Raw genomic sequence first — 56,334 nt, 5'->3', positions numbered from 1 at the left:
TTTGCTCGGACGCCCATTCGACTAGCTTGCCTTCATCCGGATGCGTACTGACATCGGCCAGCATGATCTCACGACCCGCCTGCGAGAGCGCGGCAGCACAAAGCCGCGCGGATTCACCCACACCCGCCGCCATCGACAGATAACCGACGATCTCGACCGGTCGGCGCGGATTGAAGGCAAGCCGCGATTTGACAATCAGCCGCTGCAGCAGATGCCCACGCACGCTTCGATAAACGCCCCGCAAAGCCTCTTCTGCCTGCACCCTGATCGTCATGACCGCTCCCTGGTCCTTAAAGCGCGAAACGGCGCAAGCCGCCGACGCTCCTGATTTCGCCTGCCGGCAATGCATCGCGATCAATGCCCGCAGCAGCGATGAGCTTCACTCGCTTGGCAGGGCCTGGTGCCAGATGGAACCAGTCCTCTTCGGCCCGGTAGCCTTCGACATCGATATGCACCGACTGGGCAAGCCTGTCGGTCACGAGTGTGATAAACCAATCATCACCCTCACGCAGGAAGGACGCCTCGATCGTCGCGTCGTGGAAGGCTTTCGCCCGGCCACGCGGGAAATGAAAAGCCTGCGCCAGAAGCGCGCCGTCCATCGCCGAGCGCAGCCACGCAACGCTGACGTCATGCGATGGCGCACCGAAACGAAAGGCATAGGTGGCATCGAAGAAGCCGCCGAAGAGATCGGTGCAGGCAATCCGCTCCACGCTTCTTGGATCGAGATTGAAGGCCCTGCTACCGCTCGCGACCTGCTGGCGCCCCTCACGGAGGCAGGCGACATCGAGTTCGAGAGCCACCACCTTGTCGGTTTCGTTAATGACATGGACATAGAGGCCATTCGTCCCCTCGTCCGTAAAAACTGCCTGCGCAGGACGGAAGGCCCGGCGCATCGCATGCCAGACAGGTTTGGGCTCGCCAGTGGAATCGATTACGCCCCAGCCGGGACCTGGCAACAGATCCTGCAGGGTCCAGACAAGCGCACCGTTGCAGGTCGATCCCTTGCGCCGCCATTCGGCAAAGGTTTCCTCCAGCACCTCACCTGTGACGGCGCGCGACAGGTCGAGATAACGTTCGGGATCTTCACGGCGGAGCTTGGCGGGGTCGACGTCATAGAGAAGTCCGAGATAAAAGTCCCTGACATCCTCGAAATCCCAGGAGGCACCGCGGTCGCGCGGCACCCGCTCTTTCCAGAGCGGACTGTGAACTGAGGGCACGTCGAGATGCCGCTGCAAGGTCCTTTGCTGCGGTACATGTGCGAAGGCGAGGCTTTCGGCCGCAAAGCGTACCTCGGCGCGGCGCGCATCCTCAAGCGGCCGCATATAGGCGCCAACGCCATAATAGTGCGTGACGCCCGCGTTGGGTGAAAAGGGCATCGCTCCGCCATAGGGCGAATTCGGGACGTAAGGTACGTCAGGCCGCATGCGCTGGCAGATCGCCGGGATGATCTCGTCGGTGATCGGCCCGCTCCAGAAATCCGAGGGCAGGCCGAACATCGCCGCCTGCTGGTGGATTTCGCTGCCGCCGCAGAGCACGGCGAGCGACGGCGAAAGCTGTATGCCGTGCAGGAATTCCTCCACCTCGGCATGCACATGGCCGATAAAGGCCTTGTCGTTCTTCGGATAGTCGAAATTGGCGAACATGAAGTCCTGCCAGACCATCAGCCCAAGTTCGTCGCAGAGCGCGAAGAATTCCGGCGTCTCATAGGCCATGGTCCCGCCGATGCGGATCATGTTCATGCCGGCCTCGGCAGCAAGCCGCAGAAAGGGCTCATAACTGGCGCGCTCGCCCGGCAGCCGCGCTATGTCGGCTGTCGTCCAGACCGCGCCACGGCAGAAAACCCGTTCGCCATTCACGAGAAGCGCAAAATCGCTGCCATCGTCACCGTGGTCGAGCTCGACACGCCGGAACCCTGTCTTGCCGAGCGAATGCTCCGCGCCGTCGAGAACCAACGTCACGTCGTAGAGATGCGGCGAGCCATGCGTATGCGGCCACCAGGCCTCAACCTGAGGCAGTTTGAGGATCGCCGAATAATGCCGGTCGCCGATCTTCTCGAAACCCTGCTCGATACCGGCGCAGCGCAGAAGCATAACGGGCTCTTCGCCATCGGCATGAAGAGAAACGCTGAGCCGTCCCGCCCCGCTTTCCTCCAAAACGGCACGCACCGTGACATTGTCGACCGAGGCAACGCTCCGACGCACGAGCGAGATCGGCCGCCACGGCCCGACCGCATGGATTTCCGGGCACCAGCCGGGCATATGCCCGAGCAGCGTCGTGCGGATATTCTTCAGCCCTTGCGGCGTGATCATCTGCGGGCGCCAGCGGGCTCGCAGTCCGGGTTCGCCAAGGCGGTGGGCGAGCGCCCGGAAGCAGAGCGCCAGTTCATCGCCGCCCGCGAGCGTCACCGGTATCTCATGGGCGGTGAACATGCTCTCGGAGAAAAGGATCTCCACGCCGTTGAGAAAAACATGGCAGACCGTTGCCAGTCCCTGAAAACGCAGGAGCGCCTCGCCCGGCTCCGCATCGAAGAGGCGGGTCAGATACCAGGCATCCCTGGTGTTGAGCGCCTGGGGATTTTCCCGATCGAAAAGCCCGGCTTTTTCCAGCGCTGCTGCGACAGTGCCTGGAACGGGTGCCGGAATGAACTGCGCCGACAGATGGATATCGTGCGGCGTCGCACAAGCGTCAGGCTCGGTCAGAACCAGATTCCAGCCTTCGGAAAGCAGGCTTTCCTCAGCCCCTATGCTTGCCAACCGCCCCCGCATGGTCAGATCTCCGGCTTCAGGTCCGCTCCGCGAGCGATGCCATCATCGAATCCCATGCATCGGCAGCCGGATCAAGAGCCGCTTTCAACGGCTCGAACCTGCGGCGGGTGACAGCACGCGCAAGCTGGAACTGAACAGACTTCGCCGCTTCCGAGATATGGCGCGCTTCCTCGATCGCAACGCCGAACTCGCCGGCCGAAAGCCAAGCCAGATGATCGGCCGCGAGTTCGAAATTCGCACCCACCTGCCGTAGCGTGTTGAAGGCATATTTGTGGAAGAAGCCGAAGGGCCGATCGGCTACTCCCTCAACCTGTAGCGGAAAGACCTCGGCAAAAGCGCGGATCGGATTGGCGCTCGGGCGGCGCCCGAAATGGAAAGCCAAAAGCCGCCGCGAAACCTCGCGCAGATGTACTTCGCCGACAGGCCGTTCCGGGAACTTGGCGAATTCCGTATAGGGCAGGAACGGTGCATCCTCATCTGTCAGATGCGACTGGAACAGCCCGTCGAAATCCTCACCCTCGATACGGAAATAACCGGCATTATGGAAATAGTCGACGCGCTTGGCGGCAAAGTCCAGCCGGTTGATCGCAACCGTGGTCTTGCCGTGCTCCTGCCTGTAGGCGGTGCCACGCGTATCCGGCATGTAGAAGGAATCCATCTCGATCAGGCAGAGCCGCCCGCGGGCGATCTGCACCTCGACATGCCGCTCCACGCGGTCGTAGATCGCAAGCTCGGTGGTGCGGATGCCATAGAGCGCTTCGAGATCTTCCAGCGGCACCTTGAAGAAGGTGAACTGGTCGCCCTCGAAATCCTGCGTCAGCGTAAAGCCGAGCATCGCTTCGGGTGCGATGCCGAAAGTCGAGAGCACCTCGATCCAGAGATCGATATAGCAATTGGTCTCCGGCCACATGCGCTCGCCGGAATGCAGCGCATGCGGCTTGTAGGTATCGGGATCGATACCCGCAAAAACCGAGGTCATGGAACCGCTCAGCCCCACAGGACTTTCCGCACGCTATCAGGCCATTCCTTAACGTCGAGGCCGTGGTGATGGAAGAGCGCGAGCGCGATTCGCTCGAGGCCGAAGCCGACGCAGGCGGTATGGGCCACGCTGCCGTCCTCGAGGTTCAGGCCCCATTTCACGCCGAAAGAGTCCTGATGGTAGTTGAAGCTCATGCAGGCCGTCGGGTTTGCCGACGAGGTGATCGGGATCAAGAGCTCGAACTTCAGGTTCTGGTCGCGCTGGTTGTTGACCATCATCTTGCCGGCACGGCCGAAGAACGGGTCGTTGGCAACATCGATCGTCACGTCGAGACCGACCTGCTTCATCATTTCGACGCCGCGGTCCATCCAGCTCTGACGGAAATCGGTCACATGCTGCTCGGTGCCCATGCACACATATTCGCGCATGCGGAAAAGCTGCTGACGGGCCGGATCCTTGGAAGGCTCATGGCGGAAGCAGTAGGATTGGAGATCGAAGAGGCCACCCTTGGCCGGCAGGTTGCCGCGCTTGGCAACTGTCGGATAAAGCGGATAGCAGGCGGCCGGCGTCAGAACGATATCGGTTGCCTTCTGATCCTTGGTCCAATCCTCGCCGACTTCCATGCATTGCAGCAGGCTCATATGGTCGAGTTCGCTGCCGCAGAAGCTGTGCACCGTGCCGGCAAGCTGCGGGAAGCTCTTCATGTAGCCGCTCTTTTCGAAGAGCGCACGGTTCATGCCGGGCGGGAAACGCATCGCTTCGGCGCCATCGGCGCCACCGAACCTGTCGATCAGCCGTTCGAAAGCGGCGATGACGTCTTCGAACTGGCCGCTGCGGCCATAAAGACCGTCAACGCCGGTATCGATCAGCAGGCCGGACTCGAAGAGCCGGTCCAGAAACGAAGTCTGCATATCCATGGCTTTACCCCAGTAGGCTAGTGTCCTGCTTATGGACAAGGAGCATGCTCGACGTATTGCCGAGGATGCGGTCGTTCGAGATCATGAGCTGCGCGGAATGCGCATCGCGCAGATGGCGTCCGAGGCTGAAGGGCGTACCATTCTTGTAGCCCATGATGCCGCATATCAGCATGGCATGATTGACGATCTCCAGGATCGTTTCCGAGGAAGCGATCTTGACGTTGTTCATCGCCACGGCAAAGCCCATCGAGGAAAGCTTGTCGCCGTCAGCCTTGGCGTCCTCATAGGCCTTGAGGCCGGCAACCACATTCGACTTCACCATCTGCAGGAGGTTGGAAACCTCAGCGAGGCGAAGTGCGCCGGGCGGGGTAGCATCGGGAGACTTGCGGGCAGCGGCACGCACGAAAGCCTGTGCGCGGGAAACGGCGTCAACCGCGATGCCATACCACACGCCGCTCCAGAGCAGGTGCGAAGAGGCAAGCATCGACTGGGCAGCAATCTCAGCGAATGGCTTCGGCAGGATCTGTGCGGCCGGTGCTTCACCCTTGAAGAGGAAGCCGTCGGAGCAGGTCCCGCGCATGCCGAGCGTGTTCCAGGCATGCGTCTTTTCGAGCGTGTACTGATCTTTCAGGAAGGCGGTCAGGACCTGATCGGAAGAGGCGGCCTGCGGATGGCTGCGTGAAGTGATGAGAATGGCATCGGCATGCGAGCCATAGGAAATGACCGTCGCATCCTTTTGCAAGCTGCAGATATCGCCGTCGACTTCAATGGCGCAGATGCTGTTGCGCAGATTTCCGCCGATCCCCCCTTCGGTGGTGGCGGAAGCGATCAGAAGCTGTTCGGCGGCGATACGGCGCATGAAGGCGCTATGCCATTCGCTGTCGACGCCGTGTTCGACGAGACTCGAAAGCTTGATATGGTGCATGGCAAAGACCATCGCGCTTGCCGCGCAGGCCTGACCAAGCATCGAGCACAATTCGGCAATATCGGTCGTGGAAGCAGCCTCGCCGCCAAGATGGCGGGGGATCTGGATACCGAGCAGCCGCTCGGCCTTCATCGCGTTGACGGCTTCCTGCGGGAACCGGCCTTCGAAATCGACGGCATCCGCATGCCTTGCCGCAATTTCGGCGACGCGGGCAGCCCTTGCGACAAGGCTGTCTTCCGTGATCTTGACCGGAAAATTCATCAGGCGACCTTTCGGCTATCCTGGATGAGATCAACCGTCTTGACGATCGCCGAGATGCTCGCGAAGGACTTGCGGTTCAGGAGATTATCGGGAAACTCGATGTCGAAGGCCTCTTCGATGCCGAGCATGAGTTGCACGGAAGCGAAGGACGTCAGGCCCGCAGCGTAGAGATCCGCATCGTCGGCAACCTGATCAACGGGCACAGGAAGCTTACCGAACTTGGCTACGAGGTCGCGGACTGTCTTGTTCATCCCATTCACTCCAGATTTTCATGATCCTGAGCCGGCATTCATCGCCTTTTCATGGGAGTGCTTTTAGTAGAGAAAACAGAACATTCCGCTAATATAATTAGTTAAATATGACTAAGACTCATACTTTGCATTTTACGGATCATGCTTAGCTGGGGCCTAATACTTCATTTCTATCAATAGTTTGATATAGCCCGAGAAATCCGGCGGCAAGTCGCCCAAGCCGTGCGAAGTGCAGAAATGGTACGCCAAGAGCGCGTTTCGTGCGTCAATCTACGGGCGGATAGGGATGCTCGTTGCCACGATAGTCCGAAATCGAATAACAACCCTCGCCGGTTGCCTGCACGGCGGTTTCGCCGATCACGGCCTTGCCGTAACCGCCGGGAATATCGAGAATATAGGTGGGCTGGCAAAGACCGGAGATACGACCGCGAAGCGAGGAGACGATTTTCTGCCCCTCCTCTATCGACAGCCGGAAATGACTGGTGCCGGGCGCAAGATCCGGATGGTGCAGGTAATAGGGCTTCACCCGCGCCTCGACGAAGGCTCGCATCAGTTCCGCCAGAACATCGGGATCATCGTTGACGCCTTTCAGAAGCACCGACTGGCTGACCATGACGATGCCGGCATCCACAAGACGGGCACAGGCGGCGCGCGCTTCCGCAGTCAGCTCGCGCGGATGGTTGGCGTGCAGCGCGACATAAACTGTCTTGCCGCTCGCCTTCAGTGCGGCGATAAGTTCCCCATTGATATTCTGCGGATCGACAACCGGCACCCGCGTGTGGAAACGCACGATTTTTACATGCCGGATTGCCGCAAGCTCGCTTAGAATGTCGCCGAGACGACGTGGTGAAAGCACCAGCGGATCGCCACCGGTCAGGATCACCTCCCAGATCTCGCTGTGGCCGCGAATATAGTCGAAGGCGGCAGCCAACGCCGCCGGCTCGAGAGTGCCAAGCCCCTGCGGCCCCACCATCTCGCGCCGGAAGCAGAAGCGGCAATAGACCGGGCAGACATGCACGGCTTTCAACAGCACGCGGTCCGGATAGCGATGCACGATGCCTTCCACTGGGCTATGCGCATGGTCGCCGATAGGATCGGCCCGTTCCTCCGGCGTGGTCACCAGTTCCGCCGCATCGGGCACAAACTGCCGGGCAATCGGGTCGGCCGGATCGGCATGATCGATCAACCTTGCCATGGCAGGCGTCAGCGCAATGGCATAGCGGGCAGCAACCTCATCGAGCGCCAGTCGCTCAGCCTCCTCGATCAGGCCTGATCTGACGAGATCGTCGACACTCTTGATCGGCCGCAAGACGTTCATCGACCATACTCCGCAACAGGCGCCCAGAGCACCTGATCGATCCGCGACGCTCCCGTCGCCAGCATCACAAGCCGGTCGAAGCCGAGCGCGATGCCGCTCGCTTCCGGCATGATCGCCAGCGCAGCCAGAAAATCCTCGTCGAGCGGATAGGTCTCACCATAGACGCGCATCTTCTCGCTCATCTCGATCTCGAAACGCCGCCGCTGTTCTGCGGCATTGGTCAGTTCGCCGAAGCCGTTGGCAAGCTCGACGCCGCAAGCATAGAGCTCGAAGCGCTCCGCCACGCGCGGATCGCCTGCCGAAGGTCGCGCGAGAGCCGCTTCCGAAACAGGATATTCGTCGAGAATGGTGACGCGGCCGAAGCCGAGATGCGGCTCAACCTTTTCCACCAGTACCCGGCTGAAAAGATCGGCCCAATGATCATCATCGGCAACGCGCATGCCGATCCGCCGCATTTCGGCGGCAAGATGCGCGCGATCAGTCGAGCCGTCAGCAGATATAGAAGCCAGAAGATCGATGCCGGCATGGCGGGCGAACGCTTCTGCGACGCTGATACGCTCCGGCCCGGCGAAGGGATCGCACTCGGTCCCGCGATAGGCAAGCATCCCGGTCTTGACCGTCTCGGCAGCGAGCGCCAGCATGCGCACGCAATCCATCATCAGGCTCTCATAGCTTTCACCCGCCCGATACCACTCGAGCATGGTGAACTCAGGATGGTGCAGCGGCCCGCGCTCGCGGTTGCGGTAAACATGCGCAAAGCAGCCAATGCGTTCTTCACCGGCGGCAAGAAGCTTCTTGCAGGCAAATTCCGGCGATGTGTGTAGGTAAAAGGGCGCAGCCTGTCCGTCCGTCGTCAGCGCCAGCGTTGCAAAGGCATGCAGATGCGCCTCATTACCGGGAGACACCTGCAGCGTCGCAGTATCGACCTCGATGAAGTCCTCACGGGCAAAATAACCCCGCAGCGCTGACTGGATCGCGTTGCGTCCGATGAGGAACGGGCGACGATCGGCATGCACTGATGGTGTCCACCAGGGAGACGCCTTGGCGCTCGTGAGGTTCATACAACGCTTCCTTCCCGGATTCGGCGGGGATGGGGTGGCTATTTCCGCGATTTTAGGTTAGTGCCGCCCCGAAGAAAAAACATTTTGCGTCTTCAGGACTATTCTGACTGTCCTCTACGACGCCGAAAGCCGACTTACAAGGAAGTCTTATGGTCAAGGTCATCGCCTCTTCGGTCCGCAAGGGCAACGTTCTCGATGTCGACGGCAAGCTCTACGTCGTTCTCACGGCTCAGAATTTCCACCCGGGCAAGGGCACGCCGGTCACCCAGGTCGACATGCGTCGCATCGTCGACGGCGTGAAGGTTTCCGAACGCTGGCGTACGACCGAACAGGTCGAGCGCGCCTTCGTGGAAGACGTTAACTTCCAGTACCTCTACGAAGATGGCGAAGGCTTCCACTTCATGAACCCGGCCACCTACGACCAGGTCGTCGTCAGCGCCGAAACCATGGGCGACCAGAAGGCCTACCTCCAGGAGGGCATGACCTGCATCCTGTCGATCCACGAAGGCAATCCGCTGGCGCTGGAACTGCCGCGTCACGTCACGCTTGAGATCGTCGAGACCGAACCGGTCGTCAAGGGCCAGACGGCTTCCTCCTCCTACAAGCCGGCCATGCTTTCGAACGGCATCCGCACCTCGGTTCCGCCGCATATCGATGCCGGCACCCGCGTCGTCATCGCGACGGAAGATAATTCCTACGTCGAGCGCGCCAAGGACTGATTGCATCAGTTTTCGGAGTTTAAAACGGCCTGAAGCAACCGCTTCGGGCCGTTTTTATTTTTGCCCGATGGCGAGACAGCAAATAGGCCGGCAACATGCCGGCCTATTTGCTTAGAGATGAGGATTACGCGGCCGGTACTTCTTCACCAGCTTCTGATTGATCTCGGCCGCACCCGGCATGTTGGCGCTGAGATAGACAGGCGCGTCACCGGATTTCGAAAGCTGCGAAGCAACATCTGCGAAGATGGCGTTGATGACCGTCACCCCGACCGCCGTAGACACCGGACCGACACGAAGACCCGTGCCTTCTAGATCGAGGACCGCGTCGCCTGGCGGCAGCCCGTTATCAAGCACCACGTCGGCCACATCGGCAAGCCGCCGGCGGCCATTGGCAATCGCCGTCGAATAGGCGATCGAAGTGATGGCGATGACCTTGGCACCGATCTCACGCGCATAGTCGGCCGCCTCGATCGGCGCGGCATTTACGCCCGAATTGGAGGCGATGATGATGACATCGCCCGGCTGCATGCCGTAACGCTCCAGCATCGGCCGCACCAGGCCCTGCGTGCGCTCATAGACCGAGCTGATGACCGCCCCCTCATGCAGCATGGCCGAGCCGACGAGAACCGGCACCGTGAAGGCAAGCCCGCCAGCGCGGTAATGCACCTCTTCCGCCAGCATATGCGAATGGCCGGTGCCGAAGACATAGACACGCTTATCGGCGCGGGCGGCCTCGAGGATCACGGCGGCAGCCTGCGCCATTGCTTCGGCAAGTGCCCGCTTCAACTCTTCCAGCCGACCGATCAGATTGGAGAAATAGGCGTCAGTGATGTCTGTCATCGGCCGCCTCCTTATACCGGTTCACCGCTGAGCCAGGTCGCCGTTACTTCGATCTCATCGGTAAAGTGCACGAGATCGGCGCGCGCGCCCGGCGAGAGCTGACCACGATCGGCAAGCTTCAGGAAGCGCGCCGGATACAGCGTCGCCATCCTCAGTGCCTCGGCAAGCGTCAGTTCCAGATAGGTGACGCCGTAGCGGATCGTCGAAGCCATATCGACATCCGAACCCGCCAGCGTGCCATCCGACAACACGAGTTTGGAACAGAAGCCGCCTCTTTCGCGCCGCACGGTACGGCCGTTCAGCGTGAACGTATCCATCTTAGAGCCGACCAGCGACATGGCATCGGTCACAAAGAAAAGCTTGCCTTCGCCACGCTTGGCGCGCAGTGCCGTTCGCAAAGCCTTCGGATCGACGTGATGTCCATCGGCAATGATGCCGCACCAGACGGACGGATGATCAATCGCGGCACCAACAAGACCCGGCGCGCGGTGCGCCAGTTGGCTCATGGCGTTGAAAAGATGCGTGACACCCCGTGCGCCCGCATCGAAACGCGCTTCAGCTGCCTCGCTCGTGCTGTCGGAATGGCCAATACTGACGATGACGCCGGCTTCGCTGAGTTCGCGCACCTGAGAAACCGTCACCTGCTCCGCCGCCATGGTGACGAGCAGCGTGCCGATTTCCTCGCGCGCGGCGATGAAGGTTTTGACATCCCTGTCTTCGACCGGACGCATCAACTCGGCGAGATGCGCACCCTTGCGCGCCGGCGCCAGATGCGGACCTTCGAGATGCAGACCGGCAACACCGCGGTTCGTCTTCACCGCAATCTTTGCCGCCTCGATCGCTGCAGCCGTCGCTTCTGCTGTATCGGTAATCAGCGTCGGCAGCAGCGCCGTCGTTCCGTACGGCCGATGTCCGTCGGCAATCATGTACATCGAGTCCGGTGACGGCTCGTCGTTCAGCATGCGGCCGCCGCCGCCATTGACCTGCGCATCGATGAAGCCGGCAGACAGTACCCCACCTGCCAGCGTCACGACATCGCCCTCGGGCAGATTATTCAGGCCGACGATCGCCTCGACGCGTTCGTCCCTGACGATCAGCGCCCGCTCGTCATGGAAGCGTTCGCCATCGAAGATACGAGCGCCGGTGAAGATCTTGCGGGTCATCAGACGGTCTCCGTCACCTTGAGCAGGTTTGCCGGCTTGTCAGGGTCGAAGCCCTTGCGACGCGTGACGGACTCGATCAGACGGTAATAGACGAGCAGCGAAACCAGGGGATCAACGAGACCGTTGCCGGTCGTCGGAACCTGCAGATTGACGCCGGCAAGAGGCTTCGTCGAGAAGGGCACGGTGGTAGCGCCGAGCTTCTGAAGCCGGTCGAGTGCCTTCACGTTGTTGTCGAAGGCCGCATCTTCAGGCACGAAGCCGACGATCGGGAAGCCCGGCTGCACCAGACGCATCGGCCCGTGCATCAGTTCCGCAAGAGAGAAGGCTTCCGCATGAAGGCCGGCAGTCTCCTTGGCCTTCAGCGCAGCTTCCAGAGCAATGGCGAAAGCCGTGCCGCGACCACCGGTGTAGAGCGAGGCGGCACTGAACAGAACCTCCTCGGCAGCAGCCGTATCGATGCCCGATGTCGCAGCGAGTGCGGCCGGCAGTTTTTCGAGCGCCGCCTGCAGATCGGCCTTGCTCCCGATCGCAGCCGTCACGCCGGTGAGGGCGGCGACAGATGCAATGAAGGACTTGGTCGCTGCAACGCTCTTTTCGGCGCCGGCATTGAGGCCGAGGACGATATCGGCCTGGTTCGCAAGGGGGCTGTCTGTGACATTGACCACGGCAATCGTCGTTGCGCCGCCCTTCTTGGCCGCATCCTGCAGCGCCACGATGTCAGGGCTCGCGCCCGACTGTGAGACGGTGAAATGGATGCCGCCCTCCAGATGCAGGGGCGCGTTATAAACAGAGGCGATAGACGGACCGATCGAGGCGACCGGCACGCCGCAGGTGATCTCGAACAGATATTTGAAGAAGGTCGCGGCATGGTCGGAAGAACCGCGCGCCGCCGTCGTCACGACGCTCGGGCGAGCGGACGAGAACAGCCGGGCGATTTCGGCAAAGGCCGGCTTTTCCTTTTCGAGCAGGGTGGCGACCACCTCGGGCGACTGGCCCGCTTCCTGCAGCATCAGCGACTGGTTCTCACTCATAGGTCATCTCCAATTCTCAATTCGGCAACGAAATCATAGGCGTCGCCACGATAGTGCGAGCGGGTGTATTCGACGACACGCTGGTCTTCCAGGCGTGAAACGCGTTCGATCAGAAGCGCCGGCGCACCGGCCTTGACGGCAAGAATAGCCGCCGATGAAGGATCGAGCGTGACGGCGGTCAGGCGCTGCATGGCGCGCACCGGCTTGTGGCCACTCTGGGCAAGCGCATCATAGAGCGAGCCTTCGCCGGCGGCATCCTCGCCGAGAAATTTGACCGGCACGACGGCGCGTTCGATCGCAAGCGGGAGCCCGTCGGCCAGACGAAGGCGATCGAGCCGCAAAACCGGCTCATCCACACCGAGGCCGAGCAGGAAGGATTCTTCTGGGGAGGGATTGTTGATGGTGCGCGACAGGATCTTCGCCGCCGGCGAGCGCCCCCGTGAGCGCATGTCCGCCGAGAAGGAGGAAAGCCGCCACAACGACTGCTCCATGCGCTCCACCCTGCTGGAAACGAAAGTGCCGCTGCCGTGGCGCGATTCCAGCGCCCCCGATGTCATGAGATCGCGATAGGCCGTCCGAACCGTCACGCGGCCAAGCTTCAGGGCTTCCGCCAGATCGCGTTCGCCGGGCAGCGCCGTTCCGGGTTTCAGCAGACCTTCCTGGATGAGGCCGGTGAGTGCCTGCGCCAGCCGCTTGTAAAGCGGTCCTGTTGCCGCCTCGTCGCGCAACCCACGGCCATTCAGTTCCGCTATCAGACTGGTTCTATCCATGGGCATGCAATAGAACCTATTTAGAACCAATCGGCAAGCAGATTCACTTCACCGAAAAAGAAAAACCCTCGCCGTGTCCCGCGAGGGTTTCATTGATCTTGGCCGGACGGCAGAGCTCAGCTCTTCGTGAAGATGTAATCCGTTTCCTGCTGCAGCACTTCACCGGGACGCAGAACCGCATTCGGAAAGCCGGCATGGTTGATAGCATCAGGCCAGATCTGCGTTTCGAGGCAAAAGCCGGCGAATGGACCATACTTGCGGCCACCGAGACCGGGCACCGGCACACCGAGCTTGAAGCCAGCATAGAACTGTACGCCCGGCTCGGTCGTGCGCACTTCCAGCGAGACGCCAGAGTGCAGGCTACGGGCAAGCACGACTGAGCGCTTGGCTGTGCGCTCGCGCGAGAAGCAGAAATTATGGTCATAGAGCGCCTGGTCCTGACCATCGAAACGCTTCATCGGCGCCATCACCCGGAAGTCGAACGCGGTGCCCTCGACGGAGCGGATCTCGCCGGTCGGTATCTGCTTCTCGTTGGTCGGCAGGTAGTGGTCGGCGGCGATCATGATGTCATGCGCCAGTGCATCCTCCCGGCCGTCGAGATTGAAATAGGAGTGCTGGCAGACATTGGCGATTGTCGGCTGATCCGTCACCGTCTCGTAGTTGACGGAAAGTTCGCCATTGCCATGCACGCGATAGGTCGCCTGGATCGTGCAGTTGCCCGGATAACCGGCGCGGCCATCGGGATCGACGATCTTCAGCACGACGCGGTCGGACTCGTGCTCGACGATCGTCCAGACGAGTGTACCGATATTGTTGCTGCCGCCGTGAAGATGCGTGACGCCCTTCTCGTTCAGTTCGAGCTGGAAGTCCTTGCCGTCGAGTGTGAACTTGCCGTCGCCAATGCGGTTGGCACAGCGTCCTGGCGTCGCGCCGAAGAAGGGCGAATGAGCAAGGTAACTTGCGAAATCCTCGAAGCCGAGCACGAGCGGTGCATCATGACCCTCTAGCCGCGCGTCCTGGATGACTGCACCCCAGCTCAATACCTTGACCGTCAGTCCACCCCCGCGGATGACGACGCGATGGACGGCCTCTCCATCCTTCGTCTGTCCGAAAACTTCCCGTTCCAATTTGTCCGCCATGATCGACGCTCACTCCATCCCTAGAATTCAGGAACCGGAACCTGCCCCCATTCGCCGCAAACCGCAACCGGGCAGGGCCGGAAAACAAAACGCCGCCGCAGAAATGCGACGGCGTCATTTCTAAACCGGACCGGTGACGTTCAGATGTCCGAGCCGATCTCTTCGATATCGTAAGACGTCGTCTGGTAGATCTCGTTGATCCAGTTGCCGAAAAGCAGATGCGCATGGCTGCGCCAGCGGTTCTGCGGCGCGAGCGCCGGATCGTTATGCGGGAAGTAGTTGTGCGGCATCTTGATCGGCACGCCAGCATTCACGTCGCGGAAATATTCGTCCGAGAGAGATGTGGAATCATATTCCACATGATTGAAGATATAGAGCCGCCGACCCTTCGGCTCATGGACGAGACAGACGCCCATCTCACTCGATTCCATCAGGATCTCGAGGCCGTCGACTTTCTCGATGTCGGCCCGGCGCACCTCGGTCCAGCGCGACACCGGAACCTCGAAATTGTCGGAGAAACCGTTGAGATAAACCGAAGACGGCTTGAGATTGCGGTGGCGGTAAACGCCGAAGGCCTTTTCCTTCAGCTCATACTTCGGCACGCCGTGGAAATGATAGATCCCCGCCATCGCACCCCAGCAGACATTCATGGTCGAATGAACATTCGTCCGGGTCCAGTCGAAAATCTGCTGCATTTCCTTCCAATAGGTAACGTCCTCGTAGGGCAGCGTCTCGATTGGCGCGCCCGTGATGATGAAGCCGTCAAACTTGCGGTGCTTCACTTCCTCCCAGGTCTGGTAGAAGGCGAGCAGATGTTCTTCAGACGTATTCTTGGCCTTGTGGTTGCCGACACGGACCAGCGAGAATTCCACCTGCAGCGGCGAAGCGCCTACCAAGCGTGCCATCTGCACCTCGGTTTTGATCTTGTTCGGCATGAGGTTGAGCAGCCCGATCTGCAGCGGGCGGATATCCTGGCGGATCGCCACCGTTTCGGTCATCACCCGCACACCCTCGTTCACAAGGGTTTCGAAGGCGGGCAGCGTATCGGGGATCTTGATGGGCATTGCGGTCAACTCGATCAAAATAAAAAACCGGCGGCGAAAGAATCGCTACCGGTCCGCACGCGGCCCTTTAGCGACTTATTTAACGTGGCTGCAAGCCGGCCGGCCAAATCACCACGAGGCATCTTAATTAGCGCCAGTCGCGCTGCGAATCAACTGTCAATAGAGGCAGCGGCACAAGCCATCACGCTTTCTTTATGTGTGGTGGAATCTGTTGATGGACCAGTAACGCCCCCATGTTATTAATGGTGTGATGGGCGATTTTGGAAAAAATAATGAAAACTGACGTCAAAGGGGGGAAGGGCATCCAGAGTCAGGACCGGGTGGGATATGATCTCAGCCTGACATATCGACTTGGAGTGATGTTCTCCGCATTCTGGAATTCGCAGGTTCGCAGCAAGGTCGTGGGGCTTGCGATCCTGCTTGTCGTCATCATCCTGGCGACCGCCTACGGACAGGTGATCCTCAACGAATGGAATGCTCCCTTCTACGATTCCCTCGAGCGTCGTGATCTTGGCGAGTTCTTCCGCCAGCTCGAAGTCTTCGCGATGATCGCCGGCGCGCTGCTGCTGCTCAACGTGCTGCAAGCATGGCTGAACCAGATGACGGCCCTTTACATGCGCGAAGGCCTCTCGCGCGATCTCGTCGATCAATGGTTCAAGCGCAAGCGTGCCCTCAAGCTCTCCACCATCGGCATCCTCGGCGTCAATCCGGATCAGCGCTTGCATGAAGATTCTCGCAACCTCGCCGAAAGCACCACCAATCTTGCTCTCGGTCTCTTGCAGTCAACCATCCTTCTCGTCAGCTTCATCGGCGTTTTGTGGGAGCTTTCAAGCGGCTTCATCTTTCGTATCAGTGGCTATAACTTCACCATTCCCGGCTACATGGTCTGGGCGGCGATCTTCTATGCCGCATCGGCCTCGCTATTGAGCCAGGTCGTTGGCCGCAAGCTCGTCAAGCTCAATGCAGACCGCTTCTCCCAGGAAGCAGAGCTGCGCTTCGCCCTGATGCACGCCAACGAAAACATGCCGGCAATAACAGTGGCGCACGGCGAAGAGAACGAGCGCAAACGCATCAATGAAAATATCAGCAATGTCCTTGCTGTCATCAAACGGCTCGCCATGGCGAATACCAACCTGACCTGGGTCTCGGCGGGTTATGGCTGGCTGGTCATCGTCATCCCGATCATCGTTGCAGCGCCAGCCTACTTCTCCGGCGGCCTCACCTTCGGCCAGCTCATGATGTCGGTCGGTGCTTTCAATCAGGTCAACACGGCGCTGCGCTGGTATGTCGCCAACTTTGGCCCGATTGCCGAATGGCGCGCCACGCTGATGCGCGTGACCGATTTCCGCCAGGCGCTTCAGGAGATGGATGATGGCTTCAAGTTCGAGGATGGCATTGTCTACGAGGAAACGGCGCCCGACACGCTGACGCTGAAGGATGTGGTGATTGTTGCCAAGCTCGGTGAGGATATTGACGACTGCGGTGGCTTCCGCCTGCGCGAGACAGACGTGACGATCAAGGCCGGAGAAAAGGTCATGATAAACGGCGATCACAGCGTGAACCGCCGCCTGCTCTTCCGGGCCATGGCCGGCCTATGGCCCTCGGGCCACGGCACGATGGGTCTGCCGCCGATCGACGACATGCTGTTCATCCCGCAGGTCGCCTATGTGCCGGGTGGGACGCTGCGCGAGGCGATCGCATTCCCCGAAAAACCCGAAGACTATGACACGGCAGCCGTCGAAGCCGCGCTTGAGGCTGCCGGCTTGCATTCATTGGTCGCCCGCCTCGATAGCCGCGCACGCTGGGACAAGCTTCTCGATGCCGATGAACAGAAGGCAATCGGCTTTGCCCGTCTGCTTCTCGTCAAGCCGCGCTGGGTCGTCTTCGACGAAGTACTCGAAGGCATGGAGCCGGAATGGCAGCGCACGATGACGAAGCTGCTCGCCACCATGCCGGACACGGGCATGATTTATATCGGCCGCTCGGAAACCTATCTGGAAGTGCTGCACCCGCGCACACTGCATCTGCAGGCACTGCCTTCGAATCCAGACGAGGAACCGGCAGCTTCCGCTGCAGGATCGAGTGCCGCGGCAGCCCCGCCCCGGCACTCTAGGGCAATTGCAGCAAAAACCGTGTAGCGGTTTTGCCTCCGGAATTGTGTGAGAACGAAACCCCGGACAAGCTTACATCGGCGGAATCACGCCGTTGATGCCGACGGCGACCTGCGCGGCCGAGATGCTGCCATCGGCTGCCTTTTCCGCCATGACGATAACTCCGGCGCCCGGCTTTAGATCGTCCTTCGTTGCCGGCGCAAAGGTGACGATCGGCGTACCCTCGGCAATCGAGATGGTCTTTTCCTTGCCCTGATAAGTGAGCGTGATCGTGTGGCCGTCGACGGCCTTGACCGCATTGCTGACGGTCGCATTCGTCATCGAGCTGTTCGGCTGCAGGTCCCATGGACGGCTGCCTTCGCGGGTGCCCTTCATTGCGGCCGGGAAGATCAGCACCTCGATCGCGCCATCGGGACCTGTGCCTTTCGGCAAGGAGGCGACACCGACGAAATCGCCGACCTTGATATCATCGACGGAAGCATTCCTGATACCCGAGACCTTCCAACCAGACTTGAGCGCCACCGTCGCATCGCTGCCCTCGCGGGTCTTGACGGTTAGCGTGTCGCCATTGAGGCTCTCGATCGTGCCGCGTACGCGCACGCGCTGGTTTTCCTGGGCACTCGCCGCCTGCGAAAGGCCGAGCGCGATGAAGCTGCTTGCGGCAAGCGCGATGAATATTCTGGTATAGTATTTGCGAGACATGTGACTCTTCCTTGTCGCCATTGATCGGCACGATCCCCGGCTGCCGGAGCGGTACTCTATGCCGCATGACGCAGCACGGGCGAATCAAGGAAAAGTGAGGAAAACGGACCCCGACAATCCGATTCCAGGCGCCGGAGTCCGCGAACGCCCCTTAGAAAACTGGCTTAACCGGCCGCAGACATATCCATGTACATGATTTCCCAGACATGACCGTCGAGGTCCTGGAAGCTGCACCCATACATCGGCCCCATGTCGAGGATCGGCTTCCAGGGTTTGCCGCCCGCTGCCAGCGCCTTCTTGAGGTAGTCATCCACCTCATCGCGGCTGCCGGCCGAAAGGCAGGTCAGCACTTCCTTGCCCTTCGTCGTATCGGCGATATCGCCTTCGATGAACTGCCGGAAATGACCGTGGGTCAGCAGCATCACATAGATGTTTTCCTCGACGATCATGCAGGCAGCATCGTCAGTGGTAAAATTCGGATTGTAGGAAAAGCCGAGCGCCGAGAAGAATTCCTTCGACTTGACGAGGTCCTTGACCGGCAGGTTCACGAAAATCATGCGCATGAAAAATCTCCGTTCTGACGTGGCGGCACCATGCCGTTGATCACGCTCGGCCCAAGGACGCAGAAAAACCACCCGATCCGACATTTCAGGAAATTTTTATCGGATCAGCCTTCCAGCTCCTCGCGCAGCATTTCGAGTTCCAGCCATTCCTCTTCCATCTTCGTCAGGCCTTCGCGCAGCTTCTCCATCTCGGACGCCAGTCGGTTAAAGGTTGCCGGATCCTTGGTGAAGAGGTTCGGATCGGCCATCTTCTCCTCACGCTTGCCGATCTCCGCTTCCGCCTTGGCCATTTCTTTCGGCAGGTTTTCGAGCGCGAATTTCTGCTTGTAGGAGAGCTTACCCTTCGAGGCGGTGGGCGTGGCGACAGCAGCCTCGGGCGCCTTAGGCCTTTCCGCCGCCTTCTCGGCCCTGCGGCGCTCCTCGGCCGCACCCTTGCGCTGCGCCAGCATGTCGGAATAGCCGCCGGCATATTCGATCCAGCGTCCATCAGGCGTTTCCGGATTGGCTGGTGCAATCGTCGAGGTCACCGTCCGGTCGAGGAAGTCGCGATCGTGGCTGACGAGGATGACAGTGCCGGCAAAGCCCGTGACGATCTCCTGCAAGAGATCCAGCGTCTCGATGTCGAGATCGTTGGTCGGTTCGTCGAGTATGAGCAGGTTCGTCGGCCGCGACAGGATGCGCGCCAGCATCAGCCGAGCACGTTCGCCGCCGGAGAGATTCTTGATCGGCGTGCGCGCCTGCTCCGGCTGGAACAGGAATTCCTTCATGTATCCGGTCACATGCCGCTGCTCGCCATTGACCAGGAGATTCTCGCCGCGCCCGTCCGTCAGGTAATTGGCGAGCGTATCCTCGGGATTCAGGTCCTCGCGTTTCTGGTCGAGGGTGGCGATTTCGAGATTGGTGCCAAGTTTCACCGTACCGCTGTCAGGCGCAAGCTGTCCCGTCAGCATCTTCAGGAGCGTCGTCTTGCCGGCGCCGTTCGGGCCGACGAGACCGATGCAATCGCCACGATGCACGCGGATCGAGAACGGCGCGACGATCGGCCGGTCGTCATAGCTCTTGGTGATCTTGTCGGCCTCGATCACCAGCTTGCCGGATTCCTGCGCATCGGAAGCGCTTGCCTGTACCGTTCCCTGCGGCCCTTTATGGCCACGATACTGCGAACGCATCGTCTGCAGCTCGCCGAGGCGGCGCATATTGCGTTTACGCCGTGCGGTCACGCCGTAGCGCAGCCAGTGCTCCTCACGCTCGATCGCTTTGCCGAGCTTATGTTGCTCCAGTTCTTCCGCCTCCAGCACCTGATCGCGCCAGGCTTCGAAAAACGCAAAGCCCTTATCGAGCCGACGGGACGTACCGCGGTCGAGCCAGACGGTCGCCGTCGAGACTTTTTCCAGAAAGCGGCGGTCGTGCGAGATCAGCACCAGCGCGCTGCGCGTCTTCTGCAATTCGCCTTCCAGCCATTCGATCGTCGGCAGGTCGAGATGGTTGGTCGGCTCGTCGAGCAGCAGAATATCGGGCTCCGGCGCCAGCACGCGTGCAAGCGCGGCGCGGCGCGCCTCGCCGCCGGACAGGTTATTCGGGTTCTCTTCGCCGGTGAGCCCCAGATGAGAGAGCAGGTAGGTGACGCGGTAGGGGTCGTCGCCCGGTCCAAGCCCAGCTTCGGCATAGGCCTGCACGGTTTCAAAGCCGACAAAATCCGGCGCCTGCTCGAGATAGCGCACCGTGGACGCCGGATGGCGGAAGACGTCACCGGACTGAGCATCGACGAGGCCGGCGGCGATCTTCAGCAGCGTCGATTTGCCCGAACCGTTGCGGCCGACAAGACAGATCTTGTCGCAGGGCTCCACCTGCAGGGCAGCGCCCGCCAGCAGCGGCGTGCCGCCGAAGCTCAGGAAGATGTCGTCGAGTTTCAGAATGGGGGGCGCCAAGTATCAGACTCCGGAAAGATCATAGGGCCGCGCGAGCACGATGGCCCTGCCGCTGGCAAGCGAAAAGCGCACAGGGCCTTCCGCCACATTGGAAATGGTGCGCGACGAGCCGAAGGGCAAATGGAAGTCGGCGAGCGGATAGCGGGCATTTTCGATGAACAGGCCACGCAGCTCGCTGAAGCCTGGCACGGAAAACAGGCTGCCCGGCGGAAGATCGAGCTCCAGCGAGCCAGGAAGCAAGGGCACGGCCTCCTCGCTGCCCGAGGTCAGCAGCATGTCGAAGCCTTTTTCCGCCAGCTCCACGGCATAGAGCAGATGCTGCAACGCGTGATCGGACCGTTCGCCGCCCAGCGCACCTGCAAGGATCAGGCGCTTCGCACCACGCTCGATTGCCTCGGCAACGGCAATTTCACCATCCGTTGCAGCCTTTGCGGCTGGATAGGGCTGGCGCGGCACGCCAGGAAAGGCGCCGTCGAGATCGGGCGGTGTGGAATCGAAATCGCCAACCCACAATTCCGGCACCACGCCCAGCGCCGCCGCATGCCGCATGCCACCGTCGGCCGCGATAAACCGGCTGTCCCGCACGGCGTCGCGCAGACGATCCGTAAGGCTGAGTGCCCCGCCGAGCAGGATGGTGAAGGTGGATTGGCTCATGGGCATTGCCCATAGCGCAAACGGGGGGTGAAGGGGAAGAGGCACCGGATATCCGGTGCCTTTCCCTCAAAGCAATTGTCGCAAAACTGTACAGCGGTTTTGCGATCGGAATTGTGTCAATCAAATGCTCTAGAAGCGATAGGTGACACCGGCACCGATCAGCCAGGGATCCAGTTTCGCCTTGCCGCTGACATCGGCACCGCCGACTGTCGCATCGAAATCGGGACGCAGGAAGATCTTCTTCACATCCAGGTTCGCACCCCAATGTTCATCGAACATGTAGTCGAAACCGGCCTGCAGCGCGACGCCGAATGTGTTCTTCACATCGAGGCTGTCGGCGCTCTTGCCGGACTGATTGTAGAAGACTGTATAGTTCACACCGGCACCGAGATAGGGTTGGAAGGCACCAAAATCGGTGAAATGATACTGCAGCGTCAACGTCGGCGGCAGCAGCCACGTCTTGCCGATTTCCCCGAGGCCGGCAATAGAGCCTTCGCCATGCACATTGGCATAGGTCGTGCCGAGAATGAGCTCCGCGGAAATATTGTCGGTGAAGAAATAGGAGATATCCACTTCCGGAATCACCGTGTCCGAATAGAACAGACCGGATCCGGGAATGCCGTCGACCGAGCCGTTGTCGCGCGTGATCACGCCAAGTGCACGCAGGCGTACCTGCCATGGGCTTTGCGTGGTCATTGGCGCGCCCGCCGAAGGCGCCAGATCGGCCGAAAGCGCCGCATGCCCGAAGGATGCGAAAACGATAGCGGCAAAAATACCCCTCAGCCGAAGCGGATGATGTTTCATGTGAATCTCTCCTGATGTCGTCGAACGAGGAGAGACTTAGGCTTGCCTTGGACGGGTCGGCTTGAGCGAGATCAAACGCTCAGACTAATTTCTTCATCCCGGCGTATCCTTGTCGCGAGAAAGGAAAATCGTCTCGTAGCCGCCGATGAATTTCTCGAACAGCCGCGAGAAAGTGTCGATTTCCTCCTGCGGCCAGTCCCGCACGACTTCGGAAACGAAGGCGAGCTTCTGGGCCCGGATTTCCGCCAGCAGATCCTTCCCGAGCGGGGTCATCACGACGACGATACGCCGCGCATCCGCCTGCGAAGCCTCACGGCGCAGGACGTTGCGGCCCACCATATCGGACACAACGCGGCTTGCCCTCGACGGATCAATGCGCAGCATCTCGGCGATAGCGCCGACCGTCACCTCGCCGTTTTCCTGTGCACGGCGCACCGCATCGAGTACGTCGAGATGCGAAAGCTCCAGATCCGGCGCCACACTCTGAATCGCCAGGCGGCCGATCAGCCGACGTCCTGTCATCATTCGCATGCGCGTCATGGTGCGGCCGATGCGGGGCACACTGTCCGAGGGATCATCAAGCTCGGTCGTTCTTGTTTTGGTCAAGGTCTCGTTCATGACGGAACCATAACAGACCGGAGCTGAAAATAAAATATGCCAACGTCAGTAATGTGCCATTGACAAATACATGACATTAGCACACAATGCACCGACATAGCGAAATGGCCCATCCCATGGATATGCAACTTGCCCCCGCACCGCTCGTAACGGATCCCCGTCGGCGGCTCATCCTCTTCTTCTTCCTGATGACCGCCATGTTCATGGCGACGCTGGATAATCAGATCGTCTCCACCGCGCTGCCGACCATCGTCGGCGAGTTCGGTCATCTGGACCGCTTCGGCTGGATCGGTTCGGCCTACCTGCTGGCGCTCAGCGCCGTCATGCCGCTCTACGGCAAGCTCGGCGATCTCTTCGGCCGCAAATATGTGATGATGACGGCGATAGCGATCTTCACGGTGGGCTCCGCTGTCTGCGGTCTCGCCGTCTCGATGAACACGCTGATTGCCGCCCGCGTGCTGCAGGGCTTCGGCGGCGGCGGCATCATGGTTTCGATCTTCGCCGTCAACGCCGACCTCTTCGAGCCGCGCGAACGCGCCCGCTATCAGAGCTATTCCAGTCTGGTCCTGATGGCCTCCGGCGCCATCGGCCCTGTCCTCGGCGGCACGATGAGCGATCTCTTCGGCTGGCGCTCCATCTTCCTCGTCAACGTGCCGATCGGCTTCATCGTACTCACCGGCCTCGCCTTCATGCTGCCGTATCGCAAGCCGCATCGCCGGCCGAAGATCGACTACGCCGGAGCGCTCCTGCTGGCGCTGACGACAACCAGCATCGTGCTTGCGACCGACAGCAGCGAGCTCTTTGGTGCGCTGATCTCGCCGCAGAGCATCGGCATCGTCGCCTTCGGTATCGTTTGCGCTATCACCTGGGTTTTAGTCGAGCGCCGGGCGCCGGAGCCTATCGTACCGCTGCCGCTTTTCCGCAATTCGACATTCAGCCTGCTGCTTGTGATCTCGATTATGGGCGGTGCGATCGCTATCGGCATGGTCAATTATCTCGCGCTCTTCCTGCAGACGACGACGGGCCTTTCGCCATCGGGCGCTGGCCTGCTCTTCATTCTGCTGACAGGCGGTCTCGTCTGCGGCTCCTTGAATGCCGGCCGCATCATTTCGAAAACCGGCCGTTACAAGCCCTTCGCCATTGCCAGCCTCACCTGCAGCGCCATTGCTTTCGCGCTGATCTCTCAGGTTCATGCCGGCACACCGATTGCCTTCATCGGCGCGATCATGCTGCTGCACGGCATCGGTATCGGCCTTGCTCAGCAGGTTCCGGTCATCGGCGTTCAGAATGCCGCACCGGCCCGCGATGTGGGTGCTGCAACCGGCTCGGTCACGCTGTCACGCATGGGCGGCGCCTCGATTGCCATCTCCATCTACGGTGCGATCATTGCATCGCAGCTCGGCAGGCTCGGCTCCTCCATCCCGGGCGTGGCCAATATCGAGGAGCTGACGCCGAAAATGATGGCAGCACTTCCCGAAGCCAGCCGCCAAGCGGTGGCCAATGCTTACGCCTCCGCCTTCTCGCCACTGTTCATGACCTCCTGCGGCATTGCTTTGATCGGTCTGGTCGCCGCCATCATGCTGAAGCCGGTGCAGCTGCCCCGCGCCGGCGAACAGAAGACCAGTCAGACCAACGTCGCCGCCGAAGCCGCGGAGTAAGTACGGGTGCGCGGCCTCAGCGCCTCCTCAATATAGCCCACTCGAAAACACTACCATCAATTGCATTCTTCGCGCGAATGTTACGCTTGCCCGCATCGGTCGCCATACTGACCGATTTTTTCCGCAGTGCAGCCGAAATCTGCACTTGCGGTGGAACTTTCGCCATAATTTCATCGGAGCGAGAAGTGCCTCGACAGGTAAGGCATTGCCGAAATGCAACGGCGCCACATTTAGATAGAGTCTCGCTATGCAACCCATGCGGAAATCGGCTACAGCAAAGACTTGGATCGGCCGATTGTGCAGCGCGAGAACCGAGGCGGAAGCCTATTGAATTTTCCTGGCAACGGCCGGCCCGAAGATACGGCAGACCGGCGACTTAAAATGGTGCGGAGAGACAGACTGGACAGCATGACGACGTGGAAATCGCCCGCGCTTTCCAGTGATGCCTTTTTTGCGCCGCGCCGTTGGGCGCGTCGTTTCCTGTTGCTGTCGGCCTGCGCCGTCGCGCTGAACAGCTGCGAGTCGTTGATCCAACAATCCTATCAGCCGACCGTCGGCCCTTCATCTAATCCGCAAATCGTCGACGAAGTGCAGAAGAACGACCCGCGCGCCGCCATGGGCGCCCGCGAGCATCCGCGCATCGTCGCGAGTTATGGCGGCGAATACAAGGACGCCAAGACCGAGCGCCTCGTCGCGCGCATCGCCGGCGCGCTGACGGCCGTTTCGGAAAATCCGAGCCAGTCCTACCGCATCACCATCCTCAACTCGCCCGCTATCAATGCCTTCGCGCTGCCGGGCGGTTATCTCTATGTCACCCGCGGTCTGCTGGCTCTCGCCAACGATGCCTCGGAAGTCGCGGCCGTGCTGTCACACGAGATGGGCCACGTCACTGCAAATCATGGCATCGAGCGGCAGAAGCGTGAAGAGGCGGAAGTCATTGCCAGCCGTGTCGTCGCCGAAGTGCTGTCTAGCGATATAGCCGGCAAACAGGCGCTTGCCCGCGGCAAGCTGCGTCTTGCTGCCTTCTCCCGCCAGCAGGAACTGCAGGCCGACGTCATTGGCGTACGCATGCTCGGCGAAGCCGGCTATGATCCTTATGCCGCAGCCCGTTTCCTCGATTCCATGGCCGCTTACAGCCGCTTCATGTCGGTCGATCCCGAGGCCGACCAGAGCCTGGACTTCCTGTCGAGCCATCCGAACTCCGCCCAGCGCATCGAGCTTGCCCGCAGCCACGCGCGCGCCTTCGGGCAGGAAGGCGCAGTCGGCGACAAGGGCCGTGATTACTATCTCGATGGCATCGACGGCCTTCTCTACGGCGACAGTCCGGAAGAGGGCTATGTGCGTGGCCAGACCTTCCTGCACGGCGGCCTCGGCATCCGCTTCGACGTGCCGCCCGACTTCAGCATCGACAACAAAGTCGAAGCCGTCATGGCAACCGGCCCGAACGATATCGCCATCCGTTTTGACGGCGTGGCCGACAACCAGAACCAGAGCCTGACGAATTACATTTCCAGCGGCTGGGTTACCGGCCTCGATCCCTCAACCATCCAGCCGATCAACGTCAATGGCATGGAGGCTGCGACCGCGCGCGCCACCGCCGACCGCTGGGACTTCGATGTCACGGTCATCAGAAACAACAATCAGATCTTCCGCTTTCTGACGGCGGTGCCGAAAGGCAGCCCGTCGCTGGAGCCGACGGCAAACGTTCTGCGCGCAAGCTTCCGCCGCATGACGCCGGACGAAGCCGCTTCGCTGAAGCCGCTGCGCGTGCGGGTGGTCACAGTCCGCCCTGGTGAGAACATAACCACGCTCGCTTCCCGCATGATGGGTACCGATCGCAAGCTTGATCTCTTCAAACTGATCAACGCCCTGCCAACGGGCGCTGCCATCTCTCCCGGCGACCGCGTGAAGATTATCTCCGAATAAAAGAAGGCCCGGCTTGTGCCGGGCCAGTCTGTGCTGCTGGGGAGTAATTCTTAGTCAAGCATAGGCTGCCATATGCGGATCGGCGCTGACGAGCGCCGTGCGAAGCTTTTCCATCGCCCGGCTTTCGATCTGGCGCACGCGCTCCTTGGAAATGCCGAGGTCAGCGCCGAGCTCTTCGAGTGTTGCTCCATCTTCGGCGAGGCGCCGCGCGCTGATGATCTTCATTTCACGCTCGTTGAGATGCTTGAGGGCAGATGCAAGCCAGACCCGGCGGCGTTCGCCGTCGATCATGTTCGAGACTTGCTCATCCGGCAGCGGTTCGTCGCTGACGAGGAAATCCATCTTTTCCGCACTGTCGGCATCACCTGAAACGGAAGGCGCCTGCAATGATGCGTCGTTGCCGGAAAGGCGCGCATCCATGGTCTGTACGTCGGCAAGGCTGACACCGAGTGCAGCGGCGATTTCCTGATGAATGGATTGCAGTGTCAGCTGCGTATCGCCCTTGGCGAGCTTGGCGCGCAGACGTCGCAGATTGAAGAACAGTGCCTTCTGGGCTGAACTCGTACCGCCGCGCACGATCGACCAATTGCGTAGGATATAGTCCTGGATCGAGGCGCGGATCCACCAGCTTGCGTAGGTGGAAAAGCGCACATCGCGCGCCGGTTCGAACCGGGCCGCGGCCTCGAGAAGCCCGACATAGCCTTCCTGCACGAGATCGCTCATCGGCAGGCCGAAATTACGGAACTTGCCTGCCATGGAAATGACGAGACGCATATGCGCCATGGCGATCTGGTTGCGGGCGCCGCGGTCTTCGTGATCCTTCCAGCGGATGGCCAGATTGTGCTCTTCTTCACGGGCAAGATAGGGAGCCGCCATTGCTATTTTGATCATGCGCCGATCTGCAGACATGTTCTTCATAATCGCTCTCCTAAATGGGCCACGTGCCTAAAAATGAACAAGCAAACATCGTTTCCGGAACATCGCTGCACCGGAGCAAACCAGGGGTCTTGAATGCATAAAGGCCTCCTCCTGGACTTTTCAGGAGGAGGCCCTATCTCTCGTCATGTGCCGGCAAGACGGCAGGGCTGGATCTGTTTCTTGAGATTGCCGGAAAGGCAAATTCTGGAAATCATGATCCGCTCCTCATCGAACGCTGACAGCTTCAGCGGAATTCAAACCGAGCTTCATGGGCTCCGGTCATGTCCGCATTACTGTGTATGAACGTCGCAACGGCAAAAAAGTTCCAATAAAAAACCCGGCTCCAAGGCCGGGTTTTTTCATGTGCAAAAACAAAGCGCTATCAAGCGGCCTCGTCCTGCGAATCGTCTTCCTCGATTACCTTGCCACGCTTCGGACCCTTGTTGAGATTGGTCTCGACGAGGCGAACAGCTTCGGTTTCAGACATCTTGTTGACGGCAGCGATTTCGCGAGCCATCCGGTCGAGGGCAGCCTCATAGAGCTGACGCTCGGAATAGGACTGCTCCGGCTGGTTCTCGGCACGGTAGAGATCGCGAACGACTTCTGCGATGGAAATCAGGTCGCCGGAATTGATCTTGGCATCATACTCCTGGGCGCGGCGGGACCACATGGTGCGCTTGACGCGAGCTTTGCCCTGCACGACCTTGAGGGCGCGCTCAACGAAGTCGGTCTCGGAAAGCTTGCGCATGCCGATGCTCATGGCTTTCGCGACCGGAACCTTCAGACGCATCTTGTCCTTTTCGAAATCGATGACGAAAAGTTCAAGCTTCATGCCGGCGACTTCTTGCTCTTCGATAGCCGTGATGGTACCGACGCCGTGTGCGGGGTACACGATCGATTCACCAGTCTTGAAGCCGTGACGTGCGGTAGAAGGTTTTTTCTGCTGGATGGTCATTCTAATCAAAAACTCCCTGTTACGCTACCGGCGGCGGCCGGAGCCGGGTCAGTCAGGCCCGGATGAGACGGTTAAACCCGTCGGGTGACTTCACTCTGGTTCCACCAGACAGAAGCAAAAGGTATCCTTGCGCGCGATCTTGGGATCCGACAGCTCAAGTTATTGATATGTCACGGAAACCGCGTACGGATTTGTTTTACTTTCGTGATGGTTTTGGGCATGCGTCATGCCACAAATGGAACAGTGTGGTGAACGTATCACAAAAATATGAGGAAATCAATAATTTGCTTAGTGTGAGTCATGTGGGCAACACATAGCGCTCATGTGACTCACGCGTAATTTGAAACGTTTAAGCTGCCGCTGAACCCGGTTTCAGCGACGCCGGACGTCGAAATTTTCAGTCGCCGCTCCCCGGCTTTTCCGAGAAGTATTTCTCGAATTTTCCGGTCTCGCCGTCGAGCTCCTTGGCCTCGGCCATCGGCTCTTTCTTGACCGTGATGTTCGGCCAGATGCTCGCATATTCAGCGTTGATCTTCAGCCACTTGTCGAGACCCGGCTCGGTATCGGGCTTAATCGCCTCGGCCGGACATTCCGGCTCGCAAACACCGCAGTCGATGCACTCATCGGGATGGATGACGAGGAAATTCTCGCCCTCGTAGAAACAGTCGACCGGGCAGACTTCAACACAATCGGTGTATTTGCAGCGAATGCAATTATCGGTCACGACATAGGTCATGAAGAACTCCAGGATTTTCCATACGGGCGGGGCCGGGCAACCTGGAACGTCGCGCCTGTCCCCCTAGCCGGAAAGAAAGCGTGGACAGGCTTGGGAGGCAAGCACGCTACCCGGCAGGTTGTGTGTCACGTATCGGCTTTATAGCAGGATTTCAAGGACAAACGATCTTCGAAAAGCTGACGGCAGGAAGAGTTTTCTAATCCTCGTCCGACATCAGCCTGTCGATTGCGCGTCGCTCCTTTTTCGTCGGTCTTCCGGAGCCGGTGGCCCGAATAGCCTGCTCATAGGGGGTGAGGCGTTTTGCCACATCCGGAGGCGGCGACAGATCCTCATAAAGCAGCTTCGCCTCCTCATAGGGTCCGCGTCGCTCGCCAGGCAGCCGGACGACGAGAATGACATCCCGCCGCTCCAGCGTCAGCTCAACACGATCGCCCACCTTGACCGTCTGGCTCGGCTGCGCACAGCGCGCGCCATTGATACTGACGTGACCGGACTGGATATGGCTCTGCGCCAGCGAGCGCGATTTCACCATACGTGCGAAGAACAGCCATTTGTCGATGCGCTGGCGCGAACCGCTCCCTGGCTGTGTCTCTCCGCCCATGATTACTTCTTCATCTGCTCCTTGAGCGCTGCAAGCTTAGCGAAGGGCGAATCCGGATCGATCGGCTTCTCCTTGCGCGGCGGCTTGGCCTCGAAGCGCAGCGGCTGCGAATTGCCGCGGTTGCTGTTACGGTCGTTGCGATCGCCACGATCCTTGCGGTCTCCGCGGTCCTGACGGTCACCGCGCTGCTCGTTGCGGTCATTGCGCGCATGCTGGGGCCTGCCCCCATCACGATTGCCGCCTTCCCGGTTACCGTCGCGATTGCCGCCATCCCGGTTGCGGTTGTTATTGCGATTGCCGTCCCGGCTCTCGCCGCCTTCGCTACCGCCCTGGCGACGATTGTTGCGCTCGCCGCGGTCCTGACCCTGGCCTTGGCCCTGTCCGCCACGGCGGTCGCCATGGCCGCGCGCCTGGCGCTGGTTTTCGTTGCGGCCACCGAGGCGCCACAGGAGAACCGGCTTCGGTTCCGCAGCTTCGCCCGCCTCAGCCGAACCTTCGGCACCTGCAGGCGTTTCCGCAGCCACCGGTGCGGCTTCGACCGCGGGCACTTCTTCCGAAGCGCCATCTGCGTCGTCATGATCGGCCTTTTCAGCCGTTTCCTCTGCTGCGGCCTCAGCCACCGCCGCAGCCGGAGCGGATGCTGCATCCTGCGTGGCGAGGAATGCAGCTGCCTCCTCGACCTTCACGGCGTCGGCGCGGTAGCCGAGACCCTTGAGGATCTCTTCCATATCTTCGAGCGTCGCACCGAGAATGGACAGCATCGCCGTCGTCGTCGTGAAGCGGCGACCGTCATAGGCGCCGTCCGGACGCGTGCCCTGACCCGGCTTCCACTGCAGCAGCGGACGGATGAGGTCGGCCAGACGCTCGAGAATGTCGATACGCACGGCGCGCTTGCCGAGGAAGCGGAAGCCCGCGAGCTTGTAGAACATACGCTCGAAGCTCGGATCGGTGACCACGGAGGTGCGGCCGGCAGCGAGCACCGGAATGAGATCGCCGTAGCCCGGCTTGTCGAGGCCGTCATTCTTGAGCCCCCAGAGCAGGGTGATGAGCTCTGCCGGCGCCGGCTTCAGAAGCGCCGGCACGAAGATATGATAAGCGCCGAAGCGGATACCGTAGCGGCGCATGGAAGCGCGCGCATCCTGATCCAGAGACTTCACTTCTTCCGTCACGTCGCGGCGGAAGAGCACGCCGAGATTCTCGACGAGCTGGAAGGCGAGCCCCTTGGCAAGACCCTGCAGGTCTTCGGCGCGCGATAGGTCGTCGAGCGGCTTCAGCACCGTGCTGATATGATGATTGACGAAACGCTCGATACGGGCGGCGACATGGTCGCGCGCATTGCCCGTGAGCTGCTCGTCGGCAAGCAGGATGACACGCGGACGCATCACATGGTCACTGCCCGAAAGGCGGCCGACGGGATCGCCGAGCCAACGGACCAGCCCATCCGAACCGATCGCCAGATCGGCATTGCCTGCGGCGTGCAAGCGTGCGGCGCGAGCTTCGAATTCAAGAGCAAGCGCCTTCTGCGACGCAGCCTGAACCGCCTTGGCGTCCGGCCCGTCCGTTCCCCCGACAGGCGTGAAACGGAACCCGGTCAACTGCCCCACATGATGTCCTTCGACAAAGACATCGCCATTCACACTGATTTCAGCTTCCAGCATCGCATTCTCTCTCAGGCGCTTCATGAGCACAGATGTCCTGCGATCAACAAAGCGTTTCGTCAACCTTTCATGTAACGCATCGGACAATCGATCTTCGATTTCCCGCGTCTTTTCCTGCCAGTGTGTCGGATCGGCAAGCCAGCCGGGCCGATTCGATACATAGGTCCAGGTTCTTATCTGCGCGATTCGCGCCGAAAGAGTGTCAATTTCTCCATCTGTCCGATCCGAACGATGAACCTGTTCGGCTAGAAACTGCTCGTTCACCGTGCCATAGCGCACCAGATCGGAAAAGAGGGTAGAAATAAGATCGGCATGTTGCGCAGGCGTTATGCGCCGATAGTCCGGCAGAGCGCAAGCCTCCCAGAGCTTTTCGACCCGCGCCGGCGTGTTAGCGAGATCAATGATTTCCGGATAGCGCGACAAATGGTCGAGCGCTTGCTGGTCGACGGACGGCAGCGCTCGCGTCAGCCCCGGCACGCGGGGCCCGGTCTCAAGGCTTGCCCGCAGGGATTGTATCGAGGAAAAATCGAGGTCCTTGGTGCGCCATTGGAGAACCTTGATATTGTCGAACTCATGGCCCTCGATGCGTTGCACGAGTTCTTCATCGAAGGGTGAAACCTGGCCGGTGACGCCAAAGGTTCCGTCGCGCACATGGCGGCCGGCGCGGCCAGCGATCTGGCCGAGCTCGCCGGGGTTGAGGTTGCGGAATTGATAACCGTCGAACTTCCGGTCCTGCGCAAAGGCCACATGGTCGACATCGAGATTGAGGCCCATGCCGATCGCATCGGTCGCGACGAGATATTCGACGTCGCCCTCCTGGTAGAGTGCCACCTGCGCATTGCGGGTGCGGGGGCTGAGCGCCCCGAGCACCACAGCCGCGCCGCCGCGCTGGCGCCGGATCAGTTCTGCGATCGCATAAACTTCGTCCGCCGAGAAGGCGACGATCGCCGAACGCTGCGGCAGCCGGGTAATCTTCTTTTGCCCGGCATAGAGTAGGTGGGAAAGCCGCGGCCGCTCCGTGACGGTAATCCCCGGCAGAAGCTGCTGCAGGATCGGCCGCATGGTGCCGGCACCCAATAGAAGCGTCTCCTCGCGGCCGCGTAGATGCAGGATACGGTCTGTAAAGATATGGCCGCGCTCGAGATCTCCTGCGAGCTGCACTTCATCGATAGCGACGAAAGCTGCCTTGGTTTCCCGCGGCATCGCTTCGACCGTGCAGACGGAGAAACGCGCATTCGGCGGCGAGATCTTTTCTTCGCCGGTCACCAGCGCCACATTCTGGGCGCCCACCTTTTCGACGACGCGCGTATAGACTTCGCGCGCCAGCAGGCGGAGCGGCAGGCCGATGACACCTGTACCATGCGCCACCATACGTTCGATCGCATAATGGGTCTTGCCGGTATTGGTCGGTCCGAGCACCGCGGTCACGCCGCGCCCGCTCAGTATCATCGGCTGTGAAGTCAGTGTCATGTTCCATGCAAGTGAGGCGGTGACGCCCCGGGGTCAAGTCGGAGCCGCGAATGAAGCACAGAACACATGGACAGCCGAAGCTTCAAACGCAAGGGCAGATTTGAAATAGACTTTGGATTGAGCACGGAAGTCACAGCCCGCTAAGTCCTTGATTTAAGATTCGGAACAGCTTGAGAACGAATCGGAGACGAATCGCTGACTCCGGCTGATTCAGCTTTTGTTCACGGCTAAGTATTGATTTTGAATCGCTTTTTTACACTAGATGCTGAATCTGCAGACTCGCCTGCGAACAAATACTGGCGACCGCGATTAACGCTTCTTGCCGCATCGTAAAAACGCAAAGGTCAAGCCCAAAATTAACGCTTCGACCAAAGCCGGAACGAATCGGAGACGAATCGCTGCTGTCGAGGTTTTCCCCTTTCGTTCACGGCGATATCTTGTGGACGCTTTCGTCACCGAGCCCAAGATGCGGGTTTCGGATTTGCGCAGTTATCCGAGCTCTCGGATCGCGTTAATCTTTTACATGCTGAATTTACGGAGCCTTAAGCAGGCCGGCGCCGGCAAGCCGATGAAAAGTCCTGACTGATCAAAGCCGGAACGAATCGCTGACGAATCGGAGACATCTTCGTTTTCCTGCTTTGTTCACCGCAACATATTGTATTCAAAGGGATTTTTAACCATATTCGAAAATGCCCGATAACATTTCGCCGACTTGCTTTCGAAGGAACCGGCTAAATTCGGCTTCTGTCCCAATGGGCGATAACGCCGCCGTGATATTCTGAGAGTTTAGCCGGGAACAAAAGCCGCGGATGCGGGTTTCTAGTCCAGTCGAAATGAGGATGAGACAGGACAAACACCATGCTTGGCACGATACTTCTTATTATCCTTATTCTGTTGTTGATTGGCGCCTTGCCGAATTGGGGTTATAGCCGCGGCTGGGGCTATGGACCTTCCGGTGGTTTGGGGTTAGTTCTCGTCATCATTATCATTCTTGTACTGATGGGCCGAATTTAAAGGCCGGTAACCTGGGGAGTTGAGACATGAAGAAGATCATCCTTAGCTGCGCTCTCATTGGCGCTCTCGCATCCTGCACCCCAACGGAGCAGGGCACGGCAATTGGTGCTGGCACGGGCGCTATCATCGGTGGCGCTGTCAGCAATAGCTGGGGTGGCGCGGCAGTCGGCGCAGTCGCCGGCGGTCTGACAGGCGCACTGATCGGCCAGTCGGTTGAACGCCGCGGCTACTGCATCTATCGCGACCGCTACGGTCGCCGCTACGAAGCGCGTTGCCGCTAATCAGCATCGGCCCATCGGAAATTTTCAACGGGCGCTTCGGCGCCCGTTTTTCTTGAGCGCTTTTGTCGTCAACGCCGCGTTGACGATCGGTCGCTGAAGTCAAATCTACCGCGCCGCCAGCACCAAGCCCATATTCCTTTCAACATCGCAGGGCAGAGCATGTGCCGCCCGTGATTACAAAGGAACGCTACCATGGCCCAGATTTTCCTGAATTCCGCGATCTCCATCCTGATCGCCTCGGCCTTCCTCACGACGGCCGTCGCTGCCCTCCGCAGCCAGGACCGCTCCGTCCAGAAAGTGCCCGTCAAAGCCAATAGACGGCGTCATCCAAACGCCTGACTCGATCAATGAACCGAAACCGCGTGACAGCAACTATCCGAGCGCGCGTCCGCAGGAAGACACGACCATGAACAGGATCGTCGCAACCGCCGCCCTCATCACCCATTGCTTCGCGGCCTATGGCGCATCTGCCGGCCCCTATGACAGTGCCGGCAGCTTCCCGAGCAACTACGCTCACAGTCAGAAGAAACAGGCTCAGACGAAGAACTGACCACCATTGGCTGTTAATGTCGAACCGGTGATGAACCCGGCATCGTCGGAAACGAGGAAGGTCACGCAGCGCGCGATCTCCTCGGGTTCGCCGAGGCGCCCAACCGGGATTTGCGGAATGATCTTCTCATTCAGCACCTTTTCCGGCACCGCAAGCACCATCTCCGTCCCGATATAACCGGGGCAGATGGCATTGACGGTGATGTTCTTGACCGCACCTTCCTGGGCAAGCGCCTTGGTAAACCCGAGGTCGCCGGCTTTGGCGGCAGAATAGTTCACCTGCCCCATCTGGCCCTTCTGGCCGTTGATGGAGGAGATATTGACGATGCGGCCAAAGCTGCGGTCACGCATGCCGCTCCAGACATGGTGCGTCATATTGAAGAGGCCGGTGAGGTTGGTATTGATCACCTCATGCCACTGCTGCGGCGTCATCTTGTGAAACATCGCATCGCGCGTGATGCCGGCATTGTTGACGAGGATATCGACCGGACCGAGTTCGTCCTGGACCCTTGCAATACCTTCCCCGCAGGCAACATAGTCGGATACGTCCCACTTGAAGACCGGCACGCCGGTAACATCATGAAATGCCTTGGCCTTTTCATCATTGCCGGCATAGTTTGCTGCGACCTTATAGCCGGCATTCCTGAGTGCCATCGAAATTGCCGCGCCAATGCCGCGCGTACCACCAGTGACCAAAGCCACTCTGCTCATGTTCCGCTCCCCTGCTGTTGTTGGCCCGCTCGCGCGCAGGCCTTATGAAACATGCATCGTACGCTATTTACATCGCCTCGAAGCACATCGCGACACCCATGCCGCCGCCGATGCACAGTGTTGCGAGACCCTTTTTGGCGCCGCGGCGCTTCATTTCGAAGAGTAGCGTGTTGAGGACGCGCGCACCCGAAGCGCCGATCGGATGACCGATCGCGATCGCGCCACCATTGACGTTGACGATATCAGGATCCCAGCCGAGATCCTTGTTCACGGCGCAGGCTTGGGCCGCGAAGGCTTCATTGGCCTCGACGAGGTCTAGATCGGCAACGGACCAGCCGGCCTTTTCCAGAGCCTTGCGGGAGGCGGGGATCGGGCCAGTCCCCATGACCTGCGGATCGACACCGGCTGTTGCCCAGGAAACGATGCGGGCAAGCGGCTGGATGCCGCGTCGCGATGCTTCCGCTTCGCTCATCAGCACGGCTGCGGCAGCGCCGTCGTTGAGACCGGAAGCGTTCGCCGCGGTCACCGTGCCATCCTTGTCGAAGGCCGGCCGCAGCTTGGCCATAGCCTCCAACGTCGCGCCGTGGCGGATATATTCGTCGGCATCGACGGTCACATCGCCCTTGCGGCCCTGAATGACGAAGGGAACGATTTCGTCCCTGAAGCGGCCAGCCTTCTGCGCTGCTTCGGCCTTGTTCTGCGAGCTGACGGCGAACTGGTCCTGATCGTCGCGTGAAAGCTGCCACTGGCGTGCGATATTTTCAGCAGTAACGCCCATGTGATAGCCGTAAAAGGCGTCGGTCAGACCGTCCTTGATCATGGTGTCGATCATCTTCATGTCGCCCATCTTCACGCCACCGCGCAAATGCGCTGCATGTGGCGCCATCGACATGGATTCCTGACCGCCGGCGACGATGATCTTCGCATCGCCGAGCGCGATCTGCTGCATGCCGAGGGCAACGGCACGCAGACCGGAACCACAGAGCTGATTGACGCTCCAGGCCGTCGCCTCCTTGGGAACACCAGCCTTCATCGCCGCCTGGCGAGCGGGGTTCTGGCCCTCGCCGGCCTGCAGGACCTGGCCAAGGATAACCTCGTCCACGTCTTCGGGGGAAACACTTGCCCGCTCCAGCGCGCCCTTGACGGCGGCTGCGCCGAGCTCGTGAGCGGGAATTGTGCCGAAAGCACCGTTAAAGGAACCGACAGCGGTGCGCGCTGCGCTGGCGATGACGACGGATGAACTGCTCATGGGGTGGTTTCCTCGTTTCTCGTCACACATATAAGTGGAAACTGACAAAGCTGCAGGCGCAAGTCAAATGCCAAGACCATTCCACCATTTGCTGCAGCGCCCTCGAATGGATTTATCCGTACAGGGAAAGGGCTTGCCGCATCGCACAAAGAGATTGTCACCGCCCTTCTTTTGCGTCTACAGTCTCTGGTGGAGGAGTATCCATACAATCAGACGGGGTTCGGGAGACTGATATGGCGAAGACTGAGGGTCAGATCGTAATAAAGAAATATGCCAATCGCCGCCTCTATAATACAGGCACCAGCACTTACGTGACGCTGGAAGACCTGGCGGAGATGGTGAAGAAGGGGGAGGATTTTGTTGTTCAGGACGCCAAAAGCGGTGACGACATCACGCATTCGGTACTGACCCAGATTATTTTCGAGCAGGAATCGAAGACCGGCAACACGCTGCTTCCGATCTCCTTCCTGCGCCAGCTGATTACCTACTATGGCGACCAGATGCAGATGGTCGTTCCGAGCTTCCTGGAACATTCCATGCGCGCTTTCACGGAACAGCAGTCGCAGATCCGCGAGCAGGTGAACCGTGCCTTCGGTGAAACGCCGCTCGGCAAGAACCTGCAGCTTCCCATGCAGATGGTCGAGGAGCAGGTCCGCCGGAATACCGAGATGTTCCAGCAGGCCATGCAGATGTTCTCGCCCTTCATGACGCCGCCGCCAAAGGAAAGCCGCAAGGCAGAGGCGAAGGACATCGACGAGCTGAAGGAACAGCTGCGCGCGCTGCAGAACAAGCTCGACAACCTATAGGCCAATCGAAACGTCCCGGCCGGCGCTGCGGATCGACACCGCAAAGCCGCCGATCACGTCGATCAGCGCAATGGTCATCAGGATGAAGAAAACCTGGGTCGCCGCATCCTGGACGAGCAGAAACTCGACCAGGAAGGCGATGAAGACCAGCATCGACAGCATATGATTGATGAGGTTGCCGGAACCGTTCCGGGTTGCCTTCAGGATCTCGAAGAAGAGTACGACGAGCGCCACGACGATGAAGAGATCGCCGAGCGCCATGCTCCAGATTGCGCCCGAAAGCATCGACAGCACGATCACGTCATGCTGGAGCGACGGAATACCGCCACCGCCCATCAGGCCCAGCATCGCCAGATTGTAAAGAATAAATGGAATAACCATCAGCGGTATTGTGTTAATCATGCAGAAATACCTCCCCGATCTCGCGGGAATACTGCCTGATATCAGTGTCTCACTTCAAGACACCGAAGATTATAATATCTTGAAAAGAAAAAGGCCGGCATTGAGCCGGCCTTCAAAACTTTCATCGGACAAGCCGCATAAAGAATTATGCGTTTTCCTTCGGCGTCAGAACCTGACGGCCACGGTACATACCGGTCTTCAGATCGATATGGTGCGGGCGGCGCAGCTCGCCGGAGTTCTTGTCTTCGACGTAGGTCGGAGCCTTCAGCGCATCAGCCGAACGGCGCATGCCGCGCTTGGACGGGCTCGTTTTTCTCTTCGGTACAGCCATTTTTCTTACTCCACTTGCGGGCAAAACATTCCCACGGCCAGACTGGCGGCCGAAACGGACATGTCGCGATTTCGGAATTTTGCGCGCTTATACATGCAAGGGGCGGCCTTGACCAGTCCCCATATGTATTTTTTGCGATGCCTCTGATTCTCCGCTCAGACTTCGTCTTCCGGCACGATCCAACGCTCGGCGCGGGCCGCTTCTTCCCACTTCCGCCAGGCCGGATGCGCCTTCATCACGTTCATGTAAGCCAGTGTATCGGCGCTGCTGACGAGATCATAGATATCGAAGCGATTGACGACAGGCGCAAACATCGCATCCACTCCACTGAATGCACCGAAGAGGAACGGTCCACCGGATTTCTGCAGTAGATCACGCCAGATTGTCTGGATGCGACTGATATCGGCAGAGACGCCGCCAGGCATCGCGATCTTGCCCTTTGGCCGGCGAATATTCATCGGGCAAGCGTTGCGCAGCACCCGGAAGCTCGACATCATCTCGGCGGAGACCGAACGGGCGAGCGCCCGCTCGGCACGATCCTTCGGAAGCAACCCGGCATCGGGATAGAGCTCGGCCACATATTCGATAATCGCAAAGGATTCCCAGATCTTCAGAGCACCGTGCTGCAGCAAGTGCACGTGGCCGCTCGGCGAGACCGCCTTGATGTTGGGATTGCCGTTTGGATAATCGAAGGGGATCAACACTTCCTCGAAATCGATGCCGCCGCCCGTCAGCGCCATCCACGGCCGGAACGACCAGGAAGAGTAGTTCTTATTGGCGATATAGAGCGTCAGCTTGTCCATGGTGTGGTCCTGTCAAGGTTCGAAATCGAAGATCAGCAGTTCGTGGAAGTGGTTCATATCCTCGAACACGCAGAAGGCCGGCGGATTGAGTTCCAGGACCGGCGCCTTGCTGCGGATGTCCTCTGTCACCTCGTCAAGCATCGCCTGCCAGCGCGGCAGCGCCTCGTCTTCCAGCCGCTCGATCGCATAGGTGAAGGTCATGTGGAACTTGTAATTCTCATGGTTGGGCTGACGGTAACCCAGGAGATCGGCGAAGGCATCGCGCCAGGCGCGCATAACCTTGCGGTCATCCTCTGTCGCCCCATCGAGGAGCAGGCCGGACGGACGGGCTTCGACGATCGCGACCTTGAACGGATCGAACATCGTGAAGCCTTCGAGCCGCGCGCCCATGAGCTCCGTCATATCGTCGATCGGCGTATCGAGCGGAATATTATCAGGCCAATGGTTCTCTTTGCGGCCGGTCTCGATCACGCCTTCAAAGAGCGTCATGTGGAGGCTGGTTATTGGCGTGAAGATGAATTGTGGTGCCTCGGGCATCGCCAGATATCTCTCACGCGCTTCGATCAGCACCTGCTGCGTTTTTGAGCCCCGCGGGGGATGGCAGACGATCGTGTTACCCTGCTCCGGCAAGAAGCCGCCGAGCTTGTGATAGCGGGAGCCGAGATGCCGCGGCGGAGCCGGATTATGGGTCTTCGAATACTGAAGCAGCTCGGGCGAAAGTGTCGTGGTGGTCATGGGCGACTCGGGGCTTTGATTGCTGATGCATTCGCCCATATGGCAGGATCAAGAATGTCAGATGACGCTTGCCGCTACCAACGACAAGTTCTGATATCAATCATAGATACACTTGATGTAATCGCCCGAGCCCTGCGCCCGCCGTTCGATGAGCGATGCAAGCCTGCGTAGCCCTCGCTCGGGTTTTCCGGCATTGCGATCGATCGGGTTCGGCAGCGAAACCGCAAGCAACGATGCCTGGCGGCGCGTAAGCTTCGAGGCAGGCACCTTGAAGTGATACTGTGCCGCTGCCTCGATGCCGTAGATGCCTGGCCCCCATTCGGCGATATTGAGATAAATCTCCATCAGTCGCCGCTTCGACCAGACGAAGTCGGAGCCGACGGCCAACGGCAGTTCCAATCCCTTGCGGATGAAGGAGCGGCTGTTCCAGAGGAAGAGGTTCTTCGCCGTCTGCATGGGAATCGTGCTGCCGCCGCGCGTCTCCTGGCCCTTCAGCGTGTCTTCGACCAGCATACGCATCTCGCCCCAATCGACACCGCCGTGAAAGCAATATTGCCCGTCTTCCGACATCATCACCGATTGCACGAGCACCGGCGCAACATCATCGATCGACACCCACTGCCGGTCGTAACCGCGCAGAAGCATGAGATCGCGCAGCATCAGCGTCGAAATCGGATGGATGAAGGGCAGCAGATAGACAAAGATCAGCACATAGGGCAAAAGCAGCACGGCCAGAACGGCAAGAACAATGCGTTTCAGCACCTGGCGGTCTCCAAGCCAACGCCGGTGAACCGGCGCCTCGACGCTTTCCTCTGTCTGCGGCGCTATATCCAATGTCCCAGTCCGATTTCGCCCTGGTCGTTGTCATACCGCCTGAAAACCCGCATTGCCAGAGTGCAGCGGAAATCTTGACACGATGATCGACAATTCCGTTGCCAGCAGCCGTTCTGCCGTGCCAAAGAGCGCGCATGGACGCCAAACGGGAAACATTCGAGACACGGTTGAAAAGCAGTGCCGCCGAGATCGAGGCGCTGCTCGATCTCCTGCTCTCTCCTACCGAGCTGTCCGACGAGATCGCCCGCCCCGACCTCTTGCGTAGCGCCATGCACTACGCCGTCCTGAATGGCGGCAAACGCCTGCGCCCCTTCCTTGTCGTGGAAAGCGCAGCACTTCTCGGCGGCAACAGACAGGCCGCGCTTCGCGTCGGCGCGGCACTCGAGTGCATCCATTGCTATTCACTCGTTCACGACGATCTGCCGGCTATGGACGACGACGACCTGCGCCGCGGCAAGCCGACCGTACACATCAAATTCGATGAAGCGACCGCTATTCTGGCCGGCGACAGCCTGCTGACCTATGCCTTCGATATCATCGCCGCGCCGGAAACCGACCTGCCGGACCGCAGCAAGACGGAACTTGTTCTGGCGATCGCCCGCGCCGCTGGCCTCGGCGGCATGGCCGGCGGACAGGCCCTTGATCTTGCAGCGGAAACGCAGGCGCCCAATGAGGCTGGCATCATTCGCCTGCAGGCGATGAAGACGGGCGCGCTGATCCGCTTCGCCTGCGAGGCCGGCGCCATCATTGCCGGCGCGTCTACCGAAGACCGGCAGCGCCTACGCCGCTTCGGCGAAAAGATCGGCCTCGCCTTCCAGCTTGCCGACGATATTCTCGATCTGACTTCCGATATCAAGACGATGGGCAAAGCGACCGGCAAGGATGCTGCCCGCGGCAAGGGAACGCTCGTGGGGCTTCACGGTATGGAATGGGCAGACAAACAGCTGCGCCGGCATGTCGAGGATGCGGAAGAGCTGCTGGTCCCCTATGGTGAACGCGCCGCATTGTTGATCACCGCGGCCCACTTCATAGCCGAACGCAAGAGCTGAGACAGAGCAGAGCCACCATCCAACCCTGCTGCAGCAGGCCACCGAAAGCGGAGCAGTTACTCCGCCGCCGTCTTCTGGCCGAATCGCTTCTCGATATAGTCGATAACCAACGCCTCGAAATCCGAGGCGATATTTGGGCCGCGCAGCGTCAGGGCCTTCTTGCCGTCGATGAAGATGGGCGCAGCCGGCGTCTCGCCGGTGCCGGGAAGCGAAATACCGATATCGGCATGTTTGCTCTCGCCAGGGCCGTTGACGATGCAGCCCATGACCGCGACATTGAGCGCTTCAACACCCGGATATTTTTCCCGCCAGACCGGCATGTTCTTTCGGATGTCGTTCTGGATGTTCTGCGCGAGCTCCTGGAATACCGTCGAGGTCGTACGCCCACAGCCGGGACAGGCCGCGACGACGGGCACGAACTGGCGGAAACCCATGACCTGGAGCAGTTCCTGCGCCACCTGAACCTCGCGGGTGCGGTCGCCATTCGGCTCCGGCGTCAGCGAAATGCGGATCGTATCGCCGATGCCGTTCTGCAGCACATAGCCCATCGCGGCCGAGGACGCGACAATGCCCTTGGTGCCCATGCCGGCTTCGGTCAAGCCGAGATGCAGCGCGTGGTTGGAACGTTCGGCGAGCATGGAATTGACGGCGATCAGGTCCTGAACCTGGCTGACCTTGGCCGACAGGATGATACGGTTGCGCGGCAGGCCGATCTCTTCGGCGAGTTGTGCCGACAGCAGCGCCGACTGCACGATCGCCTCGCGCGTCACCTGCCGGGCCGAAAGCGGCGATCCCTCGGCCTGGTTTTTGTCCATCAGCTGCGTCAATAGTTCCTGGTCGAGCGAGCCCCAGTTGACCCCGATGCGCACCGGTTTGTTGTAGCGGATTGCCATCTCGATGATTTCGGCGAACTGCTTGTCCTTCTTGTCCTTGAACCCGACATTGCCGGGATTGATGCGATACTTCGCAAGCGCTTCGGCACAGGCCGGGTGATCGGAAAGCAGCTTGTGGCCGATATAGTGGAAATCGCCGATCAGCGGCACGTCCATGCCGAGGCGCAGCAGGCGCTCGCGGATCTTCGGTACGGCGGCAGCACTTTCGTCGCGGTCGACGGTGATGCGCACCAGCTCCGAACCGGCGCGATGGAGTGCAGCCACTTGCGCAACCGTGGAATCCACATCCGCCGTATCGGTGTTCGTCATGGATTGCACGACAACCGGCGCACCACCGCCGACGATGACACCGCCGACATCGACGGCAACGGAAGCGCGGCGCGGTTTCGGATCGAAATCGAAAGCAGACATGAAGAGCTCTTACACCCGGAAAACAGAGCCTTTCAGGTGGATCAAGCCCGCGAGCTTGTCAACCGCCCCGCATATCACTTTTGTTTGGATGCGGCTCAATGGCCGCCGCCCGAGACCCCGTCGGCATAATGTGCGAGCCTGGAGAATGCGAGAACCACGAGCAGGAGCACCGGCAGCGCCATGAAGACGGCCGCAAAGCCCACATGCTCGGCCACGAAGCCGATAATCGAAGGCGCCACCAGCATGCCGGAATAGCCCAAGGTCGTGACGACAGAGATGCCGATGCCGGGCTTCAGGCCGGGGATGTTGCCCGCAGCCGAAAAGGCGATCGGCACCATGTTCGAAATACCGATACCGCAAAGCGCGAAGCCGAGGATGGCGATTTCAGCATCCGGCGCAAGGCTTGCAAGCAGCATGCCGGCGATGGCAAAGAGCGTGCAAATGCGCAGTGTCTTGACCCCGCCGAGACGATCGCGGACCAGATCGCCGGCAAAGCGCATGGTCGCCATCGCCGCCGAGAAGGCCGCAAAGCCGAGGCCGGAGAGGGCAACGGACGCACCCATTTCCTGCCTGAGATAAAGCGCTCCCCAGTCGAGGACCGCACCTTCTGGTACCATGCAGAACAGCGCCATGACGCCGAGCAGCCACGGCAGCGGCACCATCGGCAGCTTCGTTTTCTCTTTCTTGGTGTCGGGATGCGGCGGATCGGCCAGGACCATCGGCCAGGCGGCGGCGAGGAAGATGGCGGCCAGCACAGTCGCCAGCTCCGCGTGGCCGAGAATACCGAGCTTGGAGATCACCAGACCGCCAAGGCCGGAGCCGATCAGGCCACCAAGGCTCCAGAAAGCATGGCAGGACGACATGATCGCGCGGCGCATGGATTTTTCTACCGCCACGGCATTGGCGTTCATTGCCACATCCATTGCGCCGATGAAGCCGCCGAACAGAAAGAGCGAAATCGCCCCTGTGATGACGTTGGGAGCCAGCGTCAGCGCCAGAAGCGTGGGCAGCAAACAGACTGCGAGCACCCGCACGACAACGCGTGAGCCATGTTTTGCAATCTGTGCACCGGCGATCGGCATCATGACCAGCGAGCCGAAACCGAAGACGAGGATCATCAGCCCGAGCTCGAATTTGGTAAGCCCAAGCCGCTCGGCGAAATCAGGAATCTTCGGCGCCCAGCAGCCGACGACGAAACCATTCATGAGAAAGAGCAGCGAGACCGCCACTCTGCTCCGGGTGATGAAGCTGCTCCGCACCCTCGGCGCCGCACTCACGTTACTATCCATTTCCTTGTCTTTCCTCTTAATCGGGCTTGCCTGCCCGATCCCCAACAAGTGGAACGGCCTCAGGCCGTCTTGTCCGCGATGATCGTCCGGCACCCGCGTGCACGGTATTTCTCAAGCATGGCGGCATCCGCATCGTGCTCGACGATAAGGCATTCGCAATGCGCGACCGGCAGAACGCTGTGTGGCGCAGCCGTGCCGAATTTTTCCGATGTGGCAGCGACCATGACCCGCTTGCTCCTGGACGTGGCGAACCGCTTGAACTCCGCATCCTCGAAGCCGAATGTCGTCAATCCCGCCTCGATATCGACGCCGCAGGCGCCCAGGATGCAGAGGTCGGGCGCCAGCTGCTCCATGTCCCGCAATGCCTTGGCGCCAAGTGAACCACCTGTCTGGCGATCGACCAGACCGCCGATCAGAATGACATTGACACCCGGCTTCTCAATCAATGCGGCAGCGATCGCCGGAGCATTGGTTGCTGCCGTCAGCGCAAGATCGGCTGGTAGAGCGTTGGCAATCGCCAGATTGGTGCTGCCGGCATCGAAGAATACCATTGTGCCTGCAGCGATTTCCTCCGCAGCAGCGCGGGCCAGCGCCTGTTTCCGCTCAGTGGCAAAGCTCATGCGCTGGGTCAGGCTTCCGTGCGCCGGCGAAATCGGCAATGCTCCGCCATATACCCTCTCGCAGAGCCCTGCCGCCGCCATCTCACGCAGGTCGCGCCGTACCGTATCCTCCGAGACGCCGAATTCGACTGCCAGTTCCGCAGCCAGCACACGGCCATGCGTCTTCAGCCGTTCGGAAATGACAGTCTGGCGCTCGCGCAACAGAAAATCTTGCATGTTTATACCGGATCAATCGTTCATAATCTAAAATCATGCATAAACACTGATGACCGTGCACGCAACATGCACGATCACACGTTTTCTGACGTTATGAAACAAAGCCCCACGACCAGGGCGAAATCTCGCATATTGACCGCCTCCGGGGGCAGGACTATCGATCAGGCATCCCCGATTCCCGCCGGTATCGCCTGCCCCTGGTACATTTCCGTGAAAAACTCCGTCAGCCTGGGCATTCTGCTCACGACATCAGCCTACATGGCGTTCACCTTCCATGATGCGATCGTCAAGGTTTTGACGGCGAGCATTCCCGTCTGGCAGATCCTGTTTTTCCGCAGTCTCACCATTCTCGTCGGCTGCCTCGCCTATGGCCGTGGCAAGTTGGTGCATCAGGCAGTTACCTCACCGATCATCAAGCCGATGATTGCCCGCAGCATCCTGCTGCTTTCCGCCTGGCTTTCCTATTACACGGCAGCAAGCCACCTGCAGCTCGCGGAAGTCACCACGCTCTATTACGCGGCACCTATCGTCGGCACCATCCTCGCCTGGGTCATCCTGAAGGAAGAGGTCACGCCCGCCCGCTGGCTTGCCGTTGGCGTCGGCTTCATTGGAGTGCTTATTGCCTGCAATCCGGTCGGGCTGACCATCTCCTGGTCGGTCTACCTGGCGCTCCAGGCAGCCGTACTCTGGGCCTCCGCCATGGTTCTGCTGCGCAAGACCTCGCTGCATGAGAAGACCATCATCCAGCTTGCGGTTTCCAACGTCTTCTTCCTGACCATGACCGGCATTGCCGTCATCTATACGTGGCAAACCCCAACCCTCACGCAACTCGCCCTGCTCATCGGCACCGGCATCGTCGCCGGCTGTGCCCAGTTCGCCCTTTTCGAAGGCATGCGCCAGGCGCCCGTTTCGGTGCTCGCGCCCTTCGAATATACGTCCCTCGTCTGGGCCTTCATCCTCGGCTATGTGATCTGGGCGGACATTCCCACACACAATGTTGTCGTCGGCGCCGTCATGATCCTCGGCGCGGGTTTCATCATCATCGCCAGCGAAAGATTGCGCCGTCGCGCCACTGCCTGATACCGGTTTCAGTCGAATTCCGGAGCCCAAGCGGCAGCTTGAGAAAAATATTCGCAGTTGCCGCTTTTATTTGCAGTTTTCTACGCTTTCGATGCTGCAATTTTCTGCGATGTATCGACCATCCGAACACAATCTTCCCAAGGATGGATAGAACAATGAACTGGTTGAAAACCGTTGCCGCCGCCGCTCTCATTCAGGCCGCAGCCCTGCTGCCTGCCCACGCCGGCGAAAACCTCGGCGCCATCAAGTCCGCCGGTGTCTTCAAAATCGGCACCGAAGGCACTTACGCGCCCTTCACCTATCATGATGAAAGCGGCAAGCTCGTCGGCTTCGACGTCGAAATCGGCGAAGCAGTGGCCGCGAAGCTCGGCGTCAAGGCTCAGTTCGTCGAAGGCAAGTGGGACGGCCTGATCGCCGGCCTCGACGCCAAGCGCTACGACACCGTCATCAATCAGGTCGGCATCACTGAAGCCCGCAAGCAGAAATACGATTTCTCCGAACCCTATATCGCCTCCAAGGCCGTTCTGATCGTCCGCGAAGGCGACGACAGCATCAAGTCCTTCGCCGATCTCAAGGGCAAGAAGTCCGCTCAGTCGCTGACCAGCAACTTCGGCAAGCTCGCCACGGAAGCGGGGGCCGAACTCGTCGGCACCGACGGCTTCGACCAGTCGATCCAGCTCGTCCTGACGAAGCGCGCCGACGCGACGATCAACGACAGCCTTTCCTTCCTCGACTTCAAGAAGCACAAGCCGGACGCTCCGGTGAAGATCGTCGCCCAGCAGGAAAATGCTGACTATTCCGGCATCATCATCCGCAAGGGCGAGCCGGAACTGCTCGAAGCGATCAATAAGGCGCTCGCCGACATCAAGGCTGACGGCACCTATAAGAAGATCGCCGACAAGTACTTCGGCCAGGACGTTTCCAAGTAAGTCCTGACCGGCGGTTTCGCGCTGCCCCCATATCATTTATAGCTGCATAAGAAAGCGTCCGGCGACCCTTCGCCGGACGCATCTTTTCTTGAGGACACGCCCTTGCCGCACTGGCTCCAACTGATGGCGGAATCGCTCCCCTCGCTCCTCTGGGCTGGGTTGATCTTCACCATCCCCTTGACCCTGCTTTCTTTCACTTTCGGCCTGGTTCTGGGGCTGATCACCGCGATCGCCCGCCTCTTTGGCCCGGCATCCGTTGCAGCCATTGCCCGTTTCTATGTCTGGATCATCCGCGGCACGCCGCTGCTCGTGCAACTCTTCGTCATCTTTTACGGACTGCCCAGCATCGGCATTCTGCTTGATGCCTTTCCGGCAGCATTGATCGGCTTCACGCTGAATATCGGCGCCTATAGCTCGGAGATCATCCGCGCCGTGATCTCCTCGGTGCCGAAGGGCCAGTGGGAAGCGGCCTATTCGATCGGCATGAGCTGGCGCCAGGCGATGAGCCGCACCATCCTGCCGCAAGCCACCCGCGTTGCCGTGCCGCCGCTCTCCAACACGTTCATCTCACTGGTCAAGGATACCTCGCTCGCTGCTGCCATCACCGTGCCGGAGCTCTTCCAGGCCGCTCAGCGTATCGTTGCCACCACCTATGAGCCGCTGATCCTTTATATCGAGGCGGCATTGATCTACCTTGCCCTGAGCTCAGTACTGTCGACGCTGCAGCAGCGGCTCGAACGCCGTTTCGCGCGTTATGGCGGCATGCTGGAGGCAAATGCATGATCGAGCTTTCCAATATCGAAAAGCGCTTCGGCGATGCGGTCATCCTGAAAGACATCAGCATCCGCATCCCCGAAGGCAGCGTCACAGCCCTCGTCGGCCCATCCGGCGGCGGCAAGAGCACATTACTTCGCTGCATCAATCTTCTCGAAGTCCCGACCGCTGGCACCATCCGCCTTGGTGAGGAAACTCTTTCCTTTGCACCCGGTAAACGCACCGGTTGGCAGGCAATTCAGAAAATCCGCCGCCAGACCGGCATGGTCTTCCAGAACTTTCAGCTTTTCCCGCACCAGACGGCGATCGAAAATGTCATGGAAGGTCTGGTCACCGTCCTGAAATGGCCGAAGGAAAAGGCGCGCGAACGCGCCATGGAACTGCTGACCAAGGTTGGTATGGCGCACAAGGTTGATGCCTGGCCTTCGACGCTTTCGGGCGGCCAGCAGCAGCGTGTGGCGATCGCCCGCGCACTTGCCCCTTCGCCACGCGTCCTGCTCTGCGACGAGCCGACGTCTGCGCTCGATCCGGAATTGTCCGCGGAAGTGGTCGATGTGCTGGGCCAGCTCGCCCGCGAGGGCACGACCATGGTCATGGCGACCCATGACCTGAGGCTCGCCTCCAAGATCGCCAACGACGTGGTTTTCCTGGAAGCCGGCAGCGTGGTGGAGACGGGCAGCGCCAGGGCAATCTTCAATGCGCCGGAACGCGAACGCACCAAGCGTTTCATCTCGACGATCAACGCCGCAAATACCTACGATATCTGAGGCCCCGCCGGGACGCGATCATCCCGGCATGCGGAAATTCCGATCAGGCAGACGTGACGACGGCGCGCGCTGCCTTCAACGCATTGCCCCACCAGGTCAGCTGATCGAGCAAGTTCTTGGCGGCTTCGTTCAGATGAGCGTAGTCGCCGAGGCTCTTACCTTCCTTGAGGACAGAAAGATATTCGCCGAACGATATGTGAACGGCCGTCTTGACGGACGCCGCGCTCATTTCGACGAAAATCAGGCGAAGATGCTCAACCGCACGTGCGCCACCGACGCCGCCGTAACCGACGAAGCTGACCGGCTTATGGATGAACTCCCCGAGATCGATCGCGTTCTTCAGAACAGCAGTCGGGGCGTGATTGTATTCGGCGACGGTGAAGATGAAGCCGTCGAATTCGCGCAGCTTCTTCTTCCAGCGCTCGGCGGTTTCGCTCTCCGCCGTCGTAGCGCGCTCTTCGCCGAAGAAATGCATGGGGTAGTCGAGAAGATCCAGAACTTCGACTTCGAGATCAGAACGCTCGCCGACGAGCTCAGCGATCCACTTGGCCGGATGTTCCGCGAAACGGCCAATACGCGTGCTGCCGACGATGACGGCAATCTTCAACTTGCTCATGAGATGATCCCTGACTGGTCTGGGGGGGCGGTGGTAGGAGCTGAAGTCTATGAGAAAACCTCCCCGCCCGGCAAGGCGAGAAGGCCGCTAACTCATAGAAAAATCAGCTTTTTAACGGCCCGATCCTACACAATCGGGTGATCACGATACCGGTCGCCCGTCCTCTGCTCACCCAGCGTAGACGACGAGCAGATCCTTGGCGTCGATCTGGTCGCCGGCCTTGACCAGGACTTCAGAAACGGTGCCGTCCTTCTCCGCATGCAGTGCCGTTTCCATCTTCATCGCCTCGATGGAGACGAGCACGTCACCGGCGCTGACGACCTGGCCCGGTACAACAAAGGCGCGTGATATGACGCCTGGCATCGGCGCTCCGACATGGGTAGCATTGCCCGGCTCCGCCTTGCGGCGGGCAGCCGCGCCTGAAGCGCCGTGCGCCCGATCCGGCACCTTGATGCGGCGCGGCTGGCCATTGAGTTCGAAGAAGACGGTGACCATGCCCTGGCTGTCGGTGCCGCTCATCGCCTGGTTGACGATGACGAGCGTCTTGCCCTTCTCGATATCGGCAAACAGCTCCTCGCCATCGGCAAGACCGTAGAAGTAGGCAGGCGTCGGCAGCACGGAAACCGGACCGTAGGTGTCCGAAGCCAGCGCGAAATCGGTGAAGACCTTCGGATACATGAGGTAGGAGGCGAATTCGAAGTCGCTGACCTCGCGCTCCAGCTTGGTCTCGATCGCCTTGCGCTCCGCATCGAGATCGGCATCGTCAAGCAGTGAGCCGGGGCGCACCGTATAGGGCTGCTCGCCCTTCAAAGCCTTCTTCTGCAACGCTTCCGGCCATCCCGACGGAGGCTGGCCGAGATCGCCCTTCAGCATCGAGACGACCGATTCTGGAAAGGAAACTTCCTTCTCAGCGCTGACCACATCGGCAACCGTCAGGTCCTGGCTCACCATCATCAGCGCCATATCGCCGACAACCTTGGACGAAGGCGTCACCTTGACGATATCGCCGAACATCTGGTTGGCGTCGGCATAGGCCTGCGCCACCTGGTGCCAGCGGGTCTCCAGCCCCAACGAACGGGCCTGTTCCTTGAGGTTGGTGAACTGGCCGCCCGGCATTTCATGCAGGTAAACTTCTGAAGCCGGGCCCTTGAGATCGCTCTCGAAGGCCGCATACTGATTGCGAACCGCTTCCCAATAGAACGAGATGCGGCGAATCCACTCCGGATCGAGGCCCGGATCACGCTCGGAGCCACGCAGCGCCTCGACGATGGAGCCGAGGCAGGGCTGCGACGTATTTCCGGACAGTGCATCCATCGCTGCATCGACAGCATCGACGCCGGCATCCACGGCAGCAAGAACCGTGGCCGCGGCAATGCCCGACGTATCATGCGTGTGGAAGTGGATCGGCAGGCTGGTCGCTTCGCGCAGCGCCTTGAACAGCACCTTGGCGGCGGCCGGCTTCAGGAGGCCCGCCATGTCCTTGAGCGCGATGATATGCGCGCCAGCCTTTTCGAGTTCGACGGCAAGGTCCGTATAATATTTCAGGTCATACTTCGGTCGCGCCGAATTGAGGATATCGCCGGTATAGCAGATTGCCGCTTCGCAGAGCTTGTTCTCCTCGGCGACGGCGTCCATCGACACGCGCATATTCTCTACCCAGTTCAGGCAGTCGAAGACACGGAAAAGGTCGATGCCGCCCTTGGCAGCTTGGCGGACGAAATATTTCACGACATTGTCAGGATAGTTCTTGTAGCCGACGCCGTTCGCGCCGCGCAGAAGCATCTGCAGCAGAAGGTTGGGAGCCGCCTCGCGGATCAGGCCCAGACGCTCCCACGGATCCTCGGTCAGAAAGCGCATGGAGACGTCGAAGGTAGCACCCCCCCAACATTCCAGCGACAGGAGATTTGGCAGTGCATGCGCATAGGTGCCGGCGATCCTGGCGATATCATGGGTGCGCATGCGGGTGGCGAGCAGCGACTGGTGGCCGTCGCGCATCGTCGTATCGGTCAGCAGCACCTGCTTCTGCTCGCGCATCCACTCGCTGAATTTCTTCGGGCCGAGCTGGTCGAGAAGCTGCTTCGTGCCATCGGGGATCTTGCCACCATTTGCATAGGGTACGACCGGCTTGGCGGCATCCTGCGATGGCCGCGGGCGATCCTTTGCCTCGGGATGGCCGTTGACGGTAACATCGGCGAGATAGGTCAAGAGCTTGGTGGCACGGTCCTGGCGCTTGACCTGCTGGAAGAGCTCCGGCGTCGTATCGATGAAACGTGTCGTATAGGAATTATCCTGGAACTTCGGATGCGTGATGATCGCTTCCAGGAAGGTCAGGTTGGTGGCAACACCGCGAATACGGAATTCGCGAAGGGCGCGGTCCATGCGGGAAATGGCTTCCAGCGGGTTCGGCGCCCAGGCCGTTACCTTCACCAGCAGCGGATCGTAGTAACGGGTGATGATCGCACCGGTATAAGACGTGCCGCCGTCGAGGCGGATACCGAAGCCCGATGCGGAGCGATAGGCGGTGATGCGGCCATAGTCCGGAATGAAATTATGCTCCGGATCTTCCGTCGTGATACGGCACTGCAGCGCGTGGCCGTTGAGGCGGATATCCGCCTGCTTCGGCACGCCGGATTCTTCGGTGCCAATGGCAAAGCCGTCGAGGATATGGATCTGCGCCTTGACGATATCGATGCCGGTGACGACTTCGGTGACCGTGTGCTCGACCTGGATTCGCGGATTGACTTCGATGAAGTAGAATTTGCCGGTATCGGCATCCATCAGATATTCGACGGTGCCGGCGCCAACGTAGTTCGTCGCCTGCGCGATCTTCAGTGAATAGGCGGCAAGTTCCTGGCGTTGTGCGTCCGAAAGATACGGGGCGGGCGCACGCTCGACGACCTTCTGATTACGGCGCTGGATGGAGCAGTCGCGCTCGAAGAGATGCACGACATTGCCATGCGTATCGCCGAGGATCTGACTTTCAACGTGGCGGGCACGCTCGACGAGCTTTTCGAGATAGACTTCGTCCTTGCCGAAGGCGGCCATCGCCTCGCGCTTGGCTTCCGTCACCTCGCGGGCGAGATCGGCTTCCGAGCGGATGACGCGCATGCCGCGACCGCCGCCGCCCCAGGACGCCTTCAGCATCACGGGATAGCCGATCGCGGCAGCCATCTTCGCGACTTCTTTCATGTCGTCAGGCAGCGGCTCAGTCGCCGGAACGACTGGAACACCGACGGAAATGGCGAGATTGCGCGCCGCGACCTTATTGCCGAGCTGACGCATAGTATCGGCCCTCGGGCCGATGAAGGTGATGCCTGCAGCATTGCAGGCATCGACGAATTCGGGGCTTTCCGAAAGCAGGCCGTAGCCCGGATGAATGGCGTCGGCGCCGGAAAGCTTGGCGACGCGGATCACCTCGTCGATCGAAAGATAGCTTTCGATCGGCCCGAGGTCGCGGGAAAGATGGGGGCCGCGGCCGACTTGATAGCTCTCGTCGGCCTTGAAGCGGTGCAGCGCCAGCTTGTCTTCCTCAGCCCATATCGCGACCGTTTTTATTCCGAGTTCATTGGCCGCGCGGAAGACGCGGATGGCGATTTCGGAACGGTTGGCGACAAGGATCTTCGATATGGGCAATGTACTCTCCTCAAAGCACGAAAAACGGGCCATGCTGCACCCGCGAAGAGAATTCTTAACGTGCTGTTACAGAAAGTTCAATTTCCCTCATCTCGACGAAATAGAATTTCTCTAGATCTCAGGTAATCAAACCATACCGGAAAGCAAGCGCCACTGCCTGCTGCCGATTCTTGGCCTTTAGCTTATCCTGCAGACCGTTCATGTACCAGTCGACCGTATGATTGGAGATCTTCAGATGCTTGCTGATTTCCATCGAGGTCATGCCCTCGGCGAGATAATGCAGGATCTCCATTTCGCGCCGGGTCAGCTGTGTGTCGGTCATCGGCACTGTTTCCAGCGCTGCAGCTTCACCCTGCAGATCGAGCAGCCGCCAGAAGGCTTTGCGGGCGATCGCCTCGAAAAGCGCGATTTCAGCGGGTGAGAGCTCAACGGGTTTACCGCCGAGGCTGAGGCTGCCAAGGATGCCGTTTCTTCCATAGATCGGGAAGACATAGCCGTCTTCCAACCCATGGCCGAAGGCATCGACCATCATCTGCTCCATGCGGCGCTGATGCGGGTCGGCCCTAAAAGCAGCCATGCTGTCGCGCCAACGGAAGGGCCGCTGTGCATGTGCAAGATACCGCACGGTCGGATCGACGAGCACATATTTTTTTACCGCATAGATGTGCGACCATCTGTCCGGCCACCGGCTGGCCATGGTCACACTCCATGGGTTGTCTCCTTGCTTGGGATGGCGAAGCAGGCCGTAGAAATCGAATCCGTTCGCGCGGATCACCTTGTCGAGTTCTTCGATCGCGCTTTCGCTGTCGGAATATTCCTCTAGAATAACAAGTAATTGAATTAAAGAATGAATTTGCACAAAATGCCCCTTGCCCGGACCAACGAGGCCGCCGGAGCAGGCCTGATAACCCGCCGCTGAACGGTCTTGATTAAAAAATTGCAGTTCACAAACTGGATGGTGCGCTAGACGCTCCAGGGAATGCAAGCGCAAATTGTCGCGATCTATGCCTAAGCAACAATTTCGAAACTATGGTCACTTATCGCACTCAGCGATCGCACCGTGCGCGCGAACTTCGAAGGCGGATTCCAAACCCGAATATCCCGTTAATCGTCGGTTCAGGTAGATTTTTGTAGCATCGCACCATCCCGTTTTTTCGCAGATGCAAAAGAGGTCCCGACGTGTCGTTATTCAAGGTCTATGCAAGGGCTCTGCGCTATCTTGGCGCCTACAAGCTCCGCGTATCCCTCGTCGTTATCGCGAATATCGTATTGGCGGCCATCACTATCGCCGAGCCAATCCTGTTCGGCCGTATCATCGATGCGATTTCCGGCAAGGGTGAGGTCAAACCGATTCTCATGATGTGGGCGGCATTTGCCGTCTTCAACACCATCGCCTTCGTCCTTGTGGCGCGTGAAGCCGACAGGCTGGCCCACGGCCGCCGTGCGACGCTTCTGACGGAGGCTTTCGGCCGCATCATCTCCATGCCGCTTTCCTGGCACCACCAGCGGGGCACGTCGAACGCGTTGCACACGCTGCTGCGTGCCTGCGAAACCCTGTTCGGCCTGTGGCTGGAGTTCATGCGCAACCACCTTTCGACGGTCATTGCGCTTGGCCTGCTTATCCCGACCGCAATATCCATGGATCTGCGTCTCTCCGCAGTCCTGATCGTACTCGGTATCGCCTATTGGATCATCGGCCGCGTGGTCATGAGCCGCACCAAGGACGGCCAGGCTTCGGTCGAGAACCACTATCATACCGTCTTCGGCCATGTCAGCGATTCCATCAGCAACGTCTCGGTGCTGCATAGCTATAACCGCATCGATGCCGAGACGCGTGCACTGAAGTCCTTTGCCGACCGCCTGCTGCAGGCGCAGTATCCGGTACTCGACTGGTGGGCGCTTGCGAGCGCGCTGAACCGCATGGCCTCCACGATCGCCATGATGATCGTGCTCGTCATCGGTACCGTGCTGGTTCAGAATGGCGAACTGCGTGTCGGCGACGTCATTGCTTTCATCGGCTTCGCCAACCTGCTGATCGCCCGCCTGGACCTGATGCGCCAGTTCGCCACGCAGATCTTCGAAGCCCGTTCGAAACTGGAGGACTTCTACAATCTCGAAGATTCCGTTCGTGAACGCGAAGAGCCGGCCGGCAACGGCGAGATCAAGGATGTCAAGGGCGATGTCGAGTTCAAAGACGTCTCCTTCGGCTTCGCCAATAGCTCGCAGGGCCTGCACAACGTTTCCTTCAAGGTGAAGGCCGGCCAGACGGTTGCGATCGTCGGCCCGACCGGCGCCGGCAAGACGACGCTCGTCAACCTGCTGCAGCGTGTTTACGATCCGCAGGGCGGCCAGATTCTCGTCGACGGCACCGACATCAGCAAGGTCACGCGCAAGTCGCTGCGCCGCTATATCGCCACTGTCTTCCAGGATGCCGGGCTTCTGAACCGCTCGATCAGCGACAACATCCGCCTCGGCCGCGAGAATGCCTCGGAAGAGGATATGCGCCGCGCCGCCGAAGCTGCTGCCGCCGCAGACTTCATCGAGAACCGCGACGAGCAGTATGACACCCATGTCGGCGAGCGCGGCAACAAGCTCTCCGGCGGCGAACGCCAGCGTATCGCGATCGCTCGTGCCATCCTCAAGGATGCGCCGATCCTGGTGCTGGACGAAGCGACCTCCGCGCTCGACGTCGAGACGGAAGCCCGCGTCAAGGCTGCGATCGACAACCTGCGCCAGAACCGCACCACCTTCATCATTGCTCACCGTCTCTCGACGGTCCGCGAGGCGGATATGGTGCTGTTCCTCGACAACGGCCGCATCGTCGAGCACGGCAGCTTCGACGAGCTCAGCCACTCGAACGGCCGCTTCGCCGCTCTGCTGCGCGCCAGCGGCATCCTGACGGACGACGAAGTCCGCAAGGCCCATACGACCGAAGCTGCCTGATCGGCTTCGCAAGGACACGACAAAAGGCCGGAAGGGCACTGCTCTTCCGGCCTTTTTGTTGCATGGGACTCCCTGTGAATCGCTGTAGGCAGGCCCGCTTGTCATCATCCTCGGCAAGGAGTGATCCGTAGAACCTCTAAGCCGCTTCGGCATAGACCAGGTTAGGTGCAAGAATCCATTCGCCCTGTTTGAGCGACATGACATCGAGTCTGCCGCAACCATCTCTGGCGGCAACGCCGACGAAGTGATAACGGTCGCCGTTCCGGTCGATGACCACGGCAGAAATCGGTTTGTCGCAAAGATGGCCGACCACAGGGCCGTCTACATTCGCGGCGTCAAGCAGGAAATATTCGTGAGGAACGTTGCGGCTAACCATCAGGCGCGACCCTCGCTCCGGATGGCCAGGCCGACGGCCGTCTTTGTCCCTGTCCGCAGCGCGGCGCCCGGGCGATCGGCCTCGGCCGGAACCGGCTTGCGGCAGAACTGTTTCGTCTTCTTGATCTCGACAACGAATGGCTTTCGCTGCGGCCTCATAAACTGTCCTTTCCGTTTGAAATGCGTGTCATGCAAAGATGCATTCGATCTGTCCAAGTGGTCCGAAATCAGCCGCCAGATGCTGGCCGGGCCAGACCTGAAGAATGGTCGTGCACGATCCCGTCGCAACGATATCATCGGCCTGAAGCTGCCTGCCGTTCGCCGAAAGCTGGCCTGCCAGCCAGACGACAGCGTTGAGCGGATTGCCCATGACCGATGCGGATGTCCCCGAAAAGACCGTCTGCTTGAACAGGAAGGTCGTAATATCGATGCCGGCTAGATCGGCTGATGTCAGCGCCCCGGTATGATCACCGCAGAGGGTTGCGACATGCAGGCCGAAGTCGGCGATCGCTGCGTGGT

Annotated in this window: 56 protein-coding genes and 1 riboswitch (2 of these 57 running past the window's edge); of the genes, 15 read left to right on the top strand and 41 right to left on the bottom strand. The window is 59.9% G+C overall.

Features of this window, described 5'->3' with window-relative positions; genetic code table 11:
• From H4W29_RS10255 to epmA, 8 genes are all read right to left on the bottom strand, one after another.
• Window positions 1–244, bottom strand: partial view of a glycosyltransferase family 4 protein gene (locus H4W29_RS10255; RefSeq protein ID WP_192730707.1) — the 5' portion only. Its footprint begins 935 nt before the window's first position; the window shows 244 of its 1,179 coding nt (coding positions 1–244); the start codon lies at window positions 242–244; its stop codon lies beyond the left edge, outside the window.
• A gap of 46 nt (window positions 245–290) precedes the next feature.
• Window positions 291–2,765, bottom strand: a complete 2,475-nt coding sequence (locus H4W29_RS10250; RefSeq protein ID WP_192728822.1) for a glycoside hydrolase family 2 protein — start codon at window positions 2,763–2,765, stop codon at window positions 291–293.
• A gap of 16 nt (window positions 2,766–2,781) precedes the next feature.
• Window positions 2,782–3,744, bottom strand: a complete 963-nt coding sequence (locus H4W29_RS10245) for a DUF1839 family protein (protein WP_210332164.1) — start codon at window positions 3,742–3,744, stop codon at window positions 2,782–2,784.
• A gap of 8 nt (window positions 3,745–3,752) precedes the next feature.
• On the bottom strand, window positions 3,753–4,661 hold the full coding sequence (locus H4W29_RS10240; RefSeq protein ID WP_183828900.1) for an amino acid--[acyl-carrier-protein] ligase: 909 nt from the start codon (window positions 4,659–4,661) through the stop codon (window positions 3,753–3,755).
• Window positions 4,662–4,665: 4 nt separating this feature from the next.
• Entirely contained in the window at window positions 4,666–5,847 is a 1,182-nt protein-coding gene (locus H4W29_RS10235; protein WP_192728820.1) for an acyl-CoA dehydrogenase family protein, read from the bottom strand.
• Window positions 5,847–6,098, bottom strand: coding sequence for an acyl carrier protein (locus H4W29_RS10230; RefSeq protein WP_112544818.1), 252 nt, complete (start codon window positions 6,096–6,098; stop codon window positions 5,847–5,849). The genes H4W29_RS10235 and H4W29_RS10230 overlap by 1 nt, the downstream gene beginning before the upstream one ends.
• Before the next feature lie 265 nt (window positions 6,099–6,363).
• The gene (locus H4W29_RS10225) at window positions 6,364–7,416 is read right to left on the bottom strand and encodes a lysine-2,3-aminomutase-like protein (RefSeq protein ID WP_192728819.1); all 1,053 of its coding nucleotides are present in this window, start codon (window positions 7,414–7,416) and stop codon (window positions 6,364–6,366) included.
• The gene (epmA, locus tag H4W29_RS10220; protein ID WP_192728818.1) at window positions 7,413–8,477 is read right to left on the bottom strand and encodes an EF-P lysine aminoacylase EpmA; all 1,065 of its coding nucleotides are present in this window, start codon (window positions 8,475–8,477) and stop codon (window positions 7,413–7,415) included. The genes H4W29_RS10225 and epmA overlap by 4 nt, the downstream gene beginning before the upstream one ends.
• A gap of 149 nt (window positions 8,478–8,626) precedes the next feature.
• Between epmA and efp the strand changes: the two genes are divergently transcribed.
• A complete protein-coding gene (gene efp / locus H4W29_RS10215; protein ID WP_112544821.1) occupies window positions 8,627–9,196 on the top strand; it encodes an elongation factor P in 570 nt (189 codons plus the stop codon).
• Between the two features lie 111 nt (window positions 9,197–9,307).
• On the opposite strand, the gene H4W29_RS10210 is transcribed toward efp, so the two are convergent.
• The 6 genes from H4W29_RS10210 to metA all read right to left on the bottom strand — a co-directional run bounded on the left by H4W29_RS10210 (window position 9,308) and on the right by metA (window position 15,203).
• Complete coding sequence (locus H4W29_RS10210; protein WP_192728817.1) at window positions 9,308–10,036, bottom strand: SIS domain-containing protein; 729 nt, start codon at window positions 10,034–10,036, stop codon at window positions 9,308–9,310.
• 11 nt (window positions 10,037–10,047) lie between these two features.
• Complete coding sequence (nagA, locus tag H4W29_RS10205) at window positions 10,048–11,199, bottom strand: N-acetylglucosamine-6-phosphate deacetylase (protein ID WP_192728816.1); 1,152 nt, start codon at window positions 11,197–11,199, stop codon at window positions 10,048–10,050.
• Complete coding sequence (locus tag H4W29_RS10200) at window positions 11,199–12,230, bottom strand: SIS domain-containing protein (protein WP_192728815.1); 1,032 nt, start codon at window positions 12,228–12,230, stop codon at window positions 11,199–11,201. Before H4W29_RS10200 ends, nagA begins: the two co-directional genes overlap by 1 nt.
• Window positions 12,227–13,000 (bottom strand): GntR family transcriptional regulator, encoded by a 774-nt coding sequence (locus H4W29_RS10195; protein ID WP_192730706.1) that lies wholly within the window; start codon window positions 12,998–13,000, stop codon window positions 12,227–12,229. Before H4W29_RS10195 ends, H4W29_RS10200 begins: the two co-directional genes overlap by 4 nt.
• Window positions 13,001–13,116: 116 nt before the next feature.
• A complete protein-coding gene (locus tag H4W29_RS10190) occupies window positions 13,117–14,139 on the bottom strand; it encodes an aldose epimerase family protein (protein WP_192728814.1) in 1,023 nt (340 codons plus the stop codon).
• Window positions 14,140–14,279: 140 nt separating this feature from the next.
• Window positions 14,280–15,203, bottom strand: a complete 924-nt coding sequence (gene metA, locus H4W29_RS10185) for a homoserine O-acetyltransferase MetA (RefSeq protein WP_192728813.1) — start codon at window positions 15,201–15,203, stop codon at window positions 14,280–14,282.
• Between the two features lie 47 nt (window positions 15,204–15,250).
• Window positions 15,251–15,328, bottom strand: a riboswitch (SAM riboswitch).
• A 147-nt stretch (window positions 15,329–15,475) separates the two neighbouring features.
• Here metA and H4W29_RS10180 point away from each other — a divergent pair.
• The gene (locus H4W29_RS10180) at window positions 15,476–17,341 is read left to right on the top strand and encodes an ABC transporter ATP-binding protein/permease (protein ID WP_192728812.1); all 1,866 of its coding nucleotides are present in this window, start codon (window positions 15,476–15,478) and stop codon (window positions 17,339–17,341) included.
• A 45-nt stretch (window positions 17,342–17,386) separates the two neighbouring features.
• Here the strand turns inward: H4W29_RS10180 and H4W29_RS10175 are convergent, their stop codons facing one another.
• The 6 genes from H4W29_RS10175 to H4W29_RS10150 form a co-directional block, all read right to left on the bottom strand.
• Complete coding sequence (locus tag H4W29_RS10175; protein ID WP_192728811.1) at window positions 17,387–18,016, bottom strand: DUF5666 domain-containing protein; 630 nt, start codon at window positions 18,014–18,016, stop codon at window positions 17,387–17,389.
• Window positions 18,017–18,180: 164 nt separating this feature from the next.
• Window positions 18,181–18,579: a VOC family protein gene (locus H4W29_RS10170; RefSeq protein ID WP_192728810.1), complete on the bottom strand. Its 399-nt coding sequence runs from the start codon at window positions 18,577–18,579 to the stop codon at window positions 18,181–18,183.
• 104 nt (window positions 18,580–18,683) lie between these two features.
• Window positions 18,684–20,507, bottom strand: a complete 1,824-nt coding sequence (locus tag H4W29_RS10165) for an ABC-F family ATP-binding cassette domain-containing protein (RefSeq protein WP_192728809.1) — start codon at window positions 20,505–20,507, stop codon at window positions 18,684–18,686.
• A 3-nt stretch (window positions 20,508–20,510) separates the two neighbouring features.
• Window positions 20,511–21,167, bottom strand: coding sequence for a thiamine diphosphokinase (locus tag H4W29_RS10160; RefSeq protein ID WP_192728808.1), 657 nt, complete (start codon window positions 21,165–21,167; stop codon window positions 20,511–20,513).
• A 123-nt stretch (window positions 21,168–21,290) separates the two neighbouring features.
• Entirely contained in the window at window positions 21,291–21,965 is a 675-nt protein-coding gene (locus H4W29_RS10155) for an OmpW/AlkL family protein (protein ID WP_192728807.1), read from the bottom strand.
• A 93-nt stretch (window positions 21,966–22,058) separates the two neighbouring features.
• Window positions 22,059–22,583 carry a MarR family winged helix-turn-helix transcriptional regulator gene (locus H4W29_RS10150; protein WP_192728806.1) on the bottom strand — a complete coding sequence of 175 codons (525 nt, stop codon included), beginning with the start codon at window positions 22,581–22,583 and terminating at the stop codon, window positions 22,059–22,061.
• A gap of 116 nt (window positions 22,584–22,699) precedes the next feature.
• Here H4W29_RS10150 and H4W29_RS10145 point away from each other — a divergent pair, with 116 nt between their 5' ends.
• Window positions 22,700–24,241: an MDR family MFS transporter gene (locus H4W29_RS10145; RefSeq protein WP_192728805.1), complete on the top strand. Its 1,542-nt coding sequence runs from the start codon at window positions 22,700–22,702 to the stop codon at window positions 24,239–24,241.
• A 381-nt stretch (window positions 24,242–24,622) separates the two neighbouring features.
• Complete coding sequence (locus tag H4W29_RS10140; protein ID WP_192728804.1) at window positions 24,623–26,167, top strand: M48 family metalloprotease; 1,545 nt, start codon at window positions 24,623–24,625, stop codon at window positions 26,165–26,167.
• Window positions 26,168–26,221: 54 nt separating this feature from the next.
• On the opposite strand, the gene H4W29_RS10135 is transcribed toward H4W29_RS10140, so the two are convergent.
• The 5 genes from H4W29_RS10135 to H4W29_RS10115 form a co-directional block, all read right to left on the bottom strand.
• Complete coding sequence (locus H4W29_RS10135) at window positions 26,222–27,085, bottom strand: RNA polymerase factor sigma-32 (protein WP_007825441.1); 864 nt, start codon at window positions 27,083–27,085, stop codon at window positions 26,222–26,224.
• Window positions 27,086–27,467: 382 nt separating this feature from the next.
• Window positions 27,468–28,040, bottom strand: coding sequence for a CarD family transcriptional regulator (locus tag H4W29_RS10130; RefSeq protein ID WP_113319836.1), 573 nt, complete (start codon window positions 28,038–28,040; stop codon window positions 27,468–27,470).
• Between the two features lie 397 nt (window positions 28,041–28,437).
• Window positions 28,438–28,776 (bottom strand): ferredoxin FdxA, encoded by a 339-nt coding sequence (fdxA, locus tag H4W29_RS10125; protein WP_192728803.1) that lies wholly within the window; start codon window positions 28,774–28,776, stop codon window positions 28,438–28,440.
• 196 nt (window positions 28,777–28,972) lie between these two features.
• A complete protein-coding gene (locus H4W29_RS10120) occupies window positions 28,973–29,377 on the bottom strand; it encodes an Hsp15 family ribosome-associated heat shock protein (RefSeq protein WP_192728802.1) in 405 nt (134 codons plus the stop codon).
• Between the two features lie 2 nt (window positions 29,378–29,379).
• On the bottom strand, window positions 29,380–32,505 hold the full coding sequence (locus H4W29_RS10115) for a helicase-related protein (RefSeq protein ID WP_192728801.1): 3,126 nt from the start codon (window positions 32,503–32,505) through the stop codon (window positions 29,380–29,382).
• An 858-nt stretch (window positions 32,506–33,363) separates the two neighbouring features.
• Between H4W29_RS10115 and H4W29_RS10110 the strand changes: the two genes are divergently transcribed.
• The 4 genes from H4W29_RS10110 (at window position 33,364) to H4W29_RS10095 (ending at window position 34,350) form a co-directional block, all read left to right on the top strand.
• Window positions 33,364–33,519, top strand: coding sequence for a DUF3309 family protein (locus tag H4W29_RS10110; protein WP_017962528.1), 156 nt, complete (start codon window positions 33,364–33,366; stop codon window positions 33,517–33,519).
• A gap of 26 nt (window positions 33,520–33,545) precedes the next feature.
• Complete coding sequence (locus H4W29_RS10105) at window positions 33,546–33,800, top strand: YMGG-like glycine zipper-containing protein (RefSeq protein ID WP_192728800.1); 255 nt, start codon at window positions 33,546–33,548, stop codon at window positions 33,798–33,800.
• A 192-nt stretch (window positions 33,801–33,992) separates the two neighbouring features.
• Entirely contained in the window at window positions 33,993–34,139 is a 147-nt protein-coding gene (locus H4W29_RS10100) for a hypothetical protein (protein WP_192728799.1), read from the top strand.
• Window positions 34,140–34,206: 67 nt separating this feature from the next.
• A complete protein-coding gene (locus H4W29_RS10095) occupies window positions 34,207–34,350 on the top strand; it encodes a hypothetical protein (protein WP_192728798.1) in 144 nt (47 codons plus the stop codon).
• On the opposite strand, the gene H4W29_RS10090 is transcribed toward H4W29_RS10095, so the two are convergent.
• Window positions 34,335–35,060 carry a beta-ketoacyl-ACP reductase gene (locus H4W29_RS10090; protein ID WP_192728797.1) on the bottom strand — a complete coding sequence of 242 codons (726 nt, stop codon included), beginning with the start codon at window positions 35,058–35,060 and terminating at the stop codon, window positions 34,335–34,337. The genes H4W29_RS10095 and H4W29_RS10090 overlap by 16 nt on opposite strands.
• A 67-nt stretch (window positions 35,061–35,127) precedes the next feature.
• Window positions 35,128–36,309, bottom strand: a complete 1,182-nt coding sequence (locus tag H4W29_RS10085) for an acetyl-CoA C-acetyltransferase (protein WP_192728796.1) — start codon at window positions 36,307–36,309, stop codon at window positions 35,128–35,130.
• Between the two features lie 233 nt (window positions 36,310–36,542).
• Here H4W29_RS10085 and phaR point away from each other — a divergent pair, with 233 nt between their 5' ends.
• Window positions 36,543–37,115: a polyhydroxyalkanoate synthesis repressor PhaR gene (gene phaR, locus H4W29_RS10080; RefSeq protein WP_007827566.1), complete on the top strand. Its 573-nt coding sequence runs from the start codon at window positions 36,543–36,545 to the stop codon at window positions 37,113–37,115.
• Here the strand turns inward: phaR and H4W29_RS10075 are convergent.
• The 5 genes from H4W29_RS10075 to mtgA form a co-directional block, all read right to left on the bottom strand.
• On the bottom strand, window positions 37,110–37,517 hold the full coding sequence (locus H4W29_RS10075) for a hypothetical protein (RefSeq protein WP_112544843.1): 408 nt from the start codon (window positions 37,515–37,517) through the stop codon (window positions 37,110–37,112). The two genes, phaR and H4W29_RS10075, sit on opposite strands and share 6 nt — an antisense overlap.
• Before the next feature lie 145 nt (window positions 37,518–37,662).
• Entirely contained in the window at window positions 37,663–37,848 is a 186-nt protein-coding gene (rpmF, locus tag H4W29_RS10070; protein ID WP_026186748.1) for a 50S ribosomal protein L32, read from the bottom strand.
• A 155-nt stretch (window positions 37,849–38,003) separates the two neighbouring features.
• Window positions 38,004–38,651, bottom strand: coding sequence for a glutathione S-transferase family protein (locus H4W29_RS10065; protein ID WP_192728795.1), 648 nt, complete (start codon window positions 38,649–38,651; stop codon window positions 38,004–38,006).
• Between the two features lie 12 nt (window positions 38,652–38,663).
• Window positions 38,664–39,386, bottom strand: coding sequence for a DUF1868 domain-containing protein (locus H4W29_RS10060; protein WP_192728794.1), 723 nt, complete (start codon window positions 39,384–39,386; stop codon window positions 38,664–38,666).
• 96 nt (window positions 39,387–39,482) lie between these two features.
• Window positions 39,483–40,220 (bottom strand): monofunctional biosynthetic peptidoglycan transglycosylase, encoded by a 738-nt coding sequence (mtgA, locus tag H4W29_RS10055; protein WP_192728793.1) that lies wholly within the window; start codon window positions 40,218–40,220, stop codon window positions 39,483–39,485.
• A 134-nt stretch (window positions 40,221–40,354) separates the two neighbouring features.
• Here mtgA and H4W29_RS10050 point away from each other — a divergent pair, with 134 nt between their 5' ends.
• Window positions 40,355–41,269, top strand: a complete 915-nt coding sequence (locus H4W29_RS10050; protein ID WP_192728792.1) for a polyprenyl synthetase family protein — start codon at window positions 40,355–40,357, stop codon at window positions 41,267–41,269.
• A gap of 56 nt (window positions 41,270–41,325) precedes the next feature.
• Here the strand turns inward: H4W29_RS10050 and ispG are convergent, their stop codons facing one another.
• From ispG to H4W29_RS10035, 3 genes are all read right to left on the bottom strand, one after another.
• The gene (gene ispG / locus H4W29_RS10045) at window positions 41,326–42,573 is read right to left on the bottom strand and encodes a flavodoxin-dependent (E)-4-hydroxy-3-methylbut-2-enyl-diphosphate synthase (protein WP_192728791.1); all 1,248 of its coding nucleotides are present in this window, start codon (window positions 42,571–42,573) and stop codon (window positions 41,326–41,328) included.
• Window positions 42,574–42,668: 95 nt separating this feature from the next.
• Window positions 42,669–43,862, bottom strand: coding sequence for an MFS transporter (locus H4W29_RS10040; RefSeq protein WP_192728790.1), 1,194 nt, complete (start codon window positions 43,860–43,862; stop codon window positions 42,669–42,671).
• 59 nt (window positions 43,863–43,921) lie between these two features.
• The gene (locus H4W29_RS10035) at window positions 43,922–44,698 is read right to left on the bottom strand and encodes a DeoR/GlpR family DNA-binding transcription regulator (protein WP_192728789.1); all 777 of its coding nucleotides are present in this window, start codon (window positions 44,696–44,698) and stop codon (window positions 43,922–43,924) included.
• Between the two features lie 210 nt (window positions 44,699–44,908).
• Here H4W29_RS10035 and H4W29_RS10030 point away from each other — a divergent pair, with 210 nt between their 5' ends.
• The 4 genes from H4W29_RS10030 (at window position 44,909) to H4W29_RS10015 (ending at window position 48,248) form a co-directional block, all read left to right on the top strand.
• Window positions 44,909–45,778, top strand: coding sequence for a DMT family transporter (locus tag H4W29_RS10030; protein WP_192728788.1), 870 nt, complete (start codon window positions 44,909–44,911; stop codon window positions 45,776–45,778).
• A gap of 155 nt (window positions 45,779–45,933) precedes the next feature.
• Window positions 45,934–46,707: an amino acid ABC transporter substrate-binding protein gene (locus tag H4W29_RS10025; protein WP_192728787.1), complete on the top strand. Its 774-nt coding sequence runs from the start codon at window positions 45,934–45,936 to the stop codon at window positions 46,705–46,707.
• Window positions 46,708–46,809: 102 nt separating this feature from the next.
• Entirely contained in the window at window positions 46,810–47,490 is a 681-nt protein-coding gene (locus H4W29_RS10020) for an amino acid ABC transporter permease (RefSeq protein ID WP_192728786.1), read from the top strand.
• Window positions 47,487–48,248, top strand: coding sequence for an amino acid ABC transporter ATP-binding protein (locus tag H4W29_RS10015; protein ID WP_192728785.1), 762 nt, complete (start codon window positions 47,487–47,489; stop codon window positions 48,246–48,248). Before H4W29_RS10020 ends, H4W29_RS10015 begins: the two co-directional genes overlap by 4 nt.
• Window positions 48,249–48,291: 43 nt before the next feature.
• On the opposite strand, the gene H4W29_RS10010 is transcribed toward H4W29_RS10015, so the two are convergent.
• The 3 genes from H4W29_RS10010 to H4W29_RS10000 form a co-directional block, all read right to left on the bottom strand.
• Window positions 48,292–48,864, bottom strand: a complete 573-nt coding sequence (locus H4W29_RS10010) for an NADPH-dependent FMN reductase (RefSeq protein WP_192728784.1) — start codon at window positions 48,862–48,864, stop codon at window positions 48,292–48,294.
• Window positions 48,865–49,032: 168 nt separating this feature from the next.
• A complete protein-coding gene (gene pyc / locus H4W29_RS10005) occupies window positions 49,033–52,497 on the bottom strand; it encodes a pyruvate carboxylase (RefSeq protein ID WP_192728783.1) in 3,465 nt (1,154 codons plus the stop codon).
• Window positions 52,498–52,615: 118 nt separating this feature from the next.
• Window positions 52,616–53,356 carry a LuxR family transcriptional regulator gene (locus H4W29_RS10000; protein ID WP_192730705.1) on the bottom strand — a complete coding sequence of 247 codons (741 nt, stop codon included), beginning with the start codon at window positions 53,354–53,356 and terminating at the stop codon, window positions 52,616–52,618.
• A 320-nt stretch (window positions 53,357–53,676) separates the two neighbouring features.
• Here H4W29_RS10000 and H4W29_RS09995 point away from each other — a divergent pair, with 320 nt between their 5' ends.
• Window positions 53,677–55,440 carry a glucan ABC transporter ATP-binding protein/ permease gene (locus H4W29_RS09995; RefSeq protein ID WP_192728782.1) on the top strand — a complete coding sequence of 588 codons (1,764 nt, stop codon included), beginning with the start codon at window positions 53,677–53,679 and terminating at the stop codon, window positions 55,438–55,440.
• Window positions 55,441–55,576: 136 nt separating this feature from the next.
• On the opposite strand, the gene H4W29_RS09990 is transcribed toward H4W29_RS09995, so the two are convergent.
• The 3 genes in view from H4W29_RS09990 to H4W29_RS09980 are tightly spaced (at most 28 nt apart) and all read right to left on the bottom strand, a layout consistent with a single transcriptional unit that may run on beyond the window.
• Window positions 55,577–55,816, bottom strand: a complete 240-nt coding sequence (locus H4W29_RS09990; protein ID WP_192728781.1) for a hypothetical protein — start codon at window positions 55,814–55,816, stop codon at window positions 55,577–55,579.
• Window positions 55,816–55,974 (bottom strand): hypothetical protein, encoded by a 159-nt coding sequence (locus H4W29_RS09985; protein WP_192728780.1) that lies wholly within the window; start codon window positions 55,972–55,974, stop codon window positions 55,816–55,818. Before H4W29_RS09985 ends, H4W29_RS09990 begins: the two co-directional genes overlap by 1 nt.
• A 28-nt stretch (window positions 55,975–56,002) precedes the next feature.
• Window positions 56,003–56,334, bottom strand: partial view of a 2-keto-4-pentenoate hydratase gene (locus H4W29_RS09980; RefSeq protein WP_192728779.1) — the 3' portion only. The gene runs 439 nt beyond the window's last position; only the last 332 of its 771 coding nucleotides appear in the window; its start codon lies beyond the right edge, outside the window — the gene reads right to left on this strand; its stop codon occupies window positions 56,003–56,005.

The organism is Rhizobium viscosum (assembly GCF_014873945.1).
In the GTDB taxonomy this organism is placed as follows: Bacteria; Pseudomonadota; Alphaproteobacteria; order Rhizobiales; family Rhizobiaceae; genus Rhizobium; species Rhizobium viscosum.
This window is presented reverse-complemented; position numbering and strand designations above follow the sequence as displayed.

Excerpts from the sequence above, each read along its gene's own strand:
- H4W29_RS10235 (WP_192728820.1), bottom strand. The coding sequence starts at position 5,847 with ATGAATTTTCCGGTCAAGATCACGGAAGACAGCCTTGTCGCAAGGGCT.
- H4W29_RS10175 (WP_192728811.1), bottom strand. The coding sequence starts at position 18,016 with ATGTCTCGCAAATACTATACCAGAATATTCATCGCGCTTGCCGCAAGC.
- ispG (WP_192728791.1), bottom strand. The coding sequence starts at position 42,573 with ATGTCTGCTTTCGATTTCGATCCGAAACCGCGCCGCGCTTCCGTTGCC.
- H4W29_RS10100 (WP_192728799.1), top strand. The coding sequence starts at position 33,993 with ATGGCCCAGATTTTCCTGAATTCCGCGATCTCCATCCTGATCGCCTCG.
- efp (WP_112544821.1), top strand. The coding sequence starts at position 8,627 with ATGGTCAAGGTCATCGCCTCTTCGGTCCGCAAGGGCAACGTTCTCGAT.
- metA (WP_192728813.1), bottom strand. The coding sequence starts at position 15,203 with ATGCCCATCAAGATCCCCGATACGCTGCCCGCCTTCGAAACCCTTGTG.
- H4W29_RS09985 (WP_192728780.1), bottom strand. The coding sequence starts at position 55,974 with ATGAGGCCGCAGCGAAAGCCATTCGTTGTCGAGATCAAGAAGACGAAA.
- H4W29_RS09990 (WP_192728781.1), bottom strand. The coding sequence starts at position 55,816 with ATGGTTAGCCGCAACGTTCCTCACGAATATTTCCTGCTTGACGCCGCG.
- H4W29_RS10095 (WP_192728798.1), top strand. The coding sequence starts at position 34,207 with ATGAACAGGATCGTCGCAACCGCCGCCCTCATCACCCATTGCTTCGCG.
- H4W29_RS10150 (WP_192728806.1), bottom strand. The coding sequence starts at position 22,583 with ATGAACGAGACCTTGACCAAAACAAGAACGACCGAGCTTGATGATCCC.
- H4W29_RS10245 (WP_210332164.1), bottom strand. The coding sequence starts at position 3,744 with ATGACCTCGGTTTTTGCGGGTATCGATCCCGATACCTACAAGCCGCAT.
- H4W29_RS10105 (WP_192728800.1), top strand. The coding sequence starts at position 33,546 with ATGAAGAAGATCATCCTTAGCTGCGCTCTCATTGGCGCTCTCGCATCC.
- H4W29_RS10190 (WP_192728814.1), bottom strand. The coding sequence starts at position 14,139 with ATGGCGGACAAATTGGAACGGGAAGTTTTCGGACAGACGAAGGATGGA.
- H4W29_RS10195 (WP_192730706.1), bottom strand. The coding sequence starts at position 13,000 with ATGGATAGAACCAGTCTGATAGCGGAACTGAATGGCCGTGGGTTGCGC.
- H4W29_RS10090 (WP_192728797.1), bottom strand. The coding sequence starts at position 35,060 with ATGAGCAGAGTGGCTTTGGTCACTGGTGGTACGCGCGGCATTGGCGCG.
- H4W29_RS10225 (WP_192728819.1), bottom strand. The coding sequence starts at position 7,416 with ATGAACGTCTTGCGGCCGATCAAGAGTGTCGACGATCTCGTCAGATCA.
- H4W29_RS10240 (WP_183828900.1), bottom strand. The coding sequence starts at position 4,661 with ATGGATATGCAGACTTCGTTTCTGGACCGGCTCTTCGAGTCCGGCCTG.
- H4W29_RS10135 (WP_007825441.1), bottom strand. The coding sequence starts at position 27,085 with ATGAAGAACATGTCTGCAGATCGGCGCATGATCAAAATAGCAATGGCG.
- nagA (WP_192728816.1), bottom strand. The coding sequence starts at position 11,199 with ATGACCCGCAAGATCTTCACCGGCGCTCGTATCTTCGATGGCGAACGC.
- H4W29_RS10160 (WP_192728808.1), bottom strand. The coding sequence starts at position 21,167 with ATGCCCATGAGCCAATCCACCTTCACCATCCTGCTCGGCGGGGCACTC.
- H4W29_RS10130 (WP_113319836.1), bottom strand. The coding sequence starts at position 28,040 with ATGACCATCCAGCAGAAAAAACCTTCTACCGCACGTCACGGCTTCAAG.
- H4W29_RS10250 (WP_192728822.1), bottom strand. The coding sequence starts at position 2,765 with ATGCGGGGGCGGTTGGCAAGCATAGGGGCTGAGGAAAGCCTGCTTTCC.
- H4W29_RS10015 (WP_192728785.1), top strand. The coding sequence starts at position 47,487 with ATGATCGAGCTTTCCAATATCGAAAAGCGCTTCGGCGATGCGGTCATC.
- H4W29_RS10140 (WP_192728804.1), top strand. The coding sequence starts at position 24,623 with ATGGTGCGGAGAGACAGACTGGACAGCATGACGACGTGGAAATCGCCC.
- H4W29_RS10050 (WP_192728792.1), top strand. The coding sequence starts at position 40,355 with ATGGACGCCAAACGGGAAACATTCGAGACACGGTTGAAAAGCAGTGCC.
- H4W29_RS10115 (WP_192728801.1), bottom strand. The coding sequence starts at position 32,505 with ATGACACTGACTTCACAGCCGATGATACTGAGCGGGCGCGGCGTGACC.
- H4W29_RS10025 (WP_192728787.1), top strand. The coding sequence starts at position 45,934 with ATGAACTGGTTGAAAACCGTTGCCGCCGCCGCTCTCATTCAGGCCGCA.
- fdxA (WP_192728803.1), bottom strand. The coding sequence starts at position 28,776 with ATGACCTATGTCGTGACCGATAATTGCATTCGCTGCAAATACACCGAT.
- rpmF (WP_026186748.1), bottom strand. The coding sequence starts at position 37,848 with ATGGCTGTACCGAAGAGAAAAACGAGCCCGTCCAAGCGCGGCATGCGC.
- H4W29_RS10010 (WP_192728784.1), bottom strand. The coding sequence starts at position 48,864 with ATGAGCAAGTTGAAGATTGCCGTCATCGTCGGCAGCACGCGTATTGGC.
- H4W29_RS10110 (WP_017962528.1), top strand. The coding sequence starts at position 33,364 with ATGCTTGGCACGATACTTCTTATTATCCTTATTCTGTTGTTGATTGGC.
- epmA (WP_192728818.1), bottom strand. The coding sequence starts at position 8,477 with ATGAACCTCACGAGCGCCAAGGCGTCTCCCTGGTGGACACCATCAGTG.
- H4W29_RS10060 (WP_192728794.1), bottom strand. The coding sequence starts at position 39,386 with ATGACCACCACGACACTTTCGCCCGAGCTGCTTCAGTATTCGAAGACC.
- H4W29_RS10035 (WP_192728789.1), bottom strand. The coding sequence starts at position 44,698 with ATGCAAGATTTTCTGTTGCGCGAGCGCCAGACTGTCATTTCCGAACGG.
- H4W29_RS10085 (WP_192728796.1), bottom strand. The coding sequence starts at position 36,309 with ATGAGCAGTTCATCCGTCGTCATCGCCAGCGCAGCGCGCACCGCTGTC.
- H4W29_RS10210 (WP_192728817.1), bottom strand. The coding sequence starts at position 10,036 with ATGACAGACATCACTGACGCCTATTTCTCCAATCTGATCGGTCGGCTG.
- H4W29_RS10180 (WP_192728812.1), top strand. The coding sequence starts at position 15,476 with ATGAAAACTGACGTCAAAGGGGGGAAGGGCATCCAGAGTCAGGACCGG.
- H4W29_RS10145 (WP_192728805.1), top strand. The coding sequence starts at position 22,700 with ATGGATATGCAACTTGCCCCCGCACCGCTCGTAACGGATCCCCGTCGG.
- H4W29_RS10120 (WP_192728802.1), bottom strand. The coding sequence starts at position 29,377 with ATGGGCGGAGAGACACAGCCAGGGAGCGGTTCGCGCCAGCGCATCGAC.
- H4W29_RS10040 (WP_192728790.1), bottom strand. The coding sequence starts at position 43,862 with ATGGATAGTAACGTGAGTGCGGCGCCGAGGGTGCGGAGCAGCTTCATC.
- H4W29_RS10155 (WP_192728807.1), bottom strand. The coding sequence starts at position 21,965 with ATGAAACATCATCCGCTTCGGCTGAGGGGTATTTTTGCCGCTATCGTT.
- H4W29_RS10065 (WP_192728795.1), bottom strand. The coding sequence starts at position 38,651 with ATGGACAAGCTGACGCTCTATATCGCCAATAAGAACTACTCTTCCTGG.
- H4W29_RS10200 (WP_192728815.1), bottom strand. The coding sequence starts at position 12,230 with ATGAGTGAGAACCAGTCGCTGATGCTGCAGGAAGCGGGCCAGTCGCCC.
- phaR (WP_007827566.1), top strand. The coding sequence starts at position 36,543 with ATGGCGAAGACTGAGGGTCAGATCGTAATAAAGAAATATGCCAATCGC.
- H4W29_RS10230 (WP_112544818.1), bottom strand. The coding sequence starts at position 6,098 with ATGAACAAGACAGTCCGCGACCTCGTAGCCAAGTTCGGTAAGCTTCCT.
- H4W29_RS10075 (WP_112544843.1), bottom strand. The coding sequence starts at position 37,517 with ATGATTAACACAATACCGCTGATGGTTATTCCATTTATTCTTTACAAT.
- H4W29_RS10170 (WP_192728810.1), bottom strand. The coding sequence starts at position 18,579 with ATGCGCATGATTTTCGTGAACCTGCCGGTCAAGGACCTCGTCAAGTCG.